The following is a 57671-nucleotide window of genomic DNA, read 5'->3' as shown; positions in this document are numbered from 1 at the left end:
GCACCGATGTCCCGTCGGCGACGCGCTTCAGAGGCCGCCGGTCGGCAGGCGCCCCGGGCTCTTCCCGGGCCGCGGTCGCTTCACGGCTGCGCTCCGCGGCGGCGCTGCCACGGGGCGTGTGCGTAGCGGGACAGTAGCGAGCCGGTCCGCTCAGCGGAAGCCTCCGTCCAGAATCCGGGCATCCCTGGGTACGAACTGATTCCGTTTGTCCCGGAACGCGGGGCGCGCGCGACGCGGCGTACGCGGTTCGTATACACAGCGCACGGGCTCGCGGCGCACGCCCGCCCCACCACGACACGCCCCCGTCGGTACCGGTTCCGCCCCGCGTGCGAGGGTTCCGGATACCGCGTCACCGCATCCGGGTGGCCCACTCCTGGACCTTGGCGATCCGCTGCCGGAGCTGTCCGGCCGTGGCCTCCGCGCTCGGCGGACCGCCGCACACACGGCGCAGCTCGGTGTGGATCACGCCGTGCGGCTTGCCGCTCTGGTGGACGTAGGCGCCGACCATGGTGTTGAGCTGCTTGCGCAGTTCCAGCATCTCCTTGTGCGAGACGACGGGGCGGCGCTCGGCGGGAAGTTCGAGGAGGTCGGCCTCGGTGTCCGGCTTCTTGCGGCTGTGCGCGATCTGCCGGGCCTGGCGCTTCTGGAGCAGCAGCTGGACCTGGTCGGGTTCGAGGAGCCCGGGGATGCCGAGGTAGTCCTGCTCCTCCGCGCTTCCGGGGTGGGCCTGCATGCCGAACTCGGCGCCGTCGTAGAGGACCCGGTCGAAGACGGCCTCGGACTCCAGCGCCTCGAAGGAGAACTGCTCCTGCTCGCCGGTGTCCTCGTCCTGCTCCTTGTTCGCCTCCTCCATCTCCTTCTCGGACTCGGCGTACGGGTCCTCCTCGCCCTCCTTCTTGGGCTTGTCGAGGGCGTGGTCGCGCTCGACCTCCATCTCGTTGGCGAAGGTGAGGAGGTCGGGGACGGTCGGGAGGAACACGGACGCCGTCTCGCCGCGTCTGCGGGACCGTACGAAACGGCCGACGGCCTGGGCGAAGAAGAGCGGGGTGGAGATGGTGGTGGCGTACACGCCGACGGCCAGGCGGGGCACGTCGACGCCCTCGGACACCATGCGCACGGCGACCATCCAGCGGTCGGTGCTCGCCGAGAAGTCGTCGATCCGCTTGGAGGCGCCGGTGTCGTCGGACAGCACGAGGGTCGCCCTGGTGCCGGTGATCTCGCGGATCAGCTTGGCGTAGGCGCGCGCGGAGTCCTGGTCCGAGGCGATGACGAGGGCCCCGGCGTCCGGGATGCCCTTGCGCACCTCGGTCAGGCGCTGGTCGGCGGCGCGCAGCACGCTCGGCATCCACTCGCCGCGCGGGTCGAGCGCGGTGCGCCAGGCCTGGCTGATGGCGTCCTTGGTCATCGGCTCGCCGAGCCGGGCGGCGATCTCGTCGCCCGCCTTGGTGCGCCAGCGCATGTTGCCGCTGTAGGAGAGGAAGATGACGGGCCGCACGACGTGGTCGGCCAGGGCGTTGCCGTAGCCGTACGTGTAGTCGGCGGAGGAGCGCCGGATGCCGTCGTTGCCCTCTTCGTACGTCACGAAGGGGATGGGGTTGGTGTCGGAGCGGAACGGCGTACCGGTGAGCGCGAGCCGGCGGGTGGCGGGCTCGAACGCCTCCAGACAGGCCTCGCCCCACGACTTGCTGTCACCGGCGTGGTGGATCTCGTCGAGGATGACGAGGGTCTTGCGCTGCTCGGAGCGGTTGCGGTGGAGCATCGGGCGCACGCCGACACCGGCGTACGTCACGGCGACGCCCTGGTACTCCTTGCTGAGGGGTCCGGCGCTGTACTCGGGATCGAGCTTGATCCCTATCCGCGCGGCGGCCTCGGCCCACTGCTTCTTCAGGTGCTCGGTCGGCGCGACGACGGTCACCTGCTGCACGACGTGGTGGTGCAGCAGCCAGGACGCGAGGGTCAGCGCGAACGTCGTCTTGCCGGCGCCGGGGGTGGCTACGGCGAGGAAGTCGCGCGGCTGCTCCTGGATGTACCTCTCCATCGCCCCCTGCTGCCAGGCGCGCAGCTTGTTGGCGGTTCCCCAGGGAGCTCGTCCGGGGAAGGCGGGCGAGAGGTGGTGGGTGTGCGAGGAGGCGCTGGCGGCGGTGGTAGTCACGGTCTCCGGTCTGGGTGTCGATTGGGAGCGTCCGGGTCCGCGCGCGGCGCGTCGGACGGGGCCTGACGGGAGGCGCGCGGGCGGCTCGGCTACGTATGACAACCGGGCCACCCTACCGGCGCCCGGCTCGCGACGGCGTGCGGACGAGGCCGGATCGGCGGTGGATGGGACTGACCTCACATCGCCCCGGAGGGCTCCTCGGGGGCCTTGTCGATCACCGGTGCGGAGGCCGGAGTTGTCCGCAGGCGGGTCGTGACCCACGCCCCCAGCAGGGCGACGCAGGCCATCGGCAGGAACACCGCGGCGAAGGCCGCCGGGTGCGAGGCGGAGGCCCCGGAAGCGGCCCCGGTGGCCGTCCCGGCGACCGTGCCGCCGCCGAGGGCGGCGAAGGCGGCGCCGCCGACGGCGAGCAGCAGGACGTTGGACAGGGCGTCGGAGATCTGGAGGGCGGCCGAGTTGGCGCCCGCCTCCTCGGGGGCGGAGAGCTGGAGCAGCAGCACGCTGGTCGAGGCGATCACGAGGCCCATCCCGAAGCAGCCGAACGCCCAGGCGACGGCGACGGTCCACACCGGCACGGCGGGGATCAGCACGCTCGGCGCGGCGGCGACGGCCGCCGCGACCAGCAGCATGCCGAGGAACATCAGCCGGTCCCGGTACGGCTCCACGCCGGGCCGCGCCTGCACCCAGGAGCCCAGGGCCCAGGTCCCGCCGCCGGCCGCGAGCGAGAGCCCGGCGAGTGTCGGCGACAGCCCCCGCTGGGTGACGAGCATCAGCGGCACGAAGGACTCGGCGGCGATGAAGGCGCCGGCGGAGACCCCGCGCAGCAGCACCACGGACGGCAGTCCGCGGGCCGCCCGGCAGGTGCCGCGGGGCAGCAGCCCGCGCACGGCCGGAACGAGCAGGGCGGCACCGGCGGCGCCGGGTACGAGGGAGAGCGGGCGCAGGTCCTGGGCGGCGTACTGGAGCAGTCCGGCGCCGAGCGCGATGCCGAGGGCGAGGCGGACGCGCCGCCGGTCCAGGGGCGCGCGGCCGGCGGTACCGGCGGGTCCTGACGCCCGGCGGCGTATCTGGGGCAGCGCGAGCGCGAGCGGAACGCCGACCAGGGCGGGGATGCCGAGGAACACCCAGCGCCAGCCGAGGTGCTCGGTGACCGCGCCGGCGGCGAGCGGTCCGACGACGGAGGGCACGACCCAGGCCGCCGCGAACGACGCCATGATCGCGGGCCGCAGGCGCTGCGGGTAGGCCCGCCCGACGACGACGTACAGGGCGACGATGACGAGTCCGCCGCCGAGGCCCTGGACGGCCCGCCCGAGGATGAAGGTCCACATGCCGCCGGCCGTCCCGGACAGCAGCAGGCCCGCGGCGAACGCGCCGATGCCGGTGGCCAGCGAGGTCAGCGGCCCGTCGCGGTCGGACCACTGCCCGGCGAGGACCATGCCGAACAGGCTGGTGGTGAAGTAGCCGGAGAACGCGAAGGCGTACAGGGCGACCCCGTCGAGCTCGCGTGCGGCGACGGGCATCGCGGTTCCCACGGCGGTCGCCTCGAACGCGATGACCAGCACCACGGACACGATCCCGACGGTGAGCGCCCGGTAGGCCCGGCCGAGCACCCCGCCGTCGCCCCCCGCACCGCCGCCGGCGGCCCCGTCCTCGAACGGAGCCGCCGCCACCTCACCCGCTTCCACTGCTGTCATGCAGGTCAGCGTAAGGTGCGCCCCTTTGTTTGACTCCTGTCGGTGGTCGGTGATCAAGCGGGCCTTTGGACCTAGGTCCAGGCCGGAGGGACCGGGTCCGCCGTCGTTCGTGAACGGCGTGTGGCAGTCGCGTTGCGGCCGCGCCCGAACCCTTGAGGCCGCTCTCCCGCGCCGCCTACGGTCGTCCCATCAGGTTCGGAACGAGTGAGCCGTGCCGCACCTGAGAACGGCCGTGTGCCCGAGTGGTTCAGGGGCTCGACTGCAAATCGAGTTACGTGGGTTCGATTCCCGCCACGGCCTCCCAAGCCCAACAGGGCGGCATCCTCTGCATGGAGTGCCGCCCTGTTGGCTGTCCGTCCCGCTTCCCTTCTCCCGCCTTCGCGCGCCACCCACCAGGCGGGGCGATGACAGCCTTGAAATCAGGACTGATGCAACGGCGCTGCTTCGGGACTATCGACGGGTCCCGGCATGAACCTCACAGACCCATCCGGAGTTCACTTCCCTGCCAATCACTCATTGCGGTAACGGCGTTGACACCCGTGACCACTGAATGCGGGGGCACGTCCTTGCTCACAAGCGCCGCCGCTGCCACGTAACTGCCTCTGCCTATGGTGACGCCGCCGACCACTGTGGCACCGAGCCCTACCACTGCCCCATCCTCGACGACCGCGGCGGACTCGATGGCTCCCCAGGGCTCGTGAGGGGCGGAGAGCTTATGCACAAAATTTCCCATGGCGATAACTCTTCTGCCGATGACGACACCGTCGCAGACGAACCCCGCGATGACACACGATTCACCTATGGCGACCCGGTCGCCGATGAATGCCCCGTACTCCAGACGTGTGGCAGCTCCGATTCGACACCCGTAGCCGACCCGGCAACCGTCATCCACAAAGCAGGAGCTCTCAAGTGACGAGCTGTCATGGATGACTACGTTGGCCGAAATCGTGCAACCGTCAGCGATCGTGACAGCACAGCCGCTCGGGACCTTTTCCTCTCTGGCCCAGGCTTCGCGGACCAGACCGAGGTGCACGTTCGGTCCTATGATGCAGTCATCGCCGATGGCCACACGCACGCGTGGCCATGACCGCCCGCCGGGATCCTTGACACTCACCTCAGAGCCCACGCCACGTAGCTCGAAACGTGCGCTGCCACGAACTCACGGTCTTTCATTACACCGAAGCCGTGTTCGGATCCGGTGACGACCAGCATCGAAGCCTGCTGGCGGCGAGCAAAATCGGCACTGTACTCGAACGGAACGTAGGTGTCAGCGTTCCCGTGGACGATGGACAGCGGTCCTCGATACTCGCTCAGCCCTCGTTGTGGCTGGACGGTCTTGACATCCCGAACGAAGTTGACACCCAAGGGTAGTTCGCCGTCCAGCATCAAAGTCCCTGTTTCATCGAGTTGCCGAAGGGATGCCTCATTGAAGTTCTCTCGCGCCCACGGGGAGCCGGGCTCAAGGAACGTCTCAAGGGGCTTGAGTACCGGATTCACCAGCACGACACATTCAAATTGTGTCGACTTACGCTCCAGGTACAAACCTGTGGCGCATGCGCCGAAGCTGCACGCAACGACGGATTGCGGCCTGCGGCCGTTATCAACAAGCCAAGACATCACGACATCGAGGTCCTCGAACTCCGACTCGATCGATACATGACCATCTACGGCTTTGCTGTGGCCGTGCCCACGGAAATCAAACCGGACGGTCCCGATGCCCTGCGCCGCCAATGACTCGACCAAGAGATCGAAAAGTCCCGGCTTCGTGCTGCTGCGATCCTCCGTGTGATCCGCGTTGATTCCGTGAAGCAGTACGACACTCGGCGCCCCTTGCTGCCCCCGCTGCTCGAGAGCGAAAATACCGCGCTCAGCCAGCGCTCCGATTTCCATTTCCATGCGCATCAGACCTCCTCAGCCTATTTCTTGCGTCCGCACGATGCCAGAACTCATGTCAAGCGTGAACAGACAGACTCCGGGTTTGCGCGACCTGAGTTGCGCAGACAACTTCGAATCACTCACCATGGCTTTGACCGCACTCTCGACTCCTTGTGCCGTCAGGGCTGCAATAATGGTGATTCCATGGCGATTTCTGTTCGGATTCCTGCCCCGTATCAAGATTGCATACTCAGTGTCCGTGCGCAGCTCCCCATCGAGCAGCGTCAACTGTGGCCGGAACGCGTGATCGTCAACTGAGAATTTATTACCCGTGACCGACATTCGAACCCCCAGCAGTCCAGCCATCGAACCAGCTACGGACGCCTCGTCGGACAGCAGGCTCACTACCGCCATATTTTGCGTCGAGTTCGGATCGAAATCCTGAGCCGAAGCTTCTGCGACATCAAGGCCTACTTTACGAAGTTCATCTGCCACACGTTGCCCGGCGCGGGCAACCGCCAACGATCCCACCTCACCGTACAAATAGCCCTGCTGCTGAGAAGGCTGCTCCCGCAACAGAACAACGGACCGCCCAGCCCGGAAGCCCCACAACAGACTTCTCCGGCGATACGCGCGGGCCCAGCGAGACAACTCGCGGCCGCCCCACAAGATTCCCGGAACTATGAAGTTCCAGTCCTTGATGAACTCCAGCAGGCCGCCCACGCCTTCTCCCCCTCATGATCCTGTGAAACGACGGCACTTCGTCGGATGCCTGAGGTGTGCTACTTATAGCAATATGCAACTGCACCGTCCGACACTTTCCCCGAGCGTTGACATGAAGTTGCATTCACACCCCTGTCCACGGCGTGACGCAGAAGAATCTTTTCAATCGTTTCGATGAGCTCGCGATACTTCTCCGGGTCCCCACAAACTCCGTCGGGATTCTCTCGGTAGAAATATAGAACTTCATCGATGTACGTATAACTGCCCGGTTTCTGATACGCACCCGTCAGTCGAAGATGGAAATCTATCTCATCCCCATAAGGTATGGACACATCAAATCCACCCACTGCACGGTAGGCGGATAGCCTGATGACATGCATATGGATCAGGAATGTAAAATGCAAAAATGGATCATGCGGCCCGCCTGCATGGTCGACCAGCAGCCGAGCATACCGGGCCTTCCTGCGCGTCTCCACGGTCTCCGCAAGATGCACATCACGCTTTTCGTGAGCGGTAAAAGCGAGTACCGTATCTTCAGTAATATGCTCGGCCAAAACATTGAGCACATCAGCGCTGACGAGATCGTCGGAATCAACAAGGATCACCCACTTGCCCACGACGCGCCGGATCCCCGCATCCCTGGCCGCAGCAATTCCTCGATTATCTGCCCACCGAACAAAAACGCTGCGGATGATGCCGACGGCGACACTGCGGTAAATCATTTGGTATTTTGCAGATATTTCCGGCCTGGAACCGTCATCGACCACCACCAGTTCCACTCGCCCGAGGTCATACTCGACAGCGGCACGAACGATCGACTGAACGCACGCTTGGAAAAATTCGGGATCAGTGTTCCAAACGGGCACCACAAAGCTGAACTCAACGCACGAAGACACGATGGAATTCTCCGGCTCGGTACGAATAAGCGGCGAGGAGCACATCCGGGCGAGTCAGATCCGGGCTGACGTTGTTGTTGGCAACTACCTTCGCGCGGAAAACAGCCAAGAATCCTGTTGCCGGAGACGCTTGCAACGGCTTGATGATTCCCCAGTTCTTAGCACCTACTGAACTGTCGGTGAAGATTTTCACACCGGCTTCTACGCCATGGGTCAGGACACCACCGAAAATTGTCACGGTGCGACCGGGATGAAAAGGGCTCGCAACTTGCGAGACGAATCCGACGTCAGAAATCACCTCGCCATTCTGCGTCAATTCTGGGCCCCAGGTCTCACCGGATTCCTTTTCCACGATTGGATCGGGATTTCCAGCCCCGCCGTCCGGCTGTTCGACGGGTAACGGGATGATGCGGTAGAGCGTCTGGGCCATTTTGTTCCAAGCAGGCCCCCCGACAACCAACATATGTTTCGCAAACAGGCTGTCTGGAAGATTTCCGCTGGTGTACGCCTCGACGCTTCTATGCTTGCTCGCAGCAAACCACACCATCAACTGAATGAGGGCATCAATGTCTGCAAATGTCGCATACCGAAGAAAGTCTCGATATGTAGGAATCGCATAAGACGGTCTCAGCTCTTCGGGAATCTCGGCACAAACCATTGCGACTGGCTCGTCCGGACCGATGTGTGCAAAGAGCTGCACCTGCCCATAGTCTCCGCCGGCGTCGTGAGTTGATTCACGCAACCGGACGATTTCTTCCACCAATGCTTCGTAGGAGGTGACCCGGATGCGTTGCGTCGGGTTCGGTAAGGATTGGTGATCTTCCGAAACCAGGATGATCGCCTTGGCCGCACCCATGGCATACCCGAGCAGGAGATTTCTTTTGACCGCGCTGACCGACTCGTCAACGATGCAAAGCAAGTCGCCGTTAAGCGGTGTACAGATGTCAGAGATCCGGGTGATATAGCGAAGATCGGAGAGTTCGGGCTGAAGTCCCGTCTGGGCGATCGTTTCGACAAGCCGCTCGACAGTTCCGACGTTGTCCGAGTCGTAGAGGACCCGCACTCGGGCGCCGTGCTCTTGAGCAGCCACCTTCCCCCCCACGCCAGAGTAGGCTGATCCTGGGCCGGTATCATTCCATATGACCCGCATGCGCGCACCCACAAGTACACGCCTTTCTCGGCGAATAAGGCACAGGACGCGGAAGGCTCTGACTGCCGATTGTGGCGTTCGAAGTCTGGCCCCCAGCGGTGCGGACGCCTTGTTGCTTCCGCCTCCTGCCATTGGCGTCTGCTCCACGAACTGGTCGAGCAGGTCGAGAGGCGCAACATCTCCCCGGCCTGGTGAGGCGGTGCCAACTCCCGCTATACGAGCGCGGGCTGGTCGCTTCGGCGAACACGCCCATCGCAACACCTTCGCACGCTTGGCACAGGCACAGCCATGACCTGGCCCCTCCCATGGCTTGTGCGGGCCGCTAGGCGTACAGCATGCCGACCGAGCGGTCCTCGAATATCTCCGGCCAGTGGCGGCGGCCGTCGTCGCCGGGGAGGGCCGGGGTCCGGTCGCAGGCGGCGGGGTCGACCGTGGCGAGGGTCTGGGTCAGGGTCGCGGCGAGCTGCTCGTAGGAGTCGCTGAGGTGGTGGGCCGCGTCGACGGTCTTCTCGCGGTGCAGGAGCCAGAGGGTGAAGGCCAGGGTGGAGATGTCCGCGTTGAGCGGGCGCAGGGTGAGGTCGGGCTCGCTCCAGGCGAGCACCGCGCCCGTGGTGCCGTCCAGGACCAGGCTCGTGTCCTCCAGGAGGTGCCCGAGGCGTACGAGACGGTCGGCGGCGGCCGGGAGGAGGCCCGCGGAGAGCTCCTCGGGGCGCTCGTCCGCGTAGTACTCGGTGAGGGCGGGCAGCGGCGCCTCGGTGTCCATCTGGAAGAGGAAGCCGTCCTCGGGCAGGCCCGACTCCCGCAGGAAGCGACGGGTCGGCTCGTGCGTGAGGGCGGGCGGGAAGTCGACGTCCTCGAAGCGCATGATCCCGCCCGCGCCGAACTCCTCGTCGAGGAGCCGCTTCGGCAGCCCGAGGACGAGCCCCTCGCCGGGTCCGGCGATCCGGGAGAGCGGGCGGATCAGGGCGGCCATCCGCCAGTACGGGGCCACGTCCGCGCCCGCCGCGTCCTCGAAGACGGCGCTCAGCCGGTCCGTGACCTGGGCGACCGCCTTCGGTCCGAACGGGCCGGGAAGGCCCCGGGACAGGGTCAGTTCCTCGGTGGCCGCCGCGAAGCTCAGCAGGGCGTCCAGGGAGGGCGCGAGGGGGGCGAGGTCCAGCCGGGCGGGACCCGCCGGGACGTAGGCCGAGGAGACCTCGCCCGTCGCCCCGTCGAGCAGGATCGACTCCAGGTCGCGGTCGAGGCTGCGCAGTGCCCCTATGACGAGCTGGTCGCGCAGTTCCTCGGCGAGCTTGTCGGCGTCGCCGGCCAGGTCCGCGACCGTGCGCAGGCCGTGCTCCCGCAGGGCGCCGAACGCGAGCAGCGTTCCGTCGCAGGGCAGTCCGGGGCCGGTGAGCCGGTCCCGGGTGCCCGCGTGCGTGACGAACGGGTCCAGCTCGTCGCCGGTCAGTGTGATCGCGCCGCCGACATCGGTGTCAGTCGTACTCATGGCTCCCCCGCGCATGTGAACGCTCCGTGCTTCCCCCGAGAGGGAACGGCCGGTCGTGCCACGGCAGTTCCCCATCGCTCCAGAACGATACGCCGCCCCACTGACAACGCCGAAGGGGCGCGAGAACGAGCCGCGCACACGGACGGGAACGGCGGGCGCGGGCTCAGGTGAAGTAGACGCCGCCGAGGACGACGACCACGGCCGCCAGCACGAACAGCAGCACCCAGATCAGCAGCTTGCCGACGCTGGGCGGGGGTTCGTAGCGCGGCTGCCCCGGGTCGACGCCGGGGACGGCGGGGTCGAGGCCGTCCCGCGCGGGTTCGCCGGCCTGCGGCTCCGGCGCGCTCACGAGGCCGTCACCACGGCCGCCTGGGGGCGGATCGGCAGACGGTTGACCGGCCGCCCGGTGGCCGCCCGTACCGCGGACGCGATGGCCGCGGGCGAGGTCACCACCGGCACCGCGCTGGCCGCCTTGGCACCGAAGGGGGCGACCACGTCACGCTCCTCGACCAGCTTGACGATGTGGATGTCGGGCGCGTCCAGGGCGGTCGGCAGGGCGTAGCCGGTGAGGTCCGGGTGGCGGACCAGACCGCGGTTGGTCCGCAGGTTCTCGGTCAGCGCGGCGCCCACCCCCTGAGTGACGCCCGCCTCGATGCGGGCTCTGAGCTGGGCCGGGTTGAGGATGCGGCCGACGTCCTGGGCGAGCGCCAGCTCGACGACCCGTACCGAGCCCAGCTCGATGTCGACGTCCACCACCGCGCGGATGGCGCAGAACGCGAGGCCCACGAAGGCGTCGCCCTGGCCCGCCTCGTCCAGCGGTTCGGTCGGGTGCGGGCGGCACTGGGCGGTCGCCCACAGTTCCTTGCCGTCCATCGCCTCGGTGACGGTGGTCGACAGCACTCCGTCGTACGAGGTGATCTTGCCGTCGGTGATCTGGAGCAGCTCGGTGGACATGCCGAACTTGTGCGCCAGGGGCTGGAGCAGCTGCGTACGGACCATCTTGGCCGCGCGCTCGACCGCTCCGCCGGACACCCAGGTGTGCCGGCCCCGGCAGCTCGGGCCGGCCGGGGGCTGGTCGGTGTCGACCGGGGCCACGTGGACCTCGTCGATGCCGAGGGTCTCCTGGACGATCTGCCGGGCCAGCGTGGTGAAGCCCTGGCCGGTCTCGACGGCCGCGCAGAGCACGGTGGCGATGCCGTCGTGGACCTTCACGGTGGCGGTCGAGACCTCGTCGGCGCCCTCGGCGCCGAGCATGTGCACCATGCCGAGTCCGTAGCCGACACCGCGGCGTACGGCGCCGGGTTCGCCCGCGCCCTCGGGGCCGCCGGGCAGCAGCCACTCGTCCTCGGGCGTGTCCTTGGGGAGGGCGGGCAGCGGGTAGTCGCGTACGGCCTGGAGCAGCTCGGCGACGGGCGCCGGGCAGGTCACCGTCTGGCCGGTGGGCAGGACGTCGCCGGTGGCCATGACGTTGCGCAGGCGCAGTTCGGCGGGGTCGACGCCGAGCTTCTTGGCGAGCTTGTCCATCTGGGCCTCGTAGGCGGCGCAGACCTGGAGGGCGCCCTCGCCGCGCACATGGCCCGAGGGCGGGTTGTTGGTGCGCACGGCCCAGCCCTCGATGAAGGCGTTCGGGACGACGTAGGGGCCGCAGGCGAAGGAGACCGCTGCGGCCAGCGACTCGCCCGAGGTGTCGGCGTAGGCGCCCGCGTCGAGCAGGATCTGCGCCTCGACCTTGACGAGGTTGCCCTCGGCGTCGGCGTGGTGGCGGTAGCGCAGCAGGGTCGGGTGGCGGTGGGCGTGGCCGAGGAAGGACTCCTCGCGCGTGGCGGTGAGTTTCACCGGGCAGCCGGTCGCCAGGGCGAGGAGGCCGAGCGCGAGCTGGAAGCCCTGGTCCTCGCGGTCGGCGGTGGCTCCGGGGACGCCGGTGACGACGACCTTCACGCGCGCGGGTTCGAGGCCGTAGCAGGCGGCGGCCGCGTCCCGGTCGCTGTGCGGGTCGGTGGAGGCGATGTAGAGCTCGACGCCGCCGTCGGGGCGGGGCACGGCGAGTCCGGCCTCGGCGCCGATGGGGGCGGGGTCCTGGCGGCCGATGCGGTACAGGCCCTCGACGACGACCTCGCCGACCGCGTCCGGGTCGCCGTGGCTCAGCGGGATGTGCCGGATCAGGTTGCCGTCGGGGTGCAGCGGTTCGGCCTCGAAGGCGTGCTCCGGGTCGGTGACCGGTTCGAGGACCTCGTACTCGACGATGACGGCGGCGGCGGCCATCCGCGCGGTGTCGGGGTGGTCGGCGGCGACGGCCGCGATGGGCTCGCCGTGGTGGCGTACGACGTCGGATGCGAACACCGGGCGGTCGGCCCTGCCGCGGCCGTGCAGCGGGGTGCCGGGCACGTCCTCGTGGGTGATGACGGCGCGTACGCCGGGCATCTCGCGCGCGTGGCTGGTGTCGATGGACAGGATGCGGGCGTGCGGGTGGGGCGAGCGCAGGACGGCGGCCCACAGCAGGCCCTCGGCCCACAGGTCGGCGGCGTACGGGAACGTGCCCTCGGTCTTGGCGCGGTCCTCGGCGGCGGGAAGCGAGACGCCGAGCCCGTGCGGCAGGGGCTCGGGGCCCGCCTCGGGCGCCGCCGGTGTCGCCGTCGCGGCTTGGTTGGTCACGCCTGGCCTCCGTCCTGGCCGTACGGCTGGTCGTGCTGTGCCGGTGCGCCGTAGGCGGCGCCGTCCTCGTAGGCGGAGGGGTGGACGCCGCCTGCGCCGGGGCCGGCCTGGTGCGGGATGCGGGCCTCGTCCGCCTCGGGGGCGGCCTCGGCCGCGGCGGCTGCGTGGGCCTCGCGTTCGGCGACGACCTCGCGCACGGCGTCCAGGACACCGCGGTAGCCCGAGCAGCGGCACAGGTTGCCGCACAGGGCCTGGCGGGTCTCCAGCTCGGTCGGGGCCGGGTTGCCCTCCAGCAGGTCGTGCAGGGTCATCGCCATGCCGGGGACGCAGAAACCGCACTGCACGGCACCGCACTTGGCCAGCGCGCGCTGGACGTCGGAGGGCTGTCCGTCGGCGGCCAGGCCTTCGACGGTGCGTACGTCGCTGCCGGCGGCGGTGACGCCGGGGACCAGGCAGGACGCCACGAGGCGGCCGTCGACCTGGACGTTGCAGGCGCCGCACTCGCCCTGCGAGCAGCCGTCCTTGGCGCCCGCGAGGCCGAGGCGCTCGCGCAGCACGTAGAGCAGCGACTCGCCGATCCAGGCGTCGGTGACGGGCCGGTCGGCGCCGTTGACGCGCAGGACGTAGGAGGCGAGGGGGTGGTCGTCGTGGCCGGAGGGGGCCAGGAGGTCCGCGTCGGGGTCCTCCTCGCCCGTCACGGCGGCCTCGTGCGCCGGGTCGGGCTCGGACACCTCGTGCGTCTCCGCCGTCACCGGCTCGGGGCCGGTCTCGGACCCGGGCGCCTCGTGAACGGACTGCAGGGGGTGCTGGGCGGCCTGGGCGGGCGTTTCGGCCCCGGACGGCCCCGTGGCGCCGGCGAGGGCCTCAGCGGCCGTTTCGCGGGCGTCGGCGGTCCAGGGCTGTCCGATCTCGCCGGCCCAGGGCGCGGAGGCGCCCCCGGGGAGCGTGGCGGGCGGAGTGCCGCCCCACTGCTCGACGAGCGCGGAGGTGGTGAACTCGCCCGATTCGTCCGGGAGATCGCCTCCGGCCAGGGGGATCGACCACTGGCCGGTCACGTCGTGCCCGGGGCCCTGCCCCTGGCCGTGCCCGGCGCCGTCGTCGAAGTGCCACTGTCCGGTGGATCCGGGCTGGTAGGCGAACCGGTCGTCGTGGGTGCCCGCGCCGGGCGCGCCGGTGTCGCCCTCGGGCCACCGGCCGGTGCCGCCCTGGCCGGCCCAGGTTCCGCCCGCGGCCGGTTCCGCCGTCTCGGGCGGGGCGGGAGTCACGGTGATCTGCGGGGGCACGTAGCCGTGTCCGGGCGCGGCGAGCGGCTCCCGGGCGGCGAGGAGGGCCTCGATGCCTCCCTCGGGGAGCTTGACGAAGGCGGTGGCGCCGTCGTCGTAGTCCCCCTGGGGCAGCGGGTCCCAGCGGCCGCCGCTGTGCCCCGCGCCCTCTTCGTGCTGGTCGTCGGTCACGACAGTGCCCTTCCAAGTGCTCGTCGGGCCAGCGCGGCGACGGTGCGCCGCAGATGCAGTACGGCGGGCGGAAGCGGTGTCAGGGTGCCGTCCTCGGCGGGGACGGGGTCCGGGATGCAGGCCGCGGCCACGTACTCGCCGAAGGCGCTCAGCGCCTCCGGGACGATCGCGCGGTTGTTGTCCCAGTCGATCAGCTGGGCCACCCAGGCCTCGGCGTCCAGGGGGCGCAGCGGCATCGGCGCTATGGCGCCGACGGCGCAGCGCACGCCGCGCCTGGCCGGGTCGAGGACGACCGCGACGGAGGCGATCGCGCGCCCGGGTCCGGTGCGGCCGGTGGCCTTCAGGAAGACCTGCGGCGCGTGCAGCAGCGGCACGCGGACGTAGCCGATGAGCTCTCCGCCGCGGAGCATGTCCACGCCGGCGAGCAGGTGCGACACGGGGATCTCGCGGCGGGCCCCGCCCGGTCCCGCGATGATCAGCGTGGCTTCCAGGGCGGCCAGTACGGGCAGCGCGTCCCCGGTGGGGGCGGCCGAGGCGATGTTGCCGCCGAGGGTGCCGGCGTTGCGGATCTGCGGCGGTCCTGCCGCCCGCGCGGCGGCCGCGAGCGCCGGGATGAGCGCCGCGAAGTCGGGGCGGCCCATGCGGGCGTGCGTGAGGCCGGCGCCGAGCAGCGCGTGGCCGTCCTGGTACTGCCAGCCCCGGATCTCGGTGATCCGGCCGAGGCCGACGAGCGCGGCCGGCCTCAGCTGTCCGGAGTTGACCGCGGCCATCAGATCCGTGCCGCCCGCGACCGGAACGGCCGTGGGCATGGCGGACAGCGCCGCCACCGCCTCGTCCAGCGAGACGGGCAGCGTCACGGCCTGCGCCGCCTGCGGTGCGTGCGTGGTCAAACCGGTTGCCCCTTCCCGCTGCCCCACCTGGTCCCACCTGTGCTGCCGTACGGTACGTGCTGACAGGGCGGACGTGGCAACTCTGGCACATCTTCCCGGCCCCTCGACGCGGGGGTCCGCTAGGAGGCATTCGCCCGTCTCACCAGGGAGATGGCCGGTTTTCGCACGGCATCGCCGACGGAAGCCCATTGTCACCCTTCGGTGACCGCCTGGGGCCTTTTTCCTTGTGGTGCAACGACTCCGTGGCACCCGTGCCGGGACCGGGGGACCGTGAGCGGTCTCACACGTTCGGGGGCGCCCCCTCGATCGGGCGTCCGAGCACGCCGGGCCTCCGCTGCCAGGGCGCCGGACCCGAAGGCGCCCGGTAGGCCACGCCGAGGGCGTCGAGCCGCCCGTAGTGGGCGTCCATCCGGCGCTCGAAGCCGGCGAAGTCCCGTTCCGCGGGGGCCGGCAGCCGGCTCCAGGCGACCTCGGCGAAGGCGGCGAGCCTCGGGAACGCCTGGTAGTCCACGCGCGCGGGGTCCTCGGTCACCTCGGTCCACATGTTGGCCTGCGTGCCGAGCACGTGCCGCGCCTCGGCCTCGGTGAGCTCGGACGGAACCGGCTCGAAGCGGTAGACGTCCTCCAGGGTGCGCACATAGGCGATCGGCACCGGTTCGTCCTCGCCCGCGTCCTGACGGTAGTCCAGGTACACGTGCTGCTCGGGGCACATGACGACGTCGTGGCCCGCGCGCGCGGCGGTGACGCCGCCCTGGTAGCCGCGCCAGGACGAGACCGCGGCGCCCGGCGCGAGGCCGCCCTCCAGGATCTCGTCCCAGCCGATCAGCCGACGTCCGCGCGCGGACAGCCAGTTGTCGAAGTGCCGGATGAACCAGGCCTGGAGTCCGTCCTCGTCGCCGACCCCGAGTTCCGCGATGCGGGCCTGCGCCGTGGCCGACGCCTTCCACTGGTCCTTGGCGCACTCGTCGCCGCCGATGTGGAAGAAACCGGAGAACTCCGGGAAGCGGCCGGGATCCACGGGGAACAGTTCGAGGAGTTCCTCGAAGACCCCTTCGTAGAAGCGCAGGGTGTTGTCAGTGGGGGCGAGTACGTTTTTGGAGACGCCCCAGTTGTCCCAGACGGTCAGGGAGGTCGTGTCGATGACGTCGGTGTTGCCCAGTTCCGGATACGCGGCGATGGCGGCCTGCGAGTGCCCGGGGATGTCGATTTCGGGGACGACGGCGATATGCCGTTCGGCCGCGTACGCGACGATCTCGCGGATGTCGTCCTGGGTGTAGAAGCCCCCGTGCGGCTTCTCCTCCCACAACGGCGAGGCCCGGTGGCCGAATTTGGTGCGGGCCCGCCAGGAACCGATCTCCGTCAGCTTCGGGTAGCGGTTGATCTGGACACGCCACCCCTGATCGTCGGTGAGATGGAAGTGGAAGACGTTGAGTTTGTGCGCGGCCAGCAGATCGAGGTAGCGCAGGACGCCTTCCTTGGGCATGAAGTGCCGGGAGACATCGAGCATCAGGCCGCGCCAGCGGAATCGGGGCGCGTCCTCGATGGTGCAGTGCTCGATTTCGTACGCCTGCCGCGGACGGACCGGGGCGCGGCGGAATGCGTCGGGGCCGAGCAGTTGACGCAGTGTCTGGGCGCCCCAGAAGACACCGGCCGCGTCGCCGCCGCGGATCTCGACGCCGTCGTCGCCGGCCCGGAGCCGGTAGGCCTCCGGCCCCAGGGAGCCGTCGAGGAGCAGGCGTACGGCGCGCGGGGCGTCCTGCGGCCCAGGTCGCAGCGGCAGTCCGAGTGCGGCGCCGAGCGTCGCGCCGAGCCAGCGCGCGGTGGCGTCCGTGCCGGGGGCGGCCCACAGGAGGGTGTCCGCGTCCAGGGCGAACCGGCCCCGCGCGGCGCCTTCGACGGCGAGGGGGGCGGGAATCAGGCCCGTATCCATCATGTCCATCCGTCCTTCTGTCCTTTACCGCCACCGGGGCCGGAGACGATTCGCTGGGGTTCGGGTACGAGGAAGACCGTCGGGTGAATCGCCGTCAGCCGGGAGCCGGTCGCCGTACCGTCCGGTCGGACTCCCGGGATACCGTCCGGCCGGGCTCCCGGGCCGGTGCCGGGGAAGCGGGGACATCCGCGCGGAGCACGCGCGGCGGCGCCGGGGAGAAGGGACTCGGGAACGGGAAACCCTGCCCTGCCGGCGGGCGCGGGAAAACGTCCCGGCGGTCGCGGTCCGCGGGGCGACACAGGGGAATGGGACCGTCCGGGGAAAACGCGCGCCACGCGCTCCGCCGGGTTCACGGCCGCCTTCCGCGCCTCCGCGACGGGCTCGCCTGAACCGCGTGACGGCGGAACCGTGAAGGGGCCCTGGAAGGCCGTGCGCGGCGGGATCGGTGAACCCTGGGTGTTCGGCCGGCCGAAGTCCCGCGGGTCGCGGAAGAGGGGTTTGCCGGAGCTCAGGCGGAGATCACCGGGACGGGAGCGAACAAGATCGGCGAGGACGTCGGGAATCGGAAGCGGAATCGTCCGGGCGTCCCCCGACGGGGAAATCCGGCGCGCGCGACGACCGCCCTGACAGGGCCCACCACGAGAAGGAGTCCGGGGAACAGGCGGGCGAATTCGCGCCGCCCCGGAAGCCCCGGGAATCCCCCGCGATCGGGAGGCGGTTCCGGCGACCGGGCCCTGCCGGACACGGCCCGGCGAGGGGGCGGAGGAACCCGGGACACCGTCCGGCACGGCCACGGTCACTGCGCAGGCGCGGGTCGCGCGGAACACCACCGCCCGGGTCGCGCCGGGCGTCGCCGCCGGGAGCGCGCGGGGCGCCACCGCCCGGGTCGTGCGCGTCGTCACCGTTCGGGTCGGGCCGGTTCGGGGGCGCCGGGTCTCATCGGGTGTCCTCCAGGCAGGGCGCGTTGCGGTGTGCGCAATGGCGGTTTCGCGTCGCACAACACCCTGGAGGCTATGGAGTGCGCCGCCCCGGCCACAAGAGGTCTACACCAGTCTGTGATCACGGATCGCTGTGAAAAACCGGCCCGCCTCGTCCACGACACCCGCACGGCGGGCACCCCCGACCCGCACAAGACCCCGCCGTCACCGCCACGGCCACCAGCGCGCACCCCCGGCAGGAACAGCGCCCACACACACGACACGGCCGCGGCGCCCCTCGTCGGGGGCGTCGCGGCCGTGGTCGGTCGAAGCGGGGGTTCAGCGCCGGGACACCGGCGTCACTTCTTGTCGCCGCCCTTGCCCTGGTCGCCGCCGGCGCCCATGGACTCGAAGATCTCCTTGCACATGGGACACACGGGATACTTCTTCGGATCACGGCCCGGCACCCACACCTTGCCGCACAGCGCCACCACGGGCGTGCCGTCCAGCGCGCTCGCCATGATCTTGTCCTTCTGGACGTAATGGGCGAAGCGCTCGTGGTCCCCGTCGCCGTGCGACACCTGCGGCGTCGGCTCTACGAGGGTCCCCGTCCCCGTGCCTCGCTGGGGCTGGGTCTCAGGCTCAAGAGTGCTCATGAAACCAAGGGTACTGGGGCCCGGACCCATCAGTTGAGGGAAGGGTCGCGCGCGATCCGCGGAAGTCCCGGACGCCGGTGCGCGGGTCAGTTGAGGGAGGGGTCGTCCGGGTACGTCGCCACCATCGCCAGCTCGCTGCGCTGGCGTCGCAGGACCTCGCGCCACAGGCGTTCCGGCGCCGGGGAGGACACGTCGCCGGGCTCGGACTCGACGACGTACCAGGCGCCGTCGACCAGTTCGTTCTCCAGCTGGCCCGGTCCCCAGCCCGCGTACCCGGCGAAGATGCGCAGGGAGCCGAGCGCGGAGGCGAGCAGCTCGGGCGGCGCCTCCAGGTCCACCAGACCGATCGCGCCGTGCACCCGCCGCCAGCCGAGCGGCGCGCGCTCCCCCGCCGTGCCGCCCGGGATGACCGCCACCCCCAGCGCGGAGTCCAGCGAGACGGGGCCGCCCTGGAAGACGACGCCGGGCTCCCCGGCGAGACCGGCCCAGTTCTCCAGGATGTCGCCGACACCGACCGGGGTCGGGCGGTTGAGGACGACGCCGAGGGAGCCCTCCTCGTCGTGGTCGAGGAGCAGCACCACCGCACGGTCGAAGTTCGGGTCCGCCAGGGCGGGCGTGGCCACGAGCAGCCGCCCTGTGAGCGAGGACACCTCGGTCATGCCAGACATGATCCCGCACATTCCCTTCATGTGGGGAGCCAATACGCGTACGGGAGTGAATGCAGCTCAGGGCGCAACGAAGCGTTGCCCGCGCACACACGCCCCGGTGACCCCGTGTGCCCGGCGCGGAACCGTTCGTGTTGTGGCCAAGCTATGACCCAGCTGAGTCCTGCTCGGGCTTACTGCGCCGGGGCGGGTGGCCATTACCCTTGCTGTTCGGCTCCCGTACGACCGGCCTGCCGACGACCCACCGTGCCCAACTCATCGGAACGCGAGATACATGACCGTCAACGACGATGTCCTGCTTGTCCATGGCGGAACCCCGCTTGAGGGCGAGATCCGTGTCCGCGGTGCGAAGAACCTCGTACCGAAGGCCATGGTCGCCGCCCTGCTGGGCAGCGGTCCGAGCCGGCTGCGCAACGTACCCGACATCCGCGACGTGCGTGTCGTACGCGGACTGCTGCAGCTGCACGGTGTGACCGTCCGTCCGGGTGAGGAGCCCGGTGAGCTGATCCTCGATCCCTCGCACGTCGAGAGCGCGAACGTCGCCGACATCGATGCCCACGCGGGCTCGTCGCGCATCCCGATCCTCTTCTGCGGCCCGCTGCTGCACCGGCTGGGCCACGCCTTCATCCCGGGCCTCGGCGGCTGCGACATCGGCGGCCGGCCGATCGACTTCCACTTCGAGGTGCTGCGGCAGTTCGGCGCGAAGATCGAGAAGCGGGAGGACGGCCAGTACCTGGAGGCCCCGCAGCGGCTGCGCGGCACCAAGATCCAGCTGCCGTACCCGTCGGTGGGCGCGACCGAGCAGGTGCTGCTGACCGCCGTCCTCGCGGAGGGTGTCACGGAGCTCTCTAACGCGGCCGTGGAGCCGGAGATCGAGGACCTGATCTGCGTCCTTCAGAAGATGGGCGCCATCATCGCGATGGACACCGACCGGACGATCCGCATCACCGGTGTGGACTCGCTCGGCGGCTACACCCACGCGGCCCTCCCGGACCGCCTGGAGGCCGCCTCCTGGGCTTCCGCGGCGCTGGCGACCGAAGGCAACATCTACGTCCGCGGCGCCCAGCAGCGCTCGATGATGACGTTCCTGAACACCTACCGCAAGGTCGGCGGTGCCTTCGAGATCGACGACGAGGGCATCCGCTTCTGGCACCCGGGCTCTCAGCTCAAGTCCATCGCGCTGGAGACGGACGTCCACCCCGGCTTCCAGACGGACTGGCAGCAGCCGCTGGTCGTGGCCCTGACGCAGGCCACCGGCCTGTCGATCATCCACGAGACGGTGTACGAGTCCCGGCTGGGCTTCACGTCCGCGCTGAACCAGATGGGCGCGCACATCCAGCTCTACCGCGAGTGCCTCGGCGGCTCGGTCTGCCGCTTCGGCCAGCGCAACTTCCTGCACTCCGCGGTCGTTTCGGGCCCCACCAAGCTCCAGGGCGCCGACCTGGTCATCCCGGACCTGCGCGGCGGCTTCTCGTACCTGATCGCGGCGCTCGCGGCGCAGGGCACGTCCCGCGTCCACGGCATCGACCTGATCAACCGCGGCTACGAGAACTTCATGGACAAGCTCATCGCCCTCGGCGCGAAGGTCGAACTCCCGGGCAAGGCGCTCGGCTAGGCACCGCCGCGGACCCGTCCGCGTACGACGATGGGGCGGCCCCCCTGAAAGGGGCCGCCCCATTGGCGTTGCTGGGCCTTGTACGTGTCCCGCGTCCCGCGTCCGAGGGGAACGTACCGGCGCCGGACTAGTTGCCCTTGGCGGCTTCCTTGAGCTTGCTGCCCGCGGAGACCTTCACGCTGAAGCCGGCCGGGATCTGGATCGGGTCGCCGGTCTGCGGGTTGCGCGCGGTGCGAGCGGCACGGTGGGTGCGCTCGAAGGTCAGGAAGCCGGGGATGGTCACCTTCTCGTCGCCCTTGGCGACGATCTCGCCGACGGTCTCGGCGAAAGCGGCCAGAACGGCGTCGGCGTCCTTGCGGGTCACCTCGGCACGGTCGGCCAGCGCGGCCACCAGCTCACTGCGGTTCATGTTGTTACTCCCGTGTTCTTCTTGCTGTTGAGGCGTGCCACGCGGCGGAGCCGCATATCGGGCACAGTGAAGCCGATGCTGCCAGGGGCCTCGGTCGGCTCCCGGACCCGGGTCCGTTGCCGGACCGTGGCGCCCGAAGACGCATCCTGCCCCCACCTGCGGCGGGAAAGCCAATCCGGCACCCCTGGGAGTCACACGAACACCCTTGGGGGTCACACGAAGAGGCCCCTGCGAGGCCTGAGCCTGGCCGCCACCCTAGAGGCGGCCACAGGCCCCGCGTTCCGCGACGCGCCGGGTTCCGGGCGGTCGTGGCGCCCGTCACAGACGGGAGGACGGCCGGTGCGGCACGGGCGGACGGCCCGGCTCGGCCCGTACTACGCGCTCGTGTTGGCCGCGTCCGCCGTCCCCGCCGCCTTCGCCGCGTCCCGCACCGCTCCGGCGACCGCGCCCGCGACCTTGTCGTTGAAGACGCTGGGGATGATGTAGTTCGGGTTGAGCTCGTCCTCGGTCACCACGTTCGCGAGCGCGGCCGCGGCGGCCAGCATCATGTCCGTGTTGACGGTACGCGACTGCGCGTCCAGGAGCCCGCGGAAGACACCCGGGAACACCAGGACGTTGTTGATCTGGTTGGGGAAGTCGGAGCGGCCGGTGGCCACAACTGCCGCGGTCTGGCGGGCGATTGCCGGGTCGACCTCGGGGTCGGGGTTCGCGAGCGCGAACACGATGGAGTTCTCGGCCATCGAGGCGACGTCGTCGCCGTCGATCACGTTCGGGGCGGAGACGCCGATGAACACGTCGGCGCCCTGCACCGCCTCCTTCAACGTGCCCGTGAGGCCTTCGAGGTTGGTGTTGTCGGCGATCCAGCGCAGCGGCGAGCCGGCGGCGGCGTCCACGAGGTCGGCGCGGTCCGCGTGCACGACGCCGTGGATGTCGGCGACGACGGCGTTCTTCACACCCGCGGCGATCAGCAGCTTGAGGATGGCCGTACCGGCCGCTCCGGCGCCGGACATGACGACCCTGATGTCGCCGATCGCCTTGCCCGCGACGCGAAGTGCGTTGGTCAGGGCCGCGAGGACGACGATGGCCGTGCCGTGCTGGTCGTCGTGGAAGACGGGGATGTCCAGGGCCTCGCGCAGCCGGGCCTCGATCTCGAAGCAGCGCGGCGCGGAGATGTCCTCCAGGTTGATGCCCGCGAAGCCGGGGGCGATCGCCTTGACGATCTCCACGATCGCGTCGGTGTCCTGGGTGTCCAGGCACAGCGGCCAGGCGTCGATGCCGGCGAAGCGCTTGAAGAGGGCCGCCTTGCCCTCCATGACGGGCAGCGCGGCCTTCGGGCCGATGTTGCCGAGGCCCAGCACCGCGGAGCCGTCCGTCACGACCGCAACGGAATTGCGCTTGATCGTGAGGCGGCGGGCGTCCTCGGGGTTCTCGGCGATCGCCATGCACACCCGGGCCACACCCGGGGTGTAGATCATGGAGAGGTCGTCACGGTTGCGGATCGGGTGCTTGGACTGCATCTCGATCTTGCCGCCGAGGTGCATGAGGAACGTACGGTCCGAGACCTTGCCGAGGGTCACGCCCTCGATCCGGCGCAGCTGCTCGACGATCTCGTCGGCGTGCGAGGTGGAACTCGCCGCGATGGTGACGTCGATCCGGAGCTTCTCGTGGCCGGACGCGGTCACGTCGAGGCCGGTCACCGAGCCTCCGCTGGACTCCACGGCCGTGGTGAGCTGGGAGACCGCGGTTCCGCTCGCGGGCACCTCCAGCCGGACCGTCATCGAGTAGGAGACGCTGGGCGCCGTTGCCATGGCCGACTTCCTCTGCTGTTCACCGAGTCACTGCTTGTGCCGTCCGATCGTCGCACCTACCCCTGAGTACGCGGTAGTCGCCCCGGATTGCGAACGTTTTGTTCGCCGGGTGGTGCCGTTTCGGAAAACGGATTCCACTCTACGAGAGTGGCTCGGGTGACGAAAGAGGCCCACGTCACGGATGACGTGGGCCTCTTCAGGTCCCTCGGGAGGGACGACGTTCAATGACACCGACCCGCCATGCTCGCCTCGCGGCAAGTGGTCGCTCGTGGCGACGAAGGTTGGGCCCGGGGGCTTGGATCGGGCCGGTGTCACGTCAAAGGTAACAAAGGATTCCCGTGGAGCAATTCCCGTCCCGGGAGTTCTTTTCGCCGGGCCCCGGACGCGGGGGCGTCACCCCGCCGCGGGAGGACGTCACCCCGGCCGGGCGGGGGGCGTCACCCCGGCCGAGGGGGGACGTCAGTCCCGCAGGAGGTCGGGGACTCCGTTCGGGTCGGGCTCGTCGCGGTCGCTGGAGACGACGGTCAGCTGCTGGGTCGCCCGGGTCAGGGCCACGTACAGCACCCGCAGTCCCGCGGGCGACTCGTCGGCGATCTCCGCGGGCGAGACGACCACCGTCGCGTCGTACTCCAGGCCCTTGGCCTCCAGGCTGCCCAGGGCCACCACACGGTCCCCGAGCCCGGCGAGCCAGCGGGCGGCCTCCTCGCGCCGGTTCATGGCGACGACGACGCCCACGGTGCCGTCGACCCGGTCGAGGAGATGGGCGGCCTCGGCGCGCACGGTCTGCGCCAGCGAGTCCCGTACGACCGCGAACCGGGGTTCGACGCCGGTGGACCGTACGGCGGACGGGGACTCGGAGCCCGGCATGGCGAGCGCGAGGACCTTGGCGGCCAGCTCGGCGATCTCCGCCGGGTTGCGGTAGTTGACGGTGAGGGTGAAGCGGCGCCGGGGACGGGTGCCTAGCGCCTCGTCACGGGCCTCGGCGGCCTCGTCGGGGTCGGACCAGGAGGACTGGGCCGGGTCGCCCACGACCGTCCAGGTGGCGTGCCGGCCGCGGCGGCCGACCATCCGCCACTGCATCGGCGTGAGGTCCTGTGCCTCGTCGACGATGACGTGCGCGTACTCGGTCCGCTCCTGGGCCAGCCGCTCCGCGCGCTCGCGCTGGGTCTCCTCGCGCACCGGCATGAGCTCCTCGAGCCCGGTGAGCTGGTCCAGCGGGTCCAGTTCGCGGCGCTTCCTGGGCCGGGCGGGCGCCCCGACGATCGCCTCCAGCTCGTCGAGCATGGCCACGTCGTGCACGGAGAACCCGTCCCGCTTGAGCGAGCGCGCCACCCGGCGGACCTCGCCGGGGTTGAGGATCCGGCGCGCCCAGCGCCCGAGGCGCCGCTCGTCGGCCATGGCCGCCAGCACCCCGCGCGGGGTCAGCTCGGGCCACCAGGCGTCCAGGAAGGCGAGGAAGCTGTCCTCGGAGGTGACGTCCTCGTCGAACGAGGACCGCAGCTCGGCGGCCAGCTCCGGGTCCGCGTGCCGGGTCCCGGCGCCCGACTTCGACCACAGCGCGTCCAGCAGCAGCCTGCGGGCCCGCGGACGCAGCAGGTTGACCGGCGCGGTCCCGCCGAGCGCGTTGTGCTTGATGCGGTCCAGTTCGGCGGACTCCAGTTCCAGCCGGCGCCCGAAGGCCACGACCCGCAGCCGGGTCGGGGTGCCCGCGGGGGCCGCGTCGGGCTCTCCCAGGGCGAGCTGACCGGAGGAGGCTCCCGCGGGCGCGGGCGGGCTCTCCAGCGCCCCGCGGGCCGCCTTCCGCAGCACCTTCAGCATCCGGTACGAGCCCTTGGCGCGGGCGACGGCCGGGGAGTCGTACAGCGTGGCCGCGACGCCGTCGACGAGCGAGCCGATCGCGCGGATCGCGACCTGGCCCTCCTCGCCGAGCGAGGGCAGCACGCCCTCGGTGTAGGCGACGAGCAGCGGGGTCGGGGAGACGATCAGGATGCCGCCCGCGTACCGGCGGCGGTCCTGGTAGAGGAGGTATGCGGCCCGGTGCAGGGCGACGGCGGTCTTGCCGGTGCCGGGGCCGCCCTCGACGTAGGTGACGGAGGCGGCGGGCGCGCGGATCACCAGGTCCTGCTCGGCCTGGATGGAGGCCACGATGTCCCGCATGGTGTGGCTGCGGGCCTGCCCGAGCGCGGCCATGAGCGCGCCGTCGCCGATGACGGGCAGCTCACGGCCGTCGAGGGAGGCCTTCACCTGCGGGCGCATGAGGTCGTCCTCGACGCCGAGGACCCGACGGCCCTTGGAGCGGATGACCCGGCGGCGCACAACCCGGCCGGGGTCGACCGGGGTGGAGCGGTAGAACGGGGCGGCGGCTGGTGCCCGCCAGTCGATCACCAGCGGGGCGTACTCGGCGTCCAGGACGCCGATACGGCCGATGTGGAGCGTCTCCGCGATGTCGGCGGTGTTGTCCTCGCGGACCGCGCCCTCGGCGGGTTCCACGGCCGTGTAGGCGCCGTCGGGCCCCTTCACGCCGTCCTTGCCGCGGAGCAGGTCGATCCGGCCGAACAGGAAGTCCTCGAACTCGTTGTTGAGACGGTTCAGGTGGATCCCCGCGCGGAACACCTGGGCGTCCCGCTCCGCGAGCGCCCCTGGCGTGCCGACGTGACCGCGCTGGGCGGCGTCGTGCATGAGGAACTCGGCCTCGTGGATCTTCTCCTCGAGGCGCCGGTAGACCCGGTCCAGATGCTCCTGTTCGACACCGATCTCACGGTCCCGTACGGAGTCGTCCTTGACGGATTCGTCCGGCACGGATGTGCGGACCGAGCCGAGCGCGGTTTTCTGCTGAGCCTGAGCGGCCACCGGGCGCCCCCTTCTGACGTGCTGGGCAGCCGTCAACCGTACGCGAAGGGAGGCCCGCCGGGCTACGTGCGCGCCCGGAGTCCGCTCACGCCTTCACCTCGACCAGGCGCTTCCCGCCGAAGGTCATGACCTCGAAGTGATCGATCTGGTTCGGCGTGAAGGCCGCGCCGCCGTGGACGTAGAGCGGCTGCTTGGCCTGCTCCGTCTTGGCGTTGGGCGTGCCGTAACCCCACTCCGGGACCGACCAGGACGTGACCGTCTCGCGCTCGCCGTTCTTGCCGACGGCGATCAGGGAGCACTTCTCGGGGCCGGTGACGTTCTTGAGCTGGAGGACGGCGTGGGTGCCCCAGTCCTTCGGCTCGATCGCGACGACGGCGCTGACCTTGGTCTTCGGGTCGGTGGCCGACGACTTGTCGGTCATGACCTCGAAGGCGGCCTTGGCCGGGCTGGTGGCCATGGCCTGCGGCACGTTCGTCCCGGTGTCGCTGCCGCCGTTGACCGCCATGACGGTCAGCGGACCGCCGATGATCAGCGCGGCCGCGGCCGCCACCAGGTACATGCCGCGACGGCGCTTCTGCGCGCGGCGCGCGGCGACCTCGTCGACCAACCGTTCGGCGAGCCGTGGGCTCGGGCGGGCCGAGAGGGACTCCGCGATGGCCGGGCTGCCCTGCGAGGCGGGCAGGTCGGCGAGTGCCGCGAGCATCGGCTCCATGCCGGCGAGCTCGTCGAGCTGCTGGGCGCACCACTCGCAGGAGGCGAGATGCTCCTCGAAAGCGGTTGCTTCGATGTCGTCGAGAATGCCGAGCGCGTAGGCGCCGACAGTCTCGTGAATGTTGTCCCCGGACCCTTGCTGTCCTCGTGGACCTTGCATGGCTCCCGGACCACCCGTTCCGTAACCCCCGTACGTGTTCATGCCGTCACCCCCCGCTCCTCAAGAGCCAGCTTCATCGACCGAAGGGCGTAGAAAACCCGTGAGCGCACAGTGCCGCTGGGAATGCCGAGCGTTTCGGCCGCCTCATTGACGGTACGCCCTTTGAAGTAAGTTTCGACCAATACTTCCCTGTGAGCAGGGGTCAGGTCGTCCAGCGCGTCCGACAGTGTCATCAGCCACAACGCCTTGTCGATCTCGTCCTCCGCGGGGATGACCTCCAGCGGCGACGGGTCGACCTCCTGAGGCCGGGCCTGCCGGCTGCGGTGGCCGTCGATGACGATGCGCCGGGCGACCGTCACCAGCCAGGGGCGTACCGAACCGGTCGCTCGATTGAGCTGGCCGGCGTTCTTCCAGGCCCGGATGAGTGTTTCCTGCACAACATCCTCGGCGCGCTGCCGGTCTCCGGCCACCAGGCGCAGCACGTAGGCCAGCAGGGGCCCCGCGTGTTCCCGGTACAACGCTCGCATCAGCTCTTCGTCGGGTTCGGTCGACGAAGACTGCTGAGACATGCGATGTCGGGCCCTTGGCCTGTGTTCATCAGCCACGGCTGAATCCTTGCGCACGCCTACCTCCGGTGTCCGGGGGTTCCCCCAGTCGGTCGCTCATCACCGGGTACGTGTGCTGGTACGCGGGTGTTCAAAGTGTTCAGTATTTTTTCTGGTGAAGATGTGTAGACGGCGAAAAGAATGCGCATCGATCACGTCGAGTCACGTGTAAATCACGCTCAGATGTGATTCAGGCGCGTGCCAGGGCGGCCCGGCGCCGGTGGCGGGCCACGCGTTCCCGATTGCCGCACACCTCACTTGAGCACCAGCGCCGGCGTCGGCCGCGCGAGGTGTCGAGATAGACGATCGGGCAGGTGTCACCCTCACACTCTCTCAGACTCGCACGCGCTTGCGGGTCGGTGAGCAGGTCGAGGGCGTCCCGGGCCACCACGGAGAGCAGTTCGTCCCGGTACGGAGGGGTGCGCAGTTCCCGGCGCAGCGTTCCGTCGTCGGCGCGGGCGGCCCAGGGGGCGGGCGGGGCCGCCAGGGCAACGGTGTTGACGCGGGCGAGGGCGCCGTCTGCGGGCCGCCCGTCCAGCTCGCCGCGCACCAACCGGGCGACGTCCGCGCGCAGTTCCCGGAAGCCGAGCAGCCAGGAGGCGTCCACGGCGGCCAGCACGGTGCCCGGGGGCACCAGTCCGGACGCGACGACCCAGGCGCTCAACCGGGCGGCCGAGTCGAGGCGTTCCTCGGGATGGGTGGTCGCCGTCAGGTCCAGGCAGATCCGCCCGGAGTCGAACCGCAGCTCGTACGGGGCCGTGGCCATGCCCGATGCCATGCGCCTGTCACCGCCTTGGGGTCACCCGCCGTCGTACCCCCTACAGTGCATCCCCCGGCGCCCCGCCGGAAGACTCGGCACCGGTCCCGTACCGGATGCGTGCGGGATGCGCACCGGGCGCCGGGCGCGCGCCGCCGCGGACGCCCGCGTACGCGGTCTCAGGCGTCGGCGTACTTGGCATCGGCGGCCGGGTCGAGCGCGAGCCGGTAGCCGCGCTTGACGACCGTCTGGATCAGTCTGGGCGCGCCGAGTGCCGTGCGCAGGCGGGCCATCGCGGTCTCCACGGCGTGCTCGTCGCGGCCCGACCCCGGCAGCGCGCGCAGCAGTTCGGCGCGGGCGACCACCCAGCCGGGGCGTCGCGCGAGGGCCCGCAGCAGTGACATCCCGGCGGGCGGTACGGGCCGCAGCGCCCCGTCGACCACGACCGCGTGGCCCCGGATCTCCACGTGGTGCCCGGCCACAGGCAACGTCCGTGCCCGGCCGGGCAGTTCCTGGCAGAGCAGCTGGACGAGGGGGCCGAGCCGGAAGCGTTCGGGCTGGACGGTGTCGACGCCCGCGGCCTGGAGCGGCAGCGCGGTGACCGGGCCGACGCAGGCGGGCAGGATGTCGTGGTGCAGCGCGGCGAGGAACTCCGCGCGCAGGCCGCGCTGTTCGGCCCGGGACAGCAGGGAGGCCGCGGCGGGCGCGCTGGTGAAGGTGAGGGCGTCCAGGCCGCGGGTGAGGGCCGCGTCGATCAGCCGGTCGACGGGGGCGATGTCCTCGGGAGGCATCCAGCGGTACACGGGCACGAGGACGACCTCGGCGCCGGCGGCCCGCAGCGACTCGACGAACCCGGGCAGCGGTTCGCCGTGCAGCTGTACGGCGATCCGGCGGCCGTCCACGCCCTCGTCGAGCAGCCGGTCGAGCACCTCGGCCATGGACTCGGAGGACGGCGACCACTCCTCGGTCAGCCCCTGGGCCCGGACCGCGCCCTTGACCTTGGGCCCGCGTGCGAGCAGTTCGACGCCCCGCAGCCGGGCCAGCAGTTCCTCGCCCAGGCCCCAGCCGTCGGCGGCCTCGACCCAGCCGCGGAAGCCGATGGCGGTGGTGGCCACCACCACGTCCGGTGCGTGGTCGACCAACTCCTTGGTCGCGGTGAGCAGTTCACCGTCGTCGGCGAGCGGCACGATCCGCAGGGCCGGCGCGTGCACCACGGTGGCGCCGCGCCGCTTGAGCAGCGCGCCCAGTTCGTCGGCCCGGCGCGCGGCCGTCACCCCCACGGTGAACCCGGAGAGAGGCCCGTGTCCGGGTCGCTGCTGTTCGTCGTCCATGGGTTCTCGTCTCGCGCTCGTCGAGTCGTCGTACGGGTCTGTGCTGTCGTACGTCGTGGCCGGTCCGAGCCTGTCAACGGACCGTGACAGGCTCGGATCAAGGTGATGTCGGGCGTGTTACGTCATACCTCGGCGTAGCTGAGCTGGGCCTTCGTCCCGGCGGCGGTGGTACTCGCCGGGATCGCGGCGGCCGGGCGGCGAAGGTATACGGCCCAGGTGACCGCGAACGCGACGGCGTAGAAGGCGAGGAAGGTGACGAAGGCGCCGGTGCCGCTGCCGGAGTCGAGGAACGACTGGCGGAAGGCGAGGTTGATGCCGACGCCCCCGAGCGCGCCCACGGCTCCGATGAGCCCCATGGCGGCCCCGGAGAGCCGCCGTCCGTGACGGACGGCCTCCTCCCCTTCGAGCCCCGCTTCCAGGGCCTTCCGCTGGAAGATGCCGGGGATCATCTTGTACGTCGACCCGTTGCCGAGTCCGCTGAGCACGAAGAGGACCACGAAGACGGAGACGAACAGCGGCAGTGACTTCTCCCTGCCGGCGAACACCAGGACCCCGGTCGCGGCGGCCATGGCGACGAAGTTCCACAGGGTGATCCTGGCGCCGCCGTGGCGGTCGGCGAGCCATCCGCCGACGGGCCGGATCAGCGAGCCGAGCAGGGGGCCGACGAAGGTGAGGTAGGCGGCCTGGAGCGGGGTGCGCCCGAACTCGACCTGGAGCACCTGTCCGAAGGCGAAGGCGTAGCCGATGAAGGACCCGAACGTCCCGATGTACAGGAACGCCATGATCCAGGTGTGCGCGTCCTTCGCGGCGTCCAGGGCCGCGCCGGTGTCGTTCTTGACGGTGGCGAGGTTGTCCATGAACAGGGCGGCGAGGACGGCGGCCGCGACGACGAGCGGGATGTAGATGCCGAGGAGCACCCGGGGCCCGCCGCTCGCCCCGATGACGGCTAGCGCCACGAGCTGGATGACCGGGACGCCGATGTTGCCGCCTCCCGCGTTGAGTCCGAGCGCCCAGCCCTTCCTGCGCAGCGGGAAGAAGGCGTTGATGTTGGTCATGCTGGAGGCGAAGTTGCCGCCGCCGACGCCGGCCAGCAGGCCGACCACGAGGAACGTGCCGAACGAGGTGCCGGGTTTCATCACCACGAACGCGGCGACGGTCGGCACGAGCAGCAGGCTCGCGGACACGACCGTCCAGTTCCGGCCGCCGAAGAGCGCGACGGCGAAGGTGTAGGGCACCCGCACCACGGCACCGACCAGCGTCACCATCGAGGTGAGCAGGAACTTGTCGGCCGGGGTGAGCCCGTACTCCGGTCCCATGAACAGGACCAGCACCGACCACATGGTCCACACCGAGAACCCGATGTGCTCGGACAGCACGGAGAAGATCAGATTGCGGCGGGCGGTCCGTTCCCCCTTCTCCGCCCAGAAGACCTCGTCCTCGGGATCCCACGTCTCGATCCAGCGGCCGCCCCGCGCGGGGGCCGTACTCGTGGCTGGGGCAGTCATCTCACGCCTCCGTTGGTTCTCCGGGCTCACCTGGTTCTCCGGGCTCACCGACCTGCTGTTTCCCGAAGGTAGGGAGGACGCGTTTCCGTGCTGTGGCTGTGAGTGACCTGAAGGGAACGTTGCTCTCACCCGGCCCCGGACCCGTCGGTGAGGACGGGGCCGGGGCCGGGTGAGGAGGGGTCCGGAGCCGGGTGAGGACGGGTCCGGCGGGCGGTGCCGGACGGTGTCCTCGCCCGGGGCGGTCAGACGGACGCGTTGTGGTACGAGGTGATGGCCCAGCTCCCGTCTTCGGCGCCGTCGCGGACGAGCACCCAGGTCGCCCGGTGCTGCCGGCCGGCGGGAACCTCGCTCTCCCCGGCCAGGAGGATCCCGGCCTCGCTGACGACGACGGCCGTGCCGGGCCGCGGGAACCGGATCCGGCGGGGCTCGTCGAGCGGCCGGGACCCCTTCAGCGGCCCGTCGAACGCGGCCGCGATGTAGGCGCGGATCTCCTCGCGCCCGTCGTTGAAGACGCCGGGCATCACGACGGTCGCGTCCTCGGTGTAGAGCTCGGCGAAGGCGTCGGCGTCGTAGTCGGCCCAGGCGGAGTAGAGACGGTCGAGGACGGCTCGGACGGCCTGGCTGTCGTCGGTGGTGGTCATGACGGTTCCTTCCGTTCGGTCGGGTCGGACGCCGGTATGTACCTCCGGGCCGTCCCGGACTCATCGGTGCCGGGGCGATGAGTCCGGGCGGGTCCTGAGGTACATACCGGTGAGTGACGGAACGCGGCCGAGGAGCAGAGCATGCGGACGGATGACGAGGACCGCCCCGGCGGGGACGACGAGGACTCCGGGCGGCGCGACGGCTCCGCGAAGCGTCCGGACCTGGACGGGCGGGACGACTTCGAGGAGCGGACGGCGCCCTACCGGCGCGAACTGCTGGCCCACTGCTACCGGATGGTCGGTTCGGTGCACGAGGCCGAGGACCTGGTGCAGGAGACGATGCTGCGGGCCTGGCTCGCCTACGACCGCTACGACCCCGCCCGCGCGTCCCTGCGCACCTGGCTGTACCGCATCGCCACCAACCGCTGCCTGACCGCGCTGCGCGGCCGCACCCGCAGACCCCTGCCGTCGGGCCTGGTGGGCGCGTTGGAGGACCCCGGGGCGCCGATGACCCTGGGGGCGGAGGTGCCGTGGCTGGAACCGTTCCCCGACGGGGGCGTGCACGGCCGGGTCCACGGCGCAGGGGCCGCGGCCGGGGACCCCGCGGGCGTGGTCGCCGCCCGGGGCAGTCTGCGCCTGGCGCTGGTCGCCGCGATGCAGTTGCTGCCCCCGCGGCAGCGGGCCGCCCTCATCCTGCGGGACGTCCTGGCCTGGCCGGCGACCGAGGTGGCCGAGGCCCTCGGCACCTCGACGGCCTCCGTGAACAGCGCGCTCCAACGGGCCCGCGCGCGGCTCGGCGAGGCCGGTCTGACCGAGGACGAGGTGACGGAACCGCCGGACCACGGGCAGCGCGCGGTGATCGACCGCTATCTGCGCGCCTTCGAGGACGCCGACCTCGACGCCCTGCGCACCCTGCTCACCCGGGACGTCGTCCTGGAGATGCCCCCGGTCCTCAACTGGTACGTCGGCCCCGACGCCTACATCGCCTTCATCGCCCGCGTCTTCGCGATGCGCGGCACGGACTGGCGGCTGCGCCCGACCTCGGCCAACGGCCAGCCCGCGCTGGCGGCGTATGTCCGCGCCCCCGGAGAGGACAGGCACCGCCTGCACACCCTCCAGGTCTTCACGGCGGACCACGGCGCGGTGAGCCACACGGTGGTCTTCCAGCTCCCCTCGGTCTTCGCGGCGTTCGGGCTGCCGGAGGAATGGGAGGGATGGGCGGGTTAGGCGGGACAGCTCGCCCGGCGTCAGGGGCCGGGGGTCGGGGTTACGGGGTGGGGGGTCCGTACGGGGTCGAGGGTCCGTACGGAGTGGTGGGTCCGTACGGAGCGGTGGGGGGTCCGTACGGGCCGTACGGGCCGGCGGGTCGTGCCCCGTAGCCCGCGGTCGGTGGCAGGTACCGGACCCGTCCGCCCTCCTCCGTCACCGGCGCGAACCCGGCGGCGTGCAGCAGAGCCGCGAACTTGGCGTTCCGCTTGCGGGTGACGAGGACACCGATGCCGAGGAGGGCCATCAGCAGCGCCCACAGGCCCCCGGCCACCGCGAAGGCGACGGAGCTTCCGCCCGCCCGTACAGCGAGGACGGCGCACCCGACGGTGAGACCGAGCGCCGAGTACCCCATCCGCTTCTCGGCGTTCTTGCCGGTGAGGTCGAAGTTGATGCGGGCCTTGAGGAGTTCGAGGGCGTCGGGGACGACGGGCGGCAACGAGACCCCGTCACCGGCCCGCGGATACTGCGCCCAGTTCTGCGCGGCCCGCGCCTGGGCCTGCGGGCCGGGGTCGGGCACGATGATCATCGTGAGCGCGTTGTCGCGGCCGGCACCCCGGCGCACGTCCGCGTACTCGTAGCCGAACTGCTGGGCTACGAAGGCGAGTCGGGCCAGCTTCTTCACGGAGGCCATCGGGCTCGTGAGCTGCACCGCCTGCCCCTGAGCCATCAGCCGGAACATCTTCCGGACCTGCCGCTTGCCCACGTTTCCCCAACTCCCCCGTCGTACTCGACTGTTCACGCGAAGAACGGCCCCGTGGGCCGGCCTCAGCGGTTGATGGACTGGATCTCCTGCACCACGACGTCCTGGTCCGCCCCGAAGGTGCCGTCCGGCAGGTCCCGCGCGTCCGGCACGCCGGTGCCCGTCCAGTGGATCTTCCAGGTGATGGTGGCCCGCAGCTTGTACGAGCCGTCGCCCGAGGAACGCAGGTACTTCACCCCGCACGGCGGTGTGTCCCCGGCCCTGCCCTTCGCGTACGCCTCGCCGATGCGGTCGCCCTTGATCTCACAGACGCCCGAGGCGGGATAGGTCTGCGCGTCCGCCGTACCGGGCTCGATCCTCAGCGAGACCGGCTCCGCCGTGGTCGTCGCGCTGACGTTCAGCAGGGGTACGGACGCGGTGACCGAGACCGGCTTGAACTTCGCCGTGTCCAGCCAGGCCCAGGTCGGCAGATTCACCTTCGTCGTACCGGCGGGGGCCAGGTCCACCTTGGTCGACGGGACGCGTATCTCCCCGTAGGCGAGCTGCGCCAGGGTCTGCGGGGTGACCGCCTGCGGAATGTTCGCCGGCGGTGCGGCGCCCTTGTCGACCCAGAAGATGGACTCCGTGCAGTCCAGGGCGTGCGGGTCGCCCTCGTGGCCCGCGGTGACGTACGAGTCCCACCAGTAGCCCTTGCCGGTCTTGTCCTTGTTGAAGTCCTTGGCCACGCCGCCGTTCACGTACCTGTCCCGTTGTTCCTGGTCCCACTGGGGGCCGGTGGACTCGGCGTTCCAGATGGGCTCCAGGTACTTCTGGAGCTGGTCGGGGGTGTACTTGGGGGCGTAGTAGCAGGCGGGCGGACTCCAGTTCCCGACCGAGGAGGCCACGGGCCCGGAGGAGTCCCCGGCCCCGTTCTTGGACCGATCGAACACGACGACGCCGGCGGTGGCAGAAAGATTGCCGTTCCCGTCCGAGTTGCCGTGTGCCTGTGTCTGTCCGACGTTCCCGTCGCCACCCCGTCCGCCCGCGTAGGCGACTCCGGGTGCCAGGGCTACCACGGCCATCACTGTCGCGGCCGCCGCTACCTTGGACACGCGTTTCACGGCTGGCATGCCTTGGCTCCCCGGTCCGAGATGATGTCCGTCGTCTGCCACACTCCCTGACCGTTCTTGGCCAGCTTGGCGTTGTAGAGCACGTAGCTGTCCGCGGTCGTGGGCGTGTTCTTGGTCTTCTTGGTCTTCCGGTTCTCGAGGAACGACTTGCTCTCGTCCGAGCAGTAGACGACGGTCGCCGTTGTACCGCCGGACAAGGTCACCCGCCGGTTGAAGTACCGGGTGGTGCCGACCCAGGTGTCACCCTTGTCGAGGTAGCCCTGGACGTAGGTGATCGCTGCGTTGAGCGCCTTGCCGGAGTTGTAGAAGCCGAGCGCCTTGGTGTCGACGCTGCCCTGGAAGATCGCGTCATCCATGGAGTTCACGCTGAGGGCGCTGTCCGCGAGGACGGCGTCCTTCGCCGGGTCGCCCGTCTTCTGGTCCTCGAAGATGTTCTTGACGCCTGCCGGGAAGGTGATCTCGGGGCGGTCGGCCTGCCGGGTCACGCTTGCACTGGGTGAGGCGGAGCCCTTGGTGGACGTGTCGGCGCCGGCGATCTTGTCGTTGGCCTTCGGCTTGTCGGCACCCCCTCCGCACGCGGTCAGAAGCAGCGCGGCTGACGCTCCGACAGCGGCTGTGACAAGCAGACGGGAACGGCGGCTCACGGCAGACTCCTGTGCGGCGTGGGGTGCGGAAGGGCACCAACACGCTAGCGGTGGCCTGTGCGACGACACCAGCGCGAATGGTGCCAACCGAGTAACAGTGACTGGCCATAGCAGGCCATAGCACCCTCAACTGGCCGCCCTGGTAACTCGATCGAGCGACCTCGCCCCACGATCCGGTTCACCCAGTTGCTGACCGCAAACGCAGCGGATCCTCGAAGCTGACCAGGGCCGCGATCCGGCGGAGGACCGCACGGTACTGCTCACGGTGTCCGACCGCGGCCGTGCTCAGCGCGAGCACCACCAGCCGCTTGCAGTCCGGATGCGGCAGATGGGCCCGGAACTGGGCCAAGGCCACCCGAGGAACCCCCTCGACGTCCGCCGGGACCCGTACCGTCTCGCTGAACGTGACCGGCCCGCAGGGCAGTTCGGCGTACTCGACGAGCGTCCCCGCGTCCGGCCCGCTCACCGCCCGGGCGGCCGTCACGGCACGCGGGGCCACCGCCGTGGCGCGCCAGGAGACGGTGAAGAACGACAGCAGCGGCGCCGCGTCGCGCACGGCGTCCCCGCCGACGTCGTCCCGGTGCAGTCCGATCGAGCAGTGCACCGTCCCCTCCTCCCTCAACGCGCCCAGCAGCCGCTGCCCTTGGCCGAACGTCTCCACGAACCGCCGCCGCACCGACTCGTCGGGAGCGGCCCGGAGGAACGGGCCGAGGGCGTCGCGCAACCCGTCCGCCTCCGGGGAGTCCGGCGCGGGGAGCAACGCGTCCAGGGGAACGGCGGTGAAGCCGGCGGGTTCCGCGAACCAGATCTCGGCCTCGGGGTCCGCGGCCGAGTCCGCGACGGTGAAATGGGGAGCCGTGGTCATCGATTCCTGCCGGGTACGGGTCAGTGGGGACGCGCGTGCGGGCGTACCGCGTCGGGGACGTGGGCGCCGCAGCGGCGGGCCCGTTCGAGGGCGGCGGGGCTCGCGTTCCAGTCGGCCGGCTCGACACCCCGGCGTCCCGTGGCCGTGCGCTGGTACAGCAGGTGGAGCCGTTTGGGGGCGCTGCCGTTGCGGGTGGGGGCGGCGACGACGGCGATGAAGCGGGGGTCGCCCGCGAACCAGAGCGGTTCGATCTCGGCCTTCAGTTCCGGCTTCGTCCGGGCCGTGCCGAACCGTCGCATCCACCAGAAGGTCCGCATCCCGGAAAGGAACAACAGCGGAATCCGCTCCCCGGGCACCTCCGGATTGGGCAACTCCAGCCACATCTCGTTCTCTTCCACCTCCGGATGCCTGTTCCGCCCCCGGGGAACACCCTCCAGAACCTGCCAGGGGTACTCCCAAAGCACACGCTGAATAGAAACGGAGGGCTGAATGTAGGCGAGTTGGAGGATCGTCCGGAAGGTTGCGTAGACGAGGAGCACGAGGAACAACCAACCGATCCAACGGGGTGTTGCCACGATCAAGATGAGGCTTCCGACCCAGGTGGCGAGCCAGCCGATCAGACGCCCCGCAATCATGACCATGTGTAGAACCCAGGCCCGCCTCGTCGGTGGATGGTCCCAGGCAGTGCGGTAGTCCGTCGGTTTCACAAAGGTCTCCCTTCCGGCTCAGAAGACGTGGCGGGCAAGACTGACAAGTCCCCCGACATCAAGGCCGAGTCGCGCTCCGTCGATACTGGCCACGGAACCGTCCTTGAGCTCGTCGTCATCGGTGTCGACGGCCGCTGTGGCCAATCCGAACCCGGCGGTACCGACACCGATCGAGGCCGATGTGACCTCGACCGCCCTGGCGATCGGCGCGGCGCGAGCACCTCGCACGGTGAAACCGAGCAATGCGTTGTCGAGTTCCGCAATGGACTTCGCGTGCCCCATGGTTTCGCTGCCGAATCGAGCTGCCCGCTCGCTGAGGGTCAAGACCTCTCCCGCCTCACCGGTCGCTCGCGCTGCGATTGCGGCCCCCTTGCCGACTGCACCAACTCCGGGAAGCAGGCCCAGTGCGTCGCCCCCCACCGTGACCAGGTTGCACCAGAAGTCGGTGTCGAACTCTCCCTTGGTGAATCCGTCCCACAGCGATTCACGCAACGTCGGATCACCGAATACCCGCAATGCCAAAGACGTTCCGCTCAACGCAGCGGTCGCCAGCAAAAGCACCGCCGCTGCCGTCCCACCCGAAACCACGAACAACGCGACCAACCCGATGACCGCCCCCAGCGTGCTCAGGATGTCCGGGAGGTTTTCGGTGATCCAGTCGAGGGCCGAGTCGAAGCAGCCCGGTTCATGCGGCGCCAGCTTCTCCGTGGCGTCGCGGATCTTGCCCGCCCTCAGCCGAGCCCGCCGCTCGTGTTCCTCGGCGAGCTCACGCGCCGCCCGGCGGATCCCGCGCAGAGCGTCCTCCGCGTCCGTCATCGCCGACTCCGCCTTGGTCAGCGCCTTCCGAGCGTCGTCGTACGCGGCGCCCTTGCCGTCCAGATCGGGACTGTCCCCCGCCTTGGCGGCATGCCCCTTGGCCCGGTCCACCGCACCCTGCGCGTCCCGCGCGTCCTGTTCGAGCCGCTTCGCGCGTCGCTGGAAGTCGTCCAGTTCGTCCTCCCAGCGGCCGAGTTGACCTGCCGCCTTGCGGATGGAGCGGGCCGCGTTCCTCAGGTTCAGCGGCAGCGGCCCGCCGTCGAGCTGCTCGCGGAAGGCGACGGCCGCGTCGCCCTTCCAGCAGCTGCCGTCCATCAGCCGGGTGACGAGCCCGTGCGTCTCTTCGAGGACCGCCACGCACCCGGTGAGCTTCCCCCGCAGGCCGCGCACGGTCTCCGTACTGCCGGGCACCGGGTCGAACCCGAGATGGGGGTAGTCGGGGTGGGGGTCGCGCGGGGTCACCTCGTACCGCCGCCCCCGCCGTTCCCGGCCTTCCTCAGGGCCCGTTCCAGGGCCTCGTCCACCTCGCGGTAGCTGTCCCGGCTCTTGCCGATGATCTTCGCCAGGGCCTCGGTCTGCTCGCCGATCCGGTCGGCGCCGTACCTCCAGTCGTCCTGGAAGTCCTCGCAGGCACCGTCGAGATCCTCCGTGCCCAGACCGCTGACCGTGGCGTCCGCCAGCGCTTTGCGCAGGCCCCGCAGCGACTCGGTCGACGCCCTGAGCATCTTCATGAAGTGCGACAGCTCGTCACCGTCGACGGCCAGCCGTTCCGCCACGCCCTCCACTCCTCCCGGATCTCGGCGAGTGCGCTGCGACGCTAGCCGAAGCCGACAGGGTCGTTTCGGGACAAAGGGGGCCGAGAGGCGGAACATAGAGGGGCATAGAGGTGCATCAAGTACGAAAACCTCCCTCTTGAAACCCCCGATCGAGTGACGGCGTCAGGTGAACGGACTAGGGCCGCGCCCGGGAGCCGCGGCTCTTGGATCCGTTGGGCCACAGACGCGGAGCGCGCCGGGCCGCGATGTCCTCGATCCAGCCGAAGGCCAGGATGGTCAGGCCGATCAGCGGCCACACCAGTACGAACATCCACAGGGTGTAGGTGGCGTCGAGGGCCGACGTCGCCGCGTCGCTCCCCATGAAGGGAAGGTTGTACAGCTGGTCGAGGATCGGGACCGTGGCCATGATCAGCATGTTGTGCCACAGGTAGATCGTGACCGCGCGGTTGTTGGACAGCGTGACCAGCTTGTCCCAGCGGGCGAGGCGGCCCGGCAGCTCCCGCCAGGACGGGCTGTACTGGAGCAGGATCACCACGAAGCCGAAGGACCACATCGCGTCGGCCAGCGGGATGTCGTTCAGGTCCCAGCCGTCGGGGCCCAGATGACCCGAGGCCCACCACAGCCCGAAGGCCATCATCAGGGCCGAGCACGAGACGGCGAGGTAGCGCGGGACCTTCACGAGCGCCCCCTCGTGATGGGCGAACCCCAGGATCCAGCAGCCCCCGTAGACGGCGAAGTCGGTGACGGCGTTGCCCGTCTCGCCGGGGATCGTGACCAGCCCGGTGCCGACCACCGCCGTCATCGCGAGCGGGGCCAGCACGGTCACCCACGGAGCACGGCGGAACGCCCACAGCATGAACGGGGACGCGACCACGAACCACAGATAGGCGCGCAGGTACCAGAGCACGCCCGCGCCCTGCACCGCCCAGGTGTCCTCCAGCAGGCCCGACGGGGAGCCGAGGTGCCAGGGGAACGGAGGGGCGCCGACCGGCACGATGTAGTTGAGCAGGTCGACCATGCCCCAGGTGCCGCCGAGGTCGGGGTCCTTCGCGGGGTTCCAGCCGGCCAGGAACATCATGGCCAGGGCCACCGCGCCGAACGCCCAGAACGGGGGCAGCAGTCGCCTCAGCCGGCCCCGGACCACGCCGAGGGCCGGGCGGCTCAGCGAGCGCGCCATCAGGGAGCCCGCCAGCGCGAACATCACCCCCATGGAGGGGAAGAGGACCGACAGCCAGCCCCAGCCGAGCAGGTGGTAGACGACCACGCGGACCAGCGCCATGGAGCGGAGCAGGTCCAGATAGCGGTCACGGCCGGCGCGGCGCGGGGCCGGCCTCTCGTCCTGGCCCGCCTCCGCCTCCGTCTTCGCCCGCGGGTACGGGACCGCCGGCCCGGGGGTGCCCAGGGGCGGGGTCGCTCCCGCCGGGTACTCGTGCGTGGTCATCCGACCGGCCTCCGTTCGTTCCCGGCGTGTGCCACCGGCTGCTGCGGGACCGATCCCGGCGCCGCCCCCACCACACCCGTGCGCCGCAGCTTCTGCCAGCGCAGCCGGCCGCCGGTCAGTGCGGTGATCCAGGACTGGAGCAGGACGACGTACATCAACTGCCGGTAGAGGATCTGCTGGAGGGGGAGCGAGATCAGATGGGACATGCGTTCCTTGTCCAGACGGAACGCGAACGCCGCGCAGACCGCCTGGACGGTGAGGACGGCGGCCCAGGCGACGATCGTCCTCCCGGTCGGGCCGAAGACGACCCCGTACAGGAGGAAGATGTCGATCAGGGGCGCGAGGAGCGGGGCCAGGACCATGAACAGGGACACCAGCGGCAGGCCGACCCGGCCGAAGCGCCCCGAGGGGCCCCGGTCGACCAGGGCGCGGCGGTGCTTCCAGATCGCCTGCATGGTGCCGTACGACCAGCGGTAGCGCTGGGACCACAGCTGCTGGACGGACTCCGGGGCCTCGGTCCAGGCACGCGCCCGCTCCGCGTAGACGACGCGCCAGCCGTCGCGGTGCAGGGCCATCGTGACGTCGGTGTCCTCGGCCAGCGTGTCGTCGCTCATGCCGCCGACGCGTTCCAGGGCCGAGCGGCGGAAGGCTCCGACCGCGCCCGGGATCGTCGGCATGCAGCGCAGGATGTCGTACATGCGGCGGTCCAGGTTGAAGCCCATCACGTACTCGATGTGCTGCCAGGCGCCGATGAGCGAGTCCCGGTTGCCGACCTTGGCGTTGCCCGCGACCGCGCCGACCCCGGGGTCCGCGAAGGGCTGGACGAGTTCGCGGACGGTCTCCGGTTCGAAGACGGTGTCGCCGTCCATCATCACGACGATGTCGTGACGGGCGTTCGCCAGACCCCGGTTGAGGGCCGCGGGCTTGCCGCCGTTGGGCTGGCGCAGGACGCGTACGTTGGGCAGGCCGAGGTCCTCGACGATGCGGGCGGTGCCGTCGCTCGACCCGTCGTCGATGACGATGATCTCCAGGGGGTGCTCGCTCGCCCCGAGGGAGTTCACCGTGTTCGCGATGCACTTGGCCTCGTTGTACGCCGGGACCAGCACCGACACCGGTTCGGTGACCGGGGCCGTGCCCCAGCGGAAGTCCCCGCGCCGGACCCGGCGGGCGTGCACCGCGGAGAGCAGCAGCATCATCCCGAAGCGGGTGAGGACCAGCACGCCGATGACGGCGATCCCGACGACCAGGGCGTCGGTGACCTTCTCCGACGCCTGGACGAGGAAGATCCAGGCCCTGCCCTTCCACAGGTCGAGTCCGGTCACCGGGGTGTTCGCACTCGGTGCGTCGAGCGCCTCGGTGAGGTTGTCGAACCGGTAGCCCTGGCTCTGGAGCCGGGGGATGAACTCGGCCAGCGCCTGGACGGTCTGGTGGCGGTCGCCGCCGGAGTCGTGCATCAGGACGACGGCACCCTTGCCGCCCTTGGGCGAGGCCCGGCGGATGATCTCCTCGACGCCCGGCTTGCGCCAGTCCTCGCTGTCGGTGTTGTTGACGACGGTGATGTAGCCGCGGGTTCCGACGTACTGGGTCACCGGCCAGGACTTGTCGTCCATGGCGTCGGCGAAGGAGGAGTACGGGGGGCGGAAGAGGGAGCTGCGGATGCCCGCCGCCCCCTCCAGCGCCAGCTGGCTCTGCGACAGCTCCCAGTCGATCCGGCTCTTGGACTCGTACGAGAGGTCGGGGTGGCTGAAGGTGTGCAGGCCGACCTCGTGCCCCTCCCTCACCATCCGTTCGACGAGACCCGGGTAGCGCGAGGCCATGGTGCCGGTGACGAAGAAGACGGCGTGGGCGTGGTTCGCCTTCAGGACGTCCAGGACCTTGGGGGTCCAGGTCGGGTCCGGTCCGTCGTCGAAGGTGAGGACGAGACGGTGGTCGGGGACGCTGAGGCTGGTCGTACGGCCGCTGCGGGTGTCGATGACCGGGCCGCCGTCGAGGATCTTCTCCGGCACCTTGTCCGTGGCCGCCTCGGGCCGGACGCGGTGGTCCGCGAGGATCTCGCTGTGCACATAGCCGCGCAGCATCAGCATCGCGATCAGCGCGACCAGGACGAGGACGGGCAGCAGGAAGCGCATGGGCAGGCGGCGGCGCCGGACGTCACGGCCCCGCCGGGCGATGGTTCGGGGGCCGTCTCCCGGCGTGCCGGGCGACGGCCCGTGTCGGCTGGTGCGGGACATCAGAAACGGTTCTCCGGAAGCGGGAGGGGGCGTGCGTACGGGGAGCCGGGGGATCCGGGCCCGGTCGTGAGCGGGTGCCGTACGGGGTTCGCCACCGCTCCGGACACCGTGGCGAAAGCACGGTTCTGCCGGACGGTCGCGCGCGGGCGGAGGTCACCCATTGGGTACGGCCCCCGCTCCGGTGGAGCCCGTGGTGCCCGTGCTCTCCGTGGGGGCGGGCGTGCCACCGGGAGTGGTGGCCGTGGCGGGGGCCGAGGGCTGGCCGTCCGCGGAGGAGGACGGTTTCGGTCCGGGGCCGGGGGCCTTGGTGCTGACACCGGGCTTCGGCTTCTTCGACGCCGACGTACTGGGCTTCGGGTCGCCGGACGCGCCCGCGGCACCGGCGCTCGCGGAGGCGTCGGGCGACGCCGGCCGGGTGGCCGAGGGTGTCGTTCCGTCAGCGGCCCTGGCCACCGCGCCGGGTGCGGGTACGGCGCCCCTGCCGGGCGGGTGCACCGACCGGGTGGGCAGGGGCGAGGTCTTGACCTGGCCCGCCGGGGTGTCCTTCTCCTGGCCGGGTACCGGCAGCCAGGGCGCGTCCGAGCTTCCCGACAGCAGCGTGGCGACGATCACGACGGCGTAGACCGCGCAGGCCGCGGCGACGAACATGCCGAGGCGGCGGAAGCGGGTTCGGCGGCGGCCGGACGCGTCGACGAAGACGGGGCCGCCGTCCGAACTCTCCGCGGCAGCACGGGTGTCCGGGCCCGGTCCACCCGGTCCACCCGAAGCATCCGGCCCGTCCGGTCCACCCGGCTCACCCGGCTCACCCGGTCGGCGCCCTCCGTGCCCTCCGCGTTCTCGGCCTGGTCGGCCCGCTCGGCCCCGTCGGCCCTTCAACCCGGGGTCCGCGCCGCCGAGTTCGATCAGGACCTCGTCCGGGTCGCGGCCGTCCGCGAGTTGGTCCGAGGTGTCCCAGGAACCGGGCGGTGCAACGGAGTTGTCCGCCGCCCCTCCGGGAAGCCGTTCGGTCACCACCCCGCCGCGGGAGTGCGGCCCGCCCTTGGCGGAGGGGGCGTCGGTGAAGTGGAACCGGGCCGGGGACGTACGCGCCAGGGGCCTCGGCCTCACCGTCGCCGTGCCGCCGGAGCCCGGCCACGCCATCGGCTCCCGCTCGGACGCCGGCCCCGTCTCGGGCCGACGGCCGGGCAGCACTTCCGTCTCCGCCAAACGGCCGACGAGCAGTTCGGCCTCCGGCTCCGGGATTCGCTCGGGACGTCCGCCGACTGCTCGTTCGGCGCGTTCCCCACGCTCTGGACTGATGCCAACTCCCAATTCCGGCCACGCGATTCGTTCTGCCGGGCGTCGGCCGGGCGCACCTCGCCCCGACGTGTCGCCCCGGTGACGGGTCGGCCCGAGATCTGCCCGGCTGATCGTTTTTGCGCTCAGCCGGCCGGGCGTCTTTCCGCCAGTTACCTGCGCGCACGAGCATCCCCTCAGGGGACGGTTCACGGGTGCGCGACAACTCCGGGCACATACTGTCGATACCGTCTAGACCGGGCCCCCGCCCGCCCCAAACGCCCCAATATCACATCCCGCCCGGACGAAGAATGTAGCGCAAGCAGGGGACCCCTGCGCTACGACTTATGCACGGGGAGTGAAGACAAGAGCATCAGTGGCTGGAATCCACCCTTCCTGGGGACTCAGTAGCCACTCTTCTTCGCTCGCGAGTTCGGCGGCGGCCCGTATGAGCGCATCGATCCCGGGATGGGCGAGTCCCTTGCGCCACACAAGTGACACCGGCGACAGGGGAACGGGGTCGATCAGGGGTCTCGACACCGAGCCGGGCATGGCCGGAAACTCCACCACGGCCAGAACGGGAATCCGCCGCTTCGCCATGATCCGCCGGAATTCCTCGGCGCCCACGGCCACCGGTGCGGGTGACGCGAGTCTGATGCCCCGTCCCTCGAACAGGTGATGTGCCAGGTCGGTCCACTCCAGGGTCCGGGGGTTCCCCGCCCCCGCGTACACCGTCTCGCCCGCGAGCGCGGACAGCGGAACCGCGTCCAGGGCGGCGAGGTGGTGGTCCTCCGGCAGGACGACGGCCATCGGCTCGTAGCGCACGAGCCGCTGCTCCAGGCGGGCCCTGACCGCGGGGTCGAGTCCCGCGAACCGTCCGAACGACACGTCGAGCCGCCCGGCCAGGATGTCCGCGGCCGCGCCCGTGAGCCCGCTCTCGTAACGGGCCATCAGTTCGCTGCCGGGGGCGAGGGAGCGCGCCCGGCCGAGGACGCGGCTGGAGACCAGACCCGCGGTGTTCACGTCGACGAGCAGCGGCCTCTCCTCGCCGCCGGGCCGGCCGAAGGCGTCGAGCAGCGCGTCGTGCGCCTCCAGCACCCGGCGGGCGTACGGCAGCAGCCGCTCGGCGTCCACCGTCGGTGTCACCTGCCGGGTCGTCCGGACGAACAGCTCCGCCCCGAGTTCGCGCTCCAGCCGCCGGATGTCACGGCTCAGGGACTGCTGGGCGACGTACAGGCGGGCGGCGGCACGGGTGAAGTGCAGCTCCTCGGCCACCGCGAGGAAGGCGCGCAGCAGACGGAGGTCGAGATGACCGGGAAAGGGGCGTTGACCTGGCATCACGTGAATCTACAACGCAGGTGCGTGAATGGCGACGGGGTAAGTGTTGGACCGTTCCCTGGGCGCCGGGCGACGGTTCACCCATGTCACCGCTCACCCCGTACCGCCGTCTGTTCGCGCTGCCCGGCGCCCTCGCCTTCACTCTCGGGAACCTCGTCGCCCGGCTGCCCATGGGCATGTTCAGCGTGAGCGCGGTCATCATGATCGCCGGCGCCCGGGGCTCGTACGCGCTCGCCGGTGCCGTCACCGCGACGGGGCTCGCCACGACGGCCGTGGTCGCTCCCTGGACCGCGCGGCTCGTGGACCGGTACGGGCAGGCCCGGGTGGCCGTGCCCGCGACCGCCTTCGCGCTGCTCGGCGGGACGGGGCTGGTGGCGTGCGTGCGCTTCGGCGCGCCCGACTGGGCGCTGTTCGCCGCGTACGCCGCCACCGCCACGACCCCCAACACCGGCGGTATGTCCCGGGCGCGCTGGGCGCATCTGCTGCGGGGTGACGCGGCGGCGCTCCACACCGCGAACTCCTTCGAACAGGCCGTGGACGAGCTCTGTTTCATGCTGGGCCCGGTCCTCGCGGCGTTCCTGTGCGGGGCGGTGGCCCCGGAGGCGGGCATGCTCGTGGGGTGCGCGCTGCTGATGACGGGCGTCCTGCTCTTCGCCGCGCAGCGTTCGACGCAGCCGCCGCCCCGGCGGGCCGCGGTCTCCGGGTCGCCCGGTCTCGCGCCCGGAATGCCTCCGCTGCTCCTCTCCTTCCTGGCCACCGGCGCGGTGTTCGGGGCGATGGAGGTGGCGACGATCGCGTTCGCGGACGAGCGGGGACACCCCTCCGCGGCGGGCGTGGTGCTCGCCCTCCAGGCGGCCGGGTCGTGCGGGGCGGGTCTGGTGTTCGGCGCGATGCGGCGCGGTGCCCCGCTGCGCACCGACGTGCTCGCGGCGCGGCGCTACGCGGTGTGCGTCGGCGCGATGGCGGTCCTGCTGACGCTGCCCCTCCTCGCGGTCCGGCTCACCGGCTCGCTCGTGGTTCTCGCGGGTGCGCTGCTCGTGGCCGGCATGGCGACCGCCCCGACGATGGTGACCGGGATGACGCTGGTCCAGCGGCGCACCCCCGAGGGCCGGCTGAACGAGGGCATGACGCTCGCGGTGACCGGTCTGCTGGGCGGGATAGCCGGGGGCTCGGCGGCGGGCGGCTGGATGGCCGAGCACCTGTCGCCGGCCGCCGGATTCGCGGTCCCGGTCGCGGCGGCGGCGACCGCGCTGGCGATCGCCGTGCCGGGCGCGAGGACGCGCCTCGCGGTCCGCCCGGCCCGCACCCCGTTGTCCGACCCGTCGAACCGCGTCCACAATTCCGGTTCAACCCATTGACCTGTTCGCGGCACCCCCCTACCTTCCCCCGTCGAAGCGCTTCGACGTCCCGTGTCGAATCGATTCGACGAGTGGTGCGGGACGGTCCGGTACCCATCCAACTCCCCTGGAGGCAGTGGATGTTGACGACAAGAAGACGTCTGGCGGCGGCGGTGGCGGTGACCTTGACGGGTGCCCTGCTGGCGACGGCCTGCGGCAGCTCCGACGGTGGTTCCTCCGACGGCAAGACGCTGAAGCTGTGGCACTACGAGGGGCCGGACAGCGCGATGGGGGTGGCCTGGAACGCGGCCATCAAGGAATTCGAGGCGCAACACCCGGGCGTGAAGGTGAAGTTCGAGGAGAAGGGCTTCGAGCAGATCCAGAAGACGGCGCCCATGGTCCTCAACTCGAACGACGCGCCCGACATCATGGAGTACAACAAGGGCAACGCGACCGCCGGACTCCTGTCCAAGCAGGGGCTGCTGACCGACCTGACGGCCGAGGCCGCCAAGCGCGGCTGGGACAAGAAGCTCAGCGCCGGCGTGAGGACCACCAGCCAGTACGACGCCAACGGCGTCATGGGCTCCGGCAAGTGGTACGGCGTGCCCGACTACGCCGAGTACACGATGGTCTTCTACAACAAGGACCTGTTCAAGAAGTACGGGATCGCCCAGCCCACCACGTACGACGAACTGACTTCCGCGATGGACAAGTTCGTGGCGAAGGGCGTCACCCCGCTCGCCAACTCCGGCGCCGAGTACATGGCCCAGCAGTACCTCTACCAGCTCGCCCTCTCCAGGGCCGACCGCTCCTGGGTCGACAAGTACGAGCTGTACAAGGGAAAGACGGACTTCCACGACGCGGCCTGGACCTACGCGGCGAACACCTTCGCCGACTGGGTGAAGAAGGGCTACATCGCCAAGACCTCCAGCGGCACCAAGGCCGAGGACGCGGGCGTCTCCTGGATCCAGGGCAAGTCGCCGATCCTGTTCTCCGGCAGCTGGTGGTACGGCCGCTTCGAGTCCGAGGCGAAATTCGACTGGGACTCCGGCCTGTTCCCGGGCTCGAACCTCACCCTGGGCTCCGGCGGCAACCTGTGGGTGGTCCCCAAGGGCGCCAAGAACAAGGAACTGGCCTACGACTTCATCGACATCACCATGTCGAAGAAGATCCAGAACCTGCTGGGCAACAAGGGCGGTGTCCCGGTGGCCGCGGACACCTCGGCGATCACCGACGCCAGGACCAAGACGCTGATCTCCGACTACAACACCCTCTCGGGACGTGACGGGCTCGCCTTCTACCCGGACTGGCCGGTGGCGGGCTTCTACGACACCCTCGTCTCCGAGACGCAGAAGCTGATCACCGGCAGCGAGAAGCCCGGCGCCTACCTGGACAACCTCCAGAAGGCGTACGACAAGGGCGTACCGCAGCAATGACGGTGACCGCCGAACGCGGCGGGCGGGTGACCGGTCCGAAGGCCAGGGCCGGTCGCCCGAGCCGCCCGCGCACCTCCTACGCGTTGTTCCTGCTGCCCGGCGCGCTGGCCTTCACGGCCGTCGTCGTCGTGCCGTTCCTGATGAACACCGGGATCGGCTTCACCGACTGGCAGGGGGTCGGCACCCCTTCGTGGGCCGGACTCGCCAACTACCGTGAGCTGCTGAGCGATTCCGAGTTCTGGGCGTCCTTCCGGCACAGCCTGTCCATGGTCGTCGCGATGGCCCTCGTACCGACCGCCCTCGGACTGGTCCTGGCGGCCGCCCTGTTCGACTTCGTGGCCAAGCACTTCGGGACGCGGACGGCGGCCGTGCTCCGGGCCTGCTACTACCTGCCCCAGGTGCTGCCGATCGCCGTCGCCGGGATCGTGTGGAGCTGGATCCTCGCGCCCGACAACGGATCACTGAACGAACTGCTCAAGGCCGTCGGTCTGGGCTCCTGGCAGCAGGACTGGCTGGGTGACCCCGATCTCGCGCTCTACGCCGTCATGGGCGTGATGGTGTGGGTCCAGCTCGGCTTCCCGCTCGTGGTCTTCATGGCGGGGCTGCAACGCGTGGACCCGCAGCTGTACGAGGCGGCCGAACTGGACGGCGCGGGCTGGTGGCGGCGGTTCTGGCACATCACACTGCCGCAGATCCGCCCGGAGATCTCGGTCGTCCTGCTGTGGTGCACGATCGCCGCGCTGAAGGTGTTCGGGGCGGTCTACGTCCTGACCAAGGGCGGTCCCGGGGGCGCCACCGACGTGCCGTCGTACTTCTCCTTCACGACGTTCTTCGAGAAGACCCAGGTCGGCTACGGCGCCGCGATCTCCACCGTCCTGACCGTGATCGTCCTGGCGCTGGCGCTGGTCGGGCTGCGGTTCCAGGTCCGCGCCGAGGACGCCGAGGAAGGGGCCCGCGCATGACCGCCCTCCGCCGTTACCCCGTGCTCGTGGCGCTCGTCGTCGGCGCGCTGTTCATGGTGCTGCCGTTCGCGATCGTGGCCCTCAACGCGGTCAAGTCGCCCGCCGAGTACTCCGCACACGGCCCGCTCAGCCTGCCGCACGGCCTCTATCTCGGCGGGATCGAGGACTTCTGGCAGCGCGTCGACTTCGGGCGGAAGCTCCTCAACTCGGTGCTGATCTCCGGCTCGGTGGCGGCCGGGGCCGCGGTGCTGTCCGTCCTGAACGCCTACGCGATCGGCATCGGCCGGATCAGGGGCCGCACCTGGGTGCTCGCGTTCTTCGTCCTCGCGAACACCCTGCCGCAGGAGACGCTGGTCTACCCGCTCTACTACCTGAGCAAGGAGGCCGGCCTCTACGACACGAGACTCAGCGTGATCATCGTGTTCACGGTGATCCAGACGGCCTTCGGCACCTATCTCCTCTCCTCCGTCCTCGCACGGTTCCCGCGCGAGATCATCGAGGCCGCGCGGATCGACGGGGCGAACACGTGGCAGGTGCTGTGGCGGATCGTGGTCCCGGTCAGCCGTCCCACGATCGGGGTGCTCCTCGTCTTCTTCTTCATCTGGACGTGGAACGAGTTCCTGCTGCCACTGGTCATGCTGATCTCCAACGACAACCAGACGGTGTCCGTGGCCCTCGGCGTCCTCCAGGGGCAGCGCCTGATGGACGCCACGATGACGAACGCGGCCGCCCTCCTCGGCGTGCTGCCCGCCGTCGTCTTCTTCCTGCTCTTCCAGCGGACCCTGACCCGCGGTATCGCCGTCGGCGCAGTCAAGTAGGGGGTACGAGAGTGAAGTTCACCGACGGTTACTGGCTGCTGCGCGAGGGCGTCAGCGCGGCCCACCCGGTCGAGGTGCTGGATGTGACCTCGGGGCCGGACGGCCTGGAGATCCACGCGCCGACCCAGCCCATCCGGCACCGCGGCGACCTGCTGAAGGGGCCGGTCGTCACGCTCCGCGCCCACGCGCCGATGCCCGGCGTCATCGGCGTCACCTTCACCCACTTCCAGGGCGAGGAGCCGCGGGGACCCCGGTTCGGGCTGCGCGGGGGCGAGTTCACCCCGCACACGGAGTACGACGACGACCACGCGACCCTGACCTCGGGCGCCCTGTCCGTGCGCATCTCGCGCACCGCCCCGTGGCACCTCGACTTCCTCGCGCACGGCCGCACCCTCACCGGCAGCGGTCCCAAGGGCATGGGCATCATGCGTGACGCGGCCGGCGCCCACTATCTGCGCGAGCAGCTGGACCTCGGGGTCGGCACCCGGGTCTTCGGCCTCGGCGAACGGTTCGGGCCGCTGGTCAAGAACGGCCAGGTGGTGGACATGTGGAACGCGGACGGCGGCACCGCCACCGAACAGGCCTACAAGAACGTGCCGTTCTATCTGACGGACGCGGGCTACGGCGTCTTCGTCGACCATCCGGGCCGGGTCTCCTTCGAGGTCGGCTCGGAGGCGGTGTCCCGGGTCCAGTTCAGCGCCGAGACGCAGGAGCTGACGTACTACGTCATCCACGGTCCGACCCCGAAGGACATCCTGCGCAAGTACACCGCGCTCACCGGCCGTCCGGCGCTGCCGCCCGCGTGGTCCTTCGGCCTGTGGCTGTCGACCTCCTTCACCACCTCCTACGACGAGGACACCGTCACCTCCTTCATCGACGGCATGCGGGAGCGTGAACTGCCGCTGTCCGTCTTCCACTTCGACTGCTTCTGGATGCGCGAGTTCAACTGGTGCGACTTCCGCTGGGACCCGAGGGTGTTCCCCGACCCGGAGGGCATGCTCGCGCGGCTGAAGGACAAGGGGCTGCGGATCAGCGTCTGGATCAACCCGTACATCGCGCAGCGCTCGCCGCTGTTCGCCGAGGGCCGGGCGCTGGGGCATCTGCTGAGGCGGCCCGACGGCAGCGTGTGGCAGTGGGACCTGTGGCAGCCGGGGATGGCCCTGGTCGACTTCACCAGCCCGGCCGCCCGGGACTGGTATGCCTCCAAGCTGGAGGCCCTGCTCGACCAGGGCGTCGACTGCTTCAAGACCGACTTCGGCGAGCGGGTCCCGGTGGACGTGGCCTACGCCGACGGCTCCGACCCGGAGCGCATGCACAACTACTACACGTACCTCTACAACCGGACCGTCTTCGACGTGCTGCGCAAACACCGCGGGGAGGACGAGGCGGTCGTCTTCGCCCGTTCCGCGACCGCGGGGAGCCAGCAGTTCCCGGTGCACTGGGGCGGCGACTGCGAGGCGACGTACGCGTCGATGGCCGAGTCGCTGCGCGGCGGCCTCAGCCTCGGCATGTCGGGGTTCGGGTTCTGGAGCCACGACATCGGCGGCTTCGAGGGGACACCGTCGCCCGCGCTGTTCAAGCGGTGGATCGCCTTCGGACTGCTGTCCTCGCACAGCAGGCTGCACGGCTCGTCCTCGTACCGCGTGCCCTGGCTGTTCGACGAGGAGGCCGTCGACGTCCTGCGGCTGTTCACCCGCCTCAAGCTCGGCCTCATGCCGTATCTGTACGAGGCCGCCCGCACCGCCCACGCGGAGGGCGTGCCGATGATGCGGGCGATGGTCCTGGAGTTCCCGGACGATCCGGGGTGCGCGCATCTGGAGCGGCAGTACATGCTCGGCCCCGACCTGCTGGTCGCGCCCGTCTTCAGCGACGAGGGCGACGTCTCGTACTACGTGCCCGAGGGCACCTGGACCCCCTACCTCGGCGGGCCGCCCGTGACCGGACCGCGCTGGGTGCGCGAGCGGCACGGCTTCCTGAGCGTGCCGCTGCTGGTGCGGCCGGGCGCGGTGATCCCGGTCGGCGCGGTGGACGACCGCCCCGACTACGACCACGCGGACGGGGTCACCCTGCGCGCGTACGGCCTGGAGCCGGGAGCGGAGGTCACGGTGCGGGTGGGTCCGGTGACCTTCACCGTCGTGCGCGAGGGGACTGTCCTGCGCGCGTCCTGCTCCGATCCGTCCGCGCCCTGGGGACTGGCCGCGGACGGGCGCGAGGTCCGGGCCCGCGCCGGGACGGGTTCCCTCTCCCTCGGTCTGGAGGCGTAGCGATGGTCAAGATCACCGATGTGGCGCGGCACGCCGGGGTGTCCCCGAGCACGGTCTCCTACGCCCTCAGCGGCAAGCGGCCGATCTCCGAGGCGACCCGGCGGCGCGTCGAGGAGAGCATCCGCCGGCTCGGCTACCGCCCGCACGCGGGGGCCAGGGCGCTGGCGAGCAGCCGGTCGAACGTGCTGGCGCTGGTCGTGCCGCTGCGGGCGGGCATCCATGTGCCGGTGGTGATGCAGTTCGCGGTGTCGGTGGTGACGGCGGCCAGGCTGCACGACCACGACGTCCTGCTGCTCACCCAGGAGGAGGGCGAGGAGGGCCTGCGCCGGGTCGCGGACACCGCGCTGGTGGACGCGCTGATCGTGATGGACGTACAGCTGCACGACCCCCGGCTGCCGCTGCTGCGCGCGCTGGACCGGCCGTCGGTCCTCATCGGTTTCCCGGCCGCGCCCGACGGGCTCACCTGTATCGACCTGGACTTCAAGGCGGCCGGCGAGCTGTGCGTGGAACGGCTCGCGGGGCTCGGGCACCGGGTGGTCGCGCTGGTCGGCTCGCCGCCCGAGGTGTACGTGCGGGGCACGGCGTTCGCGCAGCGGGTGGTGCAGGGGTTCACGGCGGCCGCCGACCGCAACGGCCTCGCCTCCTCCGTCCGTCCGTGCGCGGCCTCGCCGGCGGCGGCCCGCCGGATGGCCGAGCAACTCCTGCGCGAGCAGCCCGCGTTGACGGGCGTCGTCGTCCACAACGAGCCGGTCCTCGAACCGCTGATCGACGCCTTCGAGCAGCTCGGTCTGCGGGTTCCCGAGGATCTGTCCGTCACCGCGATCTGTCCGGACGAGCTCGCAGAGAGCCTGCGCGTCCCGGTCACCTCGATCGCCATCCCGTCCGCCGAGGTCGGCGCGCGGGCGGTCGATCTGCTGATGGGGAAGCTGGACGGCACGCCCTGCCCCGAGGCGACCCTGCTCACTCCCCGGCTGACGGAACGGGCGAGCACCGCACCCGCACGCGGGATTCCCGGGGGCGGAAAAGCTCGCTGAAGTCCCGGAGGGAACGACGAAGGCCCCGCTGCTCGGCAGCGGGGCCTTCGTCACGATATTCAATTAAAACATGGGATGAGTGGAGATGGCGGGAATCGAACCCGCGTCCAACGGTGCAAAATCAGGGCTTCTCCGTGTGCAGTTCGCTGCGATTTTCTCAGCCCCGGCGATCACGCGAACAAGTCGCCGACGGGCTCAGCCACTGTTTGATTTCCCAGCGAACCCCGTGACCGGGCTCGATGGTTTAGTCCCCTAGATTATGCCAGGGTCCGGGTCGGGAACACTCCCGGGCTGACACCCATTAAGGGTCCCTCACTCACTGCTTATTAGGCAGCGAGGGCGAAGGACTGGGAATCGCTCTTGGAATTGGCGATTATTTTTTGCGACATATGGTTTACGAGATCATTGCCGCTTCCTCGACACGCTTCCCCTGCTTCAACAGCCGCTGTCGAAACCGATCATCCCCATGTTGATTTTTCAAAGCTCGGTCCCTCCGGGGAGGAACCCGCGCCCTCTGCGGGGTGCGTTGCCATCGTACGTGACCGACGCACGACGGTGCCAGCCTATTCCCGCGGGGCCGTCCGCGGCGTCACTCGCCGCGCTGCTTCCGCTTGGCCGCCGCGATGGCGCGGTCCGACTCGCGCCGGTCCTGCTTCTCCCGCAGGGTCTGCCGCTTGTCGTACTCCTTCTTGCCGCGGGCGAGCGCGATCTCGGCCTTCGCCCGGCCGTCCTTGAAGTACACGGCGAGCGGCACGATCGTGTGGCCGGTCTCCTCGGACTTCACGGACAGCTTGTCGATCTCCTCGCGGTGCAGCAGCAGCTTGCGCTTGCGGCGCGCGGAGTGGTTGGTCCAGCTGCCCTGGTTGTACTCCGGGATGTGGGCGTTGTGCAGCCACGCCTCGCCCCCGTCGATCTGGACGAACCCGTCGGCCAGCGAGCTCCGGCCCTGGCGCAGCGACTTGACCTCGGTACCGGTCAGGACGAGCCCCGCCTCGTAGGTGTCGATGATCGCGTAGTCGTGGCGGGCCTTCTTGTTCTGCGCGACGATCTTGCGCTTGCCGCCCTTCTCGCCGTCCCTGGCCTTGGCGGCAGTCCCGCCCTGCTTGGGCTGGGACTCCTTCGGTACGTACATTCCCTTGCTCATAGTGCTGGCCATTTTCGCACTACGGGGGGCCTCGGGGGAAAGCCGATTACCGGGTCGGCGGCTCGCGGGTCAGGGAAGGTCCCCGAGACCGCTCAGCACGGTCTCGGCCCGCTCCAGCGACTCCTTGTCCGCCTCCAGGTCGGGGGTGATGCCCCGGCCGTCGACGGAGCGGCCCGACGGGGTGCGGTAGTGGCCGACGGTCAGCTCGGCGACGGAGCCGTCGGGCAGCCGGCTCGGCATCTGGACGGAGCCCTTGCCGAAGGTCCTGGAGCCCACGACGACCGCCCGTCCACGGTCCTGGAGCGCCCCGGTGAGCAGCTCGGCCGCGCTCATCGTGCCGCCGTCGACGAGCGCGACCAGGGGTCTGGTGGTGTCGCCCCCGGGATCCGCGTGCAGGGCCCGCTGGGCGCCGTTCACGTCGTACGTGGCGACGAGGCCGCCGTCGAGGAAGACGGAGGCGGTGGCGACGGCCTCGGCGACCAGGCCGCCGGAGTTGCCGCGCAGGTCGAGGACGATCCCGGCCCTGTCCGGAGCCCGCCCGACGGCGCTCCGCACGGCGTCGCCCACGCCCTTGGTGAACGCGTCGACCTTGATCAGGGTGACCCCGCCGGGGAGCCTGCCGACGGTCACGGAGTCCGTGGAGAGCCGGGCGCGGCGCAGGGTCCGGCTCCACGACCGCGTGCCGCGCTCCAGGCCGAGGGAGACCTTCGTGCCGGCGGTCGCGTCCTGCGCGTCGCCGCGCAGTAACGAGACCACCTCGGTGACCGGCCGGCCGTCCACCTTCGAGCCGTCGACGGTGCGCAGCAGGTCGCCCTTGCGGATGCCCGCGGCGGCCGCGGGGGAACCGTCGCTGACCCGGGTGACCTCGATGCGTCCGTCGCTCTCGCGGCGGGCCCACAGGCCGACGCCGGTGTACTGGCCGTCCAGGGCCTCCTCGAACTCCTCGTACTCGCCCTGGGAGTAGACGGCGCCCCAGCGGTCCCCGCTGCGGCTGACGGCCCGTTCCGCGGCCTCCATGGGGGACTTGCCGTCGGCCATGGCCCGGGCGGCGGCGCGGGCGACCTCGTCGTGGCGCGCCGAGGCCGAACCGGGGGCGGGGGCCGGGGTCTTGCGGGCGGGGTCGGAGAACGATCCGGTCGCCGCTCCGGCGACGAGGACACTCGCGAACACCAATGTCAGGGCAGCCCCGCGGCGGATGCGGCGGGGCTCGCAGAACAGGTCACGGCCTGACATGCCGGTGAGTCTAGGACAACGCGAAGGGCCGCACCGTCGGTTGACGGTACGGCCCTTTTGGGATGCGTCACACCTTCAGGTACTTGCGCAAGGCGAAGAACGCGGCCACCGCGGGCATCAGCAGGCTCGTGGCGAGGATGAGCGGGAGCTTGGTCAACACGGCGTCCCAGCCGATGAAGTTGATCAGGTTGAGCTTGTGGGACAGGTCCAGACCGTGGTCGATGATGAAGTACCGGGCGATCAGCAGGAATCCGCAGGCGACACCGCCGCCGATCAGCCCGGCCACCGAGGCCTCAGCGATGAACGGCGCCTGGATGTAGAAGCCGGAGGCGCCGACGAGCCGCATGATCCCCGTCTCACGCCGCCGGCTGAAGGCCGAGACGCGCACGGTGTTGACGATCAGCATCAGCGCGACGACGAGCATCATCGCCATCACCGCGCGCGCGGCCCAGTTCATGCCGTTCAGGAGCCCGAACAGGTTGTCCAGGATGCCCTTCTGGTCCTGAACGGACTGCACGCCGTCACGGCCGTCGAAGGCGGTCGCGATGACCTGGTACTTCTCCGGGTCCTTCAGCTTGATCCGGTACGACTCCTGCATCTGGTCCGGCGTGAGGGAGCTGGCCAGCGGGGAGTCGCCGAACTGCTCCTTGTAGTGCTTGTACGCCTGGTCCGCGGACTCGTAGGTGACCTTCTGCACGACCGTGGACATCTTGTCCAGGTCGGAGACGATCTGCTTCTTCTGGTCGCTGGTGACCGCGCCCCTGGCGCAGTGCGGGTCGGACTCGGCGTCGCTCTTGTTGCAGAGGAAGATCGAGACGTTGACCTTGTCGTACCAGTAGCCCTTCATGGTGTTCACCTGGTCGCTCATCAGGAGCGAACCGCCGAACAGGGCGAGCGAGAGGGCGACCGAGACGACGACCGCGAAGGTCATGGTCAGGTTGCGGCGGAGACCGACACCGATCTCCGACAGAACGAACTGCGCGCGCATGGCGTCTTCCTCAGACCTTTCCGTGGACGATGATCAGTGCTGGTAGCCGTAGACGCCGCGCGCCTGGTCGCGGACGAGACGGCCCTTCTCCAGCTCGATGACGCGCTTGCGCATCTGGTCCACGATGTTCTGGTCGTGCGTCGCCATCAGGACCGTGGTGCCCGTCCGGTTGATCCGGTCGAGCAGTTTCATGATGCCCACGGAGGTCTGTGGGTCGAGGTTTCCGGTCGGCTCGTCGGCGATGAGGAGCTTGGGCCGGTTCACGAAGGCTCTCGCGATGGCCACGCGCTGCTGCTCACCACCGGACAGCTCGCCGGGCATCCGGTCCTCCTTGCCGCCCAGGCCGACGAGGTCGAGCACCTGGGGCACGGACTTGCGGATCTCGCCGCGGGACTTGCCGATGACCTCCTGCGCGAAGGCCACGTTCTCGGCGACCGTCTTGTTGGGCAGCAGGCGGAAGTCCTGGAACACGGTCCCCAGCTGGCGGCGCATCTGCGGCACCTTCCAGTTGGAGAGGCGCGCGAGGTCCTTGCCCAGGACGTGCACCTGGCCTTGGCTGGTCCGCTCCTCGCGGAGGATCAGCCGCAGGAAGGTGGACTTTCCGGAGCCGGAGGACCCCACGAGGAACACGAATTCTCCGCGCTCGACCTCCAGGGAGACATCCCTGAGAGCGGGGCGGGTCTGCTTGGGGTAGACCTTGGAGACATTGTCGAATCGGATCACGGGTGCACCACGGGTCGCCGGGGGTAGGTGTGCGTGACCATACGCGAACCGGGTGTGCAAGCGCAGTCGGCGGACGCGGTTGCGCGCGGCTTGCACGATTTGTCACGGATCTGAGGCGCGATTCACACCCGATCCGAGGGGCTGACGCTGCTCCGGGCGGGGCATGAGAAGGGGAGCCGCGCCGAAATCCGCGGAACCTGGCACAGTGGTAGGGGAACGGTTGCGTTCGCCGCAGCGTTAAGAGAGCGACGTGTACGTGCGAGAGCTGCGTACGCGGAGACGTCGCAAGGAGGGCCGGCGCATGACGTACGACCGACTGGTATGCGCTAACTGCGCGGCACCCGTCAGCGAGGGCCGCTGCCCCGTCTGCCGCGCGAACCGGGAGCGGCTCCAGCAGGAGAGCCCCTTCGCGGGGCTCAACCCCATGGCGTTGATCGCGCTGCTCGCCGTACTGATCGCGGCGCTGGCGCTGGTGGCCCACCAGACGGTGTGAGAGCCGCGGTGGCGGCCCGCCGTCACCCCTTGGACCGGCAAACCCGTAAAGGGCCCGGAGCGAGCTGCTCCGGGCCCTTCGCCGTACGGGTGGAGCGTCAGGCGGCGGCACCGCCGCGGCCGCCCGCGAGGCGCGGCAGCAGCCGGAAGCCGATGCCACCGGCGATCATCGTGGCGGCGCCGACGAGCAGGAACACGGTCTGACCCGCACCCGTCTCGGCCAGTGCGCCGTCCTTGCCCTGCGCCTTGGCGTCCGAGCCGGTGTCGGTGAGCGCGGAGGAGCCCTCCTCCTGGGTGGTGGACCCGCCGTTGGGGTCGGCGTCGTTGCCGCCCGTGCCGTTCCCCGCGGGAGCGGTGGTGCTGCTGCCGGTAGAGGGGTCCTCGGTCGGCTCAGTGGGTTCACCGGTCGGCGTGGTGGCCGTCGGGGCCGGCGACGTGGGCGTCGTCTCGGTCGGGGCCGGCGAGGTCGGCGTCGTCTCGGTGGGAGCCGGCGAGGTCGGTGCCGTCTCGGTCGGAGCCGGCGAGGTCGGGATA

General features: G+C 70.4%; 49 protein-coding genes, 1 tRNA gene and 1 other RNA gene. 11 read left to right on the top strand and 40 right to left on the bottom strand.

Annotation, left to right across the window (positions count from 1 at the left end):
- Positions 1–349: 349 nt before the first annotated feature.
- Complete coding sequence (locus ACFWI4_RS09570) at positions 350–2152, bottom strand: DEAD/DEAH box helicase (protein ID WP_387192906.1); 1803 nt, start codon at positions 2150–2152, stop codon at positions 350–352.
- Positions 2153–2328: 176 nt separating this feature from the next.
- Positions 2329–3846 (bottom strand): MFS transporter, encoded by a 1518-nt coding sequence (locus tag ACFWI4_RS09565; RefSeq protein WP_387192904.1) that lies wholly within the window; start codon positions 3844–3846, stop codon positions 2329–2331.
- Positions 3847–4074: 228 nt separating this feature from the next.
- On the opposite strand from ACFWI4_RS09565, the gene ACFWI4_RS09560 reads away from it, so the two are divergent.
- Positions 4075–4146: transfer RNA gene (locus tag ACFWI4_RS09560), tRNA-Cys, on the top strand.
- Between the two features lie 175 nt (positions 4147–4321).
- On the opposite strand, the gene ACFWI4_RS09555 is transcribed toward ACFWI4_RS09560, so the two are convergent.
- The 13 genes from ACFWI4_RS09555 to ACFWI4_RS09495 form a co-directional block, all read right to left on the bottom strand.
- Positions 4322–4879, bottom strand: a complete 558-nt coding sequence (locus ACFWI4_RS09555; RefSeq protein WP_387192901.1) for an acyltransferase — start codon at positions 4877–4879, stop codon at positions 4322–4324.
- Positions 4880–4956: 77 nt separating this feature from the next.
- A complete protein-coding gene (locus ACFWI4_RS09550) occupies positions 4957–5748 on the bottom strand; it encodes an alpha/beta hydrolase (RefSeq protein ID WP_387192898.1) in 792 nt (263 codons plus the stop codon).
- A 9-nt stretch (positions 5749–5757) separates the two neighbouring features.
- Complete coding sequence (locus ACFWI4_RS09545; RefSeq protein WP_387192895.1) at positions 5758–6444, bottom strand: hypothetical protein; 687 nt, start codon at positions 6442–6444, stop codon at positions 5758–5760.
- A 59-nt stretch (positions 6445–6503) separates the two neighbouring features.
- Positions 6504–7340: a glycosyltransferase family 2 protein gene (locus ACFWI4_RS09540; RefSeq protein WP_387192892.1), complete on the bottom strand. Its 837-nt coding sequence runs from the start codon at positions 7338–7340 to the stop codon at positions 6504–6506.
- A complete protein-coding gene (locus ACFWI4_RS09535) occupies positions 7324–8430 on the bottom strand; it encodes a hypothetical protein (protein WP_387192889.1) in 1107 nt (368 codons plus the stop codon). The genes ACFWI4_RS09540 and ACFWI4_RS09535 overlap by 17 nt, the downstream gene beginning before the upstream one ends.
- Before the next feature lie 382 nt (positions 8431–8812).
- Complete coding sequence (locus tag ACFWI4_RS09530) at positions 8813–9979, bottom strand: SUKH-4 family immunity protein (RefSeq protein ID WP_387192886.1); 1167 nt, start codon at positions 9977–9979, stop codon at positions 8813–8815.
- 163 nt (positions 9980–10142) lie between these two features.
- A complete protein-coding gene (locus ACFWI4_RS09525; protein ID WP_385405156.1) occupies positions 10143–10328 on the bottom strand; it encodes a hypothetical protein in 186 nt (61 codons plus the stop codon).
- Positions 10325–12631, bottom strand: coding sequence for a xanthine dehydrogenase family protein molybdopterin-binding subunit (locus ACFWI4_RS09520; RefSeq protein ID WP_387192883.1), 2307 nt, complete (start codon positions 12629–12631; stop codon positions 10325–10327). Before ACFWI4_RS09520 ends, ACFWI4_RS09525 begins: the two co-directional genes overlap by 4 nt.
- Complete coding sequence (locus tag ACFWI4_RS09515) at positions 12628–14085, bottom strand: 2Fe-2S iron-sulfur cluster-binding protein (RefSeq protein ID WP_387192880.1); 1458 nt, start codon at positions 14083–14085, stop codon at positions 12628–12630. The genes ACFWI4_RS09520 and ACFWI4_RS09515 overlap by 4 nt, the downstream gene beginning before the upstream one ends.
- A complete protein-coding gene (locus tag ACFWI4_RS09510; RefSeq protein WP_385405146.1) occupies positions 14082–14975 on the bottom strand; it encodes an FAD binding domain-containing protein in 894 nt (297 codons plus the stop codon). Before ACFWI4_RS09510 ends, ACFWI4_RS09515 begins: the two co-directional genes overlap by 4 nt.
- Positions 14976–15255: 280 nt before the next feature.
- Positions 15256–16914 (bottom strand): beta-N-acetylhexosaminidase, encoded by a 1659-nt coding sequence (locus tag ACFWI4_RS09505; RefSeq protein ID WP_387192876.1) that lies wholly within the window; start codon positions 16912–16914, stop codon positions 15256–15258.
- Between the two features lie 1267 nt (positions 16915–18181).
- Complete coding sequence (locus ACFWI4_RS09500; protein ID WP_103554931.1) at positions 18182–18478, bottom strand: DUF3039 domain-containing protein; 297 nt, start codon at positions 18476–18478, stop codon at positions 18182–18184.
- Positions 18479–18564: 86 nt separating this feature from the next.
- The gene (locus ACFWI4_RS09495; protein WP_037619254.1) at positions 18565–19137 is read right to left on the bottom strand and encodes a YqgE/AlgH family protein; all 573 of its coding nucleotides are present in this window, start codon (positions 19135–19137) and stop codon (positions 18565–18567) included.
- A 280-nt stretch (positions 19138–19417) separates the two neighbouring features.
- On the opposite strand from ACFWI4_RS09495, the gene murA reads away from it, so the two are divergent.
- The gene (murA, locus tag ACFWI4_RS09490) at positions 19418–20758 is read left to right on the top strand and encodes a UDP-N-acetylglucosamine 1-carboxyvinyltransferase (RefSeq protein ID WP_339129611.1); all 1341 of its coding nucleotides are present in this window, start codon (positions 19418–19420) and stop codon (positions 20756–20758) included.
- 127 nt (positions 20759–20885) lie between these two features.
- Here murA and ACFWI4_RS09485 read toward each other — a convergent pair whose 3' ends face one another.
- The 9 genes from ACFWI4_RS09485 to ACFWI4_RS09445 all read right to left on the bottom strand — a co-directional run bounded on the left by ACFWI4_RS09485 (position 20886) and on the right by ACFWI4_RS09445 (position 31535).
- Positions 20886–21167: an HU family DNA-binding protein gene (locus ACFWI4_RS09485; protein ID WP_037619258.1), complete on the bottom strand. Its 282-nt coding sequence runs from the start codon at positions 21165–21167 to the stop codon at positions 20886–20888.
- 374 nt (positions 21168–21541) lie between these two features.
- Positions 21542–22975 (bottom strand): NAD-dependent malic enzyme, encoded by a 1434-nt coding sequence (locus ACFWI4_RS09480; RefSeq protein WP_385405138.1) that lies wholly within the window; start codon positions 22973–22975, stop codon positions 21542–21544.
- A 459-nt stretch (positions 22976–23434) separates the two neighbouring features.
- The gene (locus tag ACFWI4_RS09475; protein WP_385405136.1) at positions 23435–25825 is read right to left on the bottom strand and encodes a HelD family protein; all 2391 of its coding nucleotides are present in this window, start codon (positions 25823–25825) and stop codon (positions 23435–23437) included.
- Positions 25826–25910: 85 nt separating this feature from the next.
- Positions 25911–26696: an anti-sigma factor family protein gene (locus tag ACFWI4_RS09470; RefSeq protein ID WP_387192871.1), complete on the bottom strand. Its 786-nt coding sequence runs from the start codon at positions 26694–26696 to the stop codon at positions 25911–25913.
- Between the two features lie 38 nt (positions 26697–26734).
- Complete coding sequence (locus ACFWI4_RS09465; protein WP_037619265.1) at positions 26735–27265, bottom strand: sigma-70 family RNA polymerase sigma factor; 531 nt, start codon at positions 27263–27265, stop codon at positions 26735–26737.
- A gap of 226 nt (positions 27266–27491) precedes the next feature.
- Positions 27492–28079: a CGNR zinc finger domain-containing protein gene (locus ACFWI4_RS09460; protein WP_385405131.1), complete on the bottom strand. Its 588-nt coding sequence runs from the start codon at positions 28077–28079 to the stop codon at positions 27492–27494.
- A gap of 158 nt (positions 28080–28237) precedes the next feature.
- Positions 28238–29389: a uroporphyrinogen-III synthase gene (locus ACFWI4_RS09455; protein ID WP_387192868.1), complete on the bottom strand. Its 1152-nt coding sequence runs from the start codon at positions 29387–29389 to the stop codon at positions 28238–28240.
- Between the two features lie 122 nt (positions 29390–29511).
- On the bottom strand, positions 29512–30894 hold the full coding sequence (locus ACFWI4_RS09450; RefSeq protein ID WP_387192865.1) for a nitrate/nitrite transporter: 1383 nt from the start codon (positions 30892–30894) through the stop codon (positions 29512–29514).
- 242 nt (positions 30895–31136) lie between these two features.
- On the bottom strand, positions 31137–31535 hold the full coding sequence (locus tag ACFWI4_RS09445; RefSeq protein ID WP_387192862.1) for an SgcJ/EcaC family oxidoreductase: 399 nt from the start codon (positions 31533–31535) through the stop codon (positions 31137–31139).
- 141 nt (positions 31536–31676) lie between these two features.
- Here ACFWI4_RS09445 and ACFWI4_RS09440 point away from each other — a divergent pair, with 141 nt between their 5' ends.
- Positions 31677–32762: a sigma-70 family RNA polymerase sigma factor gene (locus ACFWI4_RS09440; protein WP_387192859.1), complete on the top strand. Its 1086-nt coding sequence runs from the start codon at positions 31677–31679 to the stop codon at positions 32760–32762.
- A 40-nt stretch (positions 32763–32802) separates the two neighbouring features.
- Here ACFWI4_RS09440 and ACFWI4_RS09435 read toward each other — a convergent pair whose 3' ends face one another.
- The 9 genes from ACFWI4_RS09435 to ACFWI4_RS09395 form a co-directional block, all read right to left on the bottom strand.
- The gene (locus tag ACFWI4_RS09435; RefSeq protein WP_387192856.1) at positions 32803–33507 is read right to left on the bottom strand and encodes a hypothetical protein; all 705 of its coding nucleotides are present in this window, start codon (positions 33505–33507) and stop codon (positions 32803–32805) included.
- Positions 33508–33569: 62 nt separating this feature from the next.
- Complete coding sequence (locus ACFWI4_RS09430) at positions 33570–34613, bottom strand: hypothetical protein (protein WP_387192854.1); 1044 nt, start codon at positions 34611–34613, stop codon at positions 33570–33572.
- Complete coding sequence (locus ACFWI4_RS09425) at positions 34601–35257, bottom strand: hypothetical protein (RefSeq protein WP_387192851.1); 657 nt, start codon at positions 35255–35257, stop codon at positions 34601–34603. Before ACFWI4_RS09425 ends, ACFWI4_RS09430 begins: the two co-directional genes overlap by 13 nt.
- Positions 35258–35435: 178 nt before the next feature.
- Positions 35436–36122, bottom strand: coding sequence for a hypothetical protein (locus ACFWI4_RS09420; protein WP_387192848.1), 687 nt, complete (start codon positions 36120–36122; stop codon positions 35436–35438).
- Positions 36123–36142: 20 nt separating this feature from the next.
- A complete protein-coding gene (locus ACFWI4_RS09415) occupies positions 36143–36520 on the bottom strand; it encodes a hypothetical protein (RefSeq protein ID WP_387192845.1) in 378 nt (125 codons plus the stop codon).
- A gap of 327 nt (positions 36521–36847) precedes the next feature.
- Entirely contained in the window at positions 36848–38107 is a 1260-nt protein-coding gene (locus ACFWI4_RS09410; protein ID WP_387192842.1) for a hypothetical protein, read from the bottom strand.
- Positions 38104–38421: a hypothetical protein gene (locus tag ACFWI4_RS09405; RefSeq protein ID WP_385405103.1), complete on the bottom strand. Its 318-nt coding sequence runs from the start codon at positions 38419–38421 to the stop codon at positions 38104–38106. The genes ACFWI4_RS09410 and ACFWI4_RS09405 overlap by 4 nt, the downstream gene beginning before the upstream one ends.
- 175 nt (positions 38422–38596) lie before the next feature.
- The gene (locus ACFWI4_RS09400; RefSeq protein ID WP_387192839.1) at positions 38597–39862 is read right to left on the bottom strand and encodes an acyltransferase; all 1266 of its coding nucleotides are present in this window, start codon (positions 39860–39862) and stop codon (positions 38597–38599) included.
- The gene (locus tag ACFWI4_RS09395; RefSeq protein WP_387193142.1) at positions 39859–42096 is read right to left on the bottom strand and encodes a glycosyltransferase; all 2238 of its coding nucleotides are present in this window, start codon (positions 42094–42096) and stop codon (positions 39859–39861) included. The genes ACFWI4_RS09400 and ACFWI4_RS09395 overlap by 4 nt, the downstream gene beginning before the upstream one ends.
- A gap of 190 nt (positions 42097–42286) precedes the next feature.
- Here ACFWI4_RS09395 and ACFWI4_RS09390 point away from each other — a divergent pair, with 190 nt between their 5' ends.
- On the top strand, positions 42287–42715 hold the full coding sequence (locus ACFWI4_RS09390; protein WP_387192836.1) for a hypothetical protein: 429 nt from the start codon (positions 42287–42289) through the stop codon (positions 42713–42715).
- A 998-nt stretch (positions 42716–43713) separates the two neighbouring features.
- Here ACFWI4_RS09390 and ACFWI4_RS09385 read toward each other — a convergent pair.
- Complete coding sequence (locus ACFWI4_RS09385; protein ID WP_387192833.1) at positions 43714–44706, bottom strand: LysR family transcriptional regulator; 993 nt, start codon at positions 44704–44706, stop codon at positions 43714–43716.
- A gap of 83 nt (positions 44707–44789) precedes the next feature.
- Between ACFWI4_RS09385 and ACFWI4_RS09380 the strand changes: the two genes are divergently transcribed.
- The 6 genes from ACFWI4_RS09380 to ACFWI4_RS09355 all read left to right on the top strand — a co-directional run bounded on the left by ACFWI4_RS09380 (position 44790) and on the right by ACFWI4_RS09355 (position 52557).
- Positions 44790–46064: an MFS transporter gene (locus ACFWI4_RS09380; RefSeq protein WP_387192830.1), complete on the top strand. Its 1275-nt coding sequence runs from the start codon at positions 44790–44792 to the stop codon at positions 46062–46064.
- A 119-nt stretch (positions 46065–46183) separates the two neighbouring features.
- Entirely contained in the window at positions 46184–47479 is a 1296-nt protein-coding gene (locus tag ACFWI4_RS09375; protein ID WP_387192827.1) for an ABC transporter substrate-binding protein, read from the top strand.
- Positions 47476–48441 (top strand): carbohydrate ABC transporter permease, encoded by a 966-nt coding sequence (locus ACFWI4_RS09370; protein WP_387192824.1) that lies wholly within the window; start codon positions 47476–47478, stop codon positions 48439–48441. The genes ACFWI4_RS09375 and ACFWI4_RS09370 overlap by 4 nt, the downstream gene beginning before the upstream one ends.
- On the top strand, positions 48438–49259 hold the full coding sequence (locus tag ACFWI4_RS09365) for a carbohydrate ABC transporter permease (RefSeq protein ID WP_387192821.1): 822 nt from the start codon (positions 48438–48440) through the stop codon (positions 49257–49259). Before ACFWI4_RS09370 ends, ACFWI4_RS09365 begins: the two co-directional genes overlap by 4 nt.
- An 11-nt stretch (positions 49260–49270) precedes the next feature.
- Positions 49271–51523, top strand: a complete 2253-nt coding sequence (gene yicI, locus ACFWI4_RS09360; RefSeq protein ID WP_387192818.1) for an alpha-xylosidase — start codon at positions 49271–49273, stop codon at positions 51521–51523.
- A gap of 2 nt (positions 51524–51525) precedes the next feature.
- Complete coding sequence (locus ACFWI4_RS09355; protein WP_387192815.1) at positions 51526–52557, top strand: LacI family DNA-binding transcriptional regulator; 1032 nt, start codon at positions 51526–51528, stop codon at positions 52555–52557.
- Between the two features lie 77 nt (positions 52558–52634).
- Here ACFWI4_RS09355 and ssrA read toward each other — a convergent pair.
- The 5 genes from ssrA to ftsE form a co-directional block, all read right to left on the bottom strand.
- Positions 52635–53023: a transfer-messenger RNA gene (ssrA, locus tag ACFWI4_RS09350) on the bottom strand.
- Between the two features lie 123 nt (positions 53024–53146).
- On the bottom strand, positions 53147–53689 hold the full coding sequence (smpB, locus tag ACFWI4_RS09345) for an SsrA-binding protein SmpB (RefSeq protein ID WP_385405223.1): 543 nt from the start codon (positions 53687–53689) through the stop codon (positions 53147–53149).
- 81 nt (positions 53690–53770) lie between these two features.
- The gene (locus ACFWI4_RS09340) at positions 53771–54934 is read right to left on the bottom strand and encodes a S41 family peptidase (protein WP_387192812.1); all 1164 of its coding nucleotides are present in this window, start codon (positions 54932–54934) and stop codon (positions 53771–53773) included.
- A 67-nt stretch (positions 54935–55001) separates the two neighbouring features.
- On the bottom strand, positions 55002–55922 hold the full coding sequence (ftsX, locus tag ACFWI4_RS09335; protein ID WP_339129645.1) for a permease-like cell division protein FtsX: 921 nt from the start codon (positions 55920–55922) through the stop codon (positions 55002–55004).
- Positions 55923–55955: 33 nt separating this feature from the next.
- The gene (gene ftsE, locus ACFWI4_RS09330; protein WP_037619290.1) at positions 55956–56645 is read right to left on the bottom strand and encodes a cell division ATP-binding protein FtsE; all 690 of its coding nucleotides are present in this window, start codon (positions 56643–56645) and stop codon (positions 55956–55958) included.
- Positions 56646–56946: 301 nt separating this feature from the next.
- Between ftsE and ACFWI4_RS09325 the strand changes: the two genes are divergently transcribed.
- The gene (locus tag ACFWI4_RS09325) at positions 56947–57138 is read left to right on the top strand and encodes a hypothetical protein (protein WP_028805018.1); all 192 of its coding nucleotides are present in this window, start codon (positions 56947–56949) and stop codon (positions 57136–57138) included.
- A 97-nt stretch (positions 57139–57235) separates the two neighbouring features.
- Here the strand turns inward: ACFWI4_RS09325 and ACFWI4_RS09320 are convergent.
- On the bottom strand, positions 57236–57671 hold a 436-nt coding region (locus tag ACFWI4_RS09320), incomplete at its 5' end, for a hypothetical protein (RefSeq protein WP_387192808.1).

The organism is Streptomyces sp. NPDC127038 (assembly GCF_042725875.1).
In the GTDB taxonomy this organism is placed as follows: Bacteria; Actinomycetota; Actinomycetes; order Streptomycetales; family Streptomycetaceae; genus Streptomyces.
The sequence above is the reverse complement of the archived record's forward strand: the minus strand, read 5'-3'. Positions and strand labels throughout refer to the sequence as shown.

What these genes read in the sequence shown, in the direction of transcription:
- ACFWI4_RS09530 (WP_387192886.1), bottom strand. Translation starts at nt 9,979, where the DNA reads ATGAGTACGACTGACACCGATGTCGGCGGCGCGATCACACTGACCGGC.
- ACFWI4_RS09500 (WP_103554931.1), bottom strand. Translation starts at nt 18,478, where the DNA reads ATGAGCACTCTTGAGCCTGAGACCCAGCCCCAGCGAGGCACGGGGACG.
- ACFWI4_RS09365 (WP_387192821.1), top strand. Translation starts at nt 48,438, where the DNA reads ATGACCGCCCTCCGCCGTTACCCCGTGCTCGTGGCGCTCGTCGTCGGC.
- ACFWI4_RS09485 (WP_037619258.1), bottom strand. Translation starts at nt 21,167, where the DNA reads ATGAACCGCAGTGAGCTGGTGGCCGCGCTGGCCGACCGTGCCGAGGTG.
- smpB (WP_385405223.1), bottom strand. Translation starts at nt 53,689, where the DNA reads ATGTACGTACCGAAGGAGTCCCAGCCCAAGCAGGGCGGGACTGCCGCC.
- ACFWI4_RS09550 (WP_387192898.1), bottom strand. Translation starts at nt 5,748, where the DNA reads ATGCGCATGGAAATGGAAATCGGAGCGCTGGCTGAGCGCGGTATTTTC.
- ACFWI4_RS09465 (WP_037619265.1), bottom strand. Translation starts at nt 27,265, where the DNA reads ATGTCTCAGCAGTCTTCGTCGACCGAACCCGACGAAGAGCTGATGCGA.
- ACFWI4_RS09370 (WP_387192824.1), top strand. Translation starts at nt 47,476, where the DNA reads ATGACGGTGACCGCCGAACGCGGCGGGCGGGTGACCGGTCCGAAGGCC.
- ACFWI4_RS09440 (WP_387192859.1), top strand. Translation starts at nt 31,677, where the DNA reads ATGCGGACGGATGACGAGGACCGCCCCGGCGGGGACGACGAGGACTCC.
- ACFWI4_RS09355 (WP_387192815.1), top strand. Translation starts at nt 51,526, where the DNA reads ATGGTCAAGATCACCGATGTGGCGCGGCACGCCGGGGTGTCCCCGAGC.
- ACFWI4_RS09430 (WP_387192854.1), bottom strand. Translation starts at nt 34,613, where the DNA reads ATGCCAGCCGTGAAACGCGTGTCCAAGGTAGCGGCGGCCGCGACAGTG.
- ACFWI4_RS09380 (WP_387192830.1), top strand. Translation starts at nt 44,790, where the DNA reads ATGTCACCGCTCACCCCGTACCGCCGTCTGTTCGCGCTGCCCGGCGCC.
- ACFWI4_RS09480 (WP_385405138.1), bottom strand. Translation starts at nt 22,975, where the DNA reads ATGGCAACGGCGCCCAGCGTCTCCTACTCGATGACGGTCCGGCTGGAG.
- murA (WP_339129611.1), top strand. Translation starts at nt 19,418, where the DNA reads ATGACCGTCAACGACGATGTCCTGCTTGTCCATGGCGGAACCCCGCTT.
- ACFWI4_RS09505 (WP_387192876.1), bottom strand. Translation starts at nt 16,914, where the DNA reads ATGGACATGATGGATACGGGCCTGATTCCCGCCCCCCTCGCCGTCGAA.
- ACFWI4_RS09325 (WP_028805018.1), top strand. Translation starts at nt 56,947, where the DNA reads ATGACGTACGACCGACTGGTATGCGCTAACTGCGCGGCACCCGTCAGC.
- ACFWI4_RS09420 (WP_387192848.1), bottom strand. Translation starts at nt 36,122, where the DNA reads ATGACCACGGCTCCCCATTTCACCGTCGCGGACTCGGCCGCGGACCCC.
- ACFWI4_RS09455 (WP_387192868.1), bottom strand. Translation starts at nt 29,389, where the DNA reads ATGGACGACGAACAGCAGCGACCCGGACACGGGCCTCTCTCCGGGTTC.
- ACFWI4_RS09400 (WP_387192839.1), bottom strand. Translation starts at nt 39,862, where the DNA reads ATGACCACGCACGAGTACCCGGCGGGAGCGACCCCGCCCCTGGGCACC.
- ACFWI4_RS09565 (WP_387192904.1), bottom strand. Translation starts at nt 3,846, where the DNA reads ATGACAGCAGTGGAAGCGGGTGAGGTGGCGGCGGCTCCGTTCGAGGAC.
- ACFWI4_RS09445 (WP_387192862.1), bottom strand. Translation starts at nt 31,535, where the DNA reads ATGACCACCACCGACGACAGCCAGGCCGTCCGAGCCGTCCTCGACCGT.
- ftsX (WP_339129645.1), bottom strand. Translation starts at nt 55,922, where the DNA reads ATGCGCGCGCAGTTCGTTCTGTCGGAGATCGGTGTCGGTCTCCGCCGC.
- ACFWI4_RS09375 (WP_387192827.1), top strand. Translation starts at nt 46,184, where the DNA reads ATGTTGACGACAAGAAGACGTCTGGCGGCGGCGGTGGCGGTGACCTTG.
- ACFWI4_RS09470 (WP_387192871.1), bottom strand. Translation starts at nt 26,696, where the DNA reads ATGCAAGGTCCACGAGGACAGCAAGGGTCCGGGGACAACATTCACGAG.
- ACFWI4_RS09385 (WP_387192833.1), bottom strand. Translation starts at nt 44,706, where the DNA reads ATGCCAGGTCAACGCCCCTTTCCCGGTCATCTCGACCTCCGTCTGCTG.
- ACFWI4_RS09460 (WP_385405131.1), bottom strand. Translation starts at nt 28,079, where the DNA reads ATGGCATCGGGCATGGCCACGGCCCCGTACGAGCTGCGGTTCGACTCC.
- ACFWI4_RS09450 (WP_387192865.1), bottom strand. Translation starts at nt 30,894, where the DNA reads ATGACTGCCCCAGCCACGAGTACGGCCCCCGCGCGGGGCGGCCGCTGG.
- ACFWI4_RS09340 (WP_387192812.1), bottom strand. Translation starts at nt 54,934, where the DNA reads ATGTCAGGCCGTGACCTGTTCTGCGAGCCCCGCCGCATCCGCCGCGGG.
- ACFWI4_RS09495 (WP_037619254.1), bottom strand. Translation starts at nt 19,137, where the DNA reads ATGACCGAGGTGTCCTCGCTCACAGGGCGGCTGCTCGTGGCCACGCCC.